Annotated in this window: 50 protein-coding genes; 21 read left to right on the top strand and 29 right to left on the bottom strand. The window is 57.7% G+C overall.

Annotated features, from left to right (window positions below):
* Positions 1–214: 214 nt before the first annotated feature.
* Together AC0Z8Z_RS00250 and AC0Z8Z_RS00245 are read right to left on the bottom strand one after the other, a co-directional pair.
* The gene (locus tag AC0Z8Z_RS00250; protein WP_485617305.1) at positions 215–1,189 is read right to left on the bottom strand and encodes a restriction endonuclease; all 975 of its coding nucleotides are present in this window, start codon (positions 1,187–1,189) and stop codon (positions 215–217) included.
* Between the two features lie 100 nt (positions 1,190–1,289).
* Positions 1,290–2,573 (bottom strand): hypothetical protein, encoded by a 1,284-nt coding sequence (locus AC0Z8Z_RS00245; protein ID WP_485617304.1) that lies wholly within the window; start codon positions 2,571–2,573, stop codon positions 1,290–1,292.
* 445 nt (positions 2,574–3,018) lie between these two features.
* Between AC0Z8Z_RS00245 and AC0Z8Z_RS00240 the strand changes: the two genes are divergently transcribed.
* The 3 genes from AC0Z8Z_RS00240 (at position 3,019) to AC0Z8Z_RS00230 (ending at position 8,393) form a co-directional block, all read left to right on the top strand.
* Positions 3,019–5,130 carry an AAA family ATPase gene (locus tag AC0Z8Z_RS00240; protein ID WP_485617303.1) on the top strand — a complete coding sequence of 704 codons (2,112 nt, stop codon included), beginning with the start codon at positions 3,019–3,021 and terminating at the stop codon, positions 5,128–5,130.
* Entirely contained in the window at positions 5,127–6,389 is a 1,263-nt protein-coding gene (locus AC0Z8Z_RS00235) for an McrC family protein (protein WP_485617301.1), read from the top strand. Before AC0Z8Z_RS00240 ends, AC0Z8Z_RS00235 begins: the two co-directional genes overlap by 4 nt.
* Positions 6,390–6,593: 204 nt before the next feature.
* Positions 6,594–8,393, top strand: coding sequence for an anti-phage dCTP deaminase (locus AC0Z8Z_RS00230; protein ID WP_485617299.1), 1,800 nt, complete (start codon positions 6,594–6,596; stop codon positions 8,391–8,393).
* Between the two features lie 359 nt (positions 8,394–8,752).
* On the opposite strand, the gene AC0Z8Z_RS00225 is transcribed toward AC0Z8Z_RS00230, so the two are convergent.
* The 4 genes from AC0Z8Z_RS00225 to AC0Z8Z_RS00210 all read right to left on the bottom strand — a co-directional run bounded on the left by AC0Z8Z_RS00225 (position 8,753) and on the right by AC0Z8Z_RS00210 (position 14,544).
* Positions 8,753–10,000: a ribonucleotide-diphosphate reductase subunit beta gene (locus tag AC0Z8Z_RS00225; RefSeq protein WP_037012114.1), complete on the bottom strand. Its 1,248-nt coding sequence runs from the start codon at positions 9,998–10,000 to the stop codon at positions 8,753–8,755.
* 638 nt (positions 10,001–10,638) lie between these two features.
* Positions 10,639–11,247: a putative adenosine monophosphate-protein transferase Fic gene (locus AC0Z8Z_RS00220; protein ID WP_485617298.1), complete on the bottom strand. Its 609-nt coding sequence runs from the start codon at positions 11,245–11,247 to the stop codon at positions 10,639–10,641.
* Positions 11,247–11,417, bottom strand: a complete 171-nt coding sequence (locus AC0Z8Z_RS00215; RefSeq protein WP_122535490.1) for a YhfG family protein — start codon at positions 11,415–11,417, stop codon at positions 11,247–11,249. The genes AC0Z8Z_RS00220 and AC0Z8Z_RS00215 overlap by 1 nt, the downstream gene beginning before the upstream one ends.
* Before the next feature lie 211 nt (positions 11,418–11,628).
* The gene (locus AC0Z8Z_RS00210) at positions 11,629–14,544 is read right to left on the bottom strand and encodes a ribonucleoside-diphosphate reductase subunit alpha (RefSeq protein ID WP_485617296.1); all 2,916 of its coding nucleotides are present in this window, start codon (positions 14,542–14,544) and stop codon (positions 11,629–11,631) included.
* A 629-nt stretch (positions 14,545–15,173) separates the two neighbouring features.
* Between AC0Z8Z_RS00210 and AC0Z8Z_RS00205 the strand changes: the two genes are divergently transcribed.
* Genes AC0Z8Z_RS00205 through fhuF form a run of 3 tightly spaced genes read left to right on the top strand, consistent with a single transcriptional unit; the run spans position 15,174 to position 18,271 of the window.
* Positions 15,174–15,911, top strand: a complete 738-nt coding sequence (locus AC0Z8Z_RS00205; protein ID WP_485617294.1) for a response regulator — start codon at positions 15,174–15,176, stop codon at positions 15,909–15,911.
* 3 nt (positions 15,912–15,914) lie between these two features.
* A complete protein-coding gene (locus AC0Z8Z_RS00200) occupies positions 15,915–17,555 on the top strand; it encodes an ATP-binding protein (protein WP_485617293.1) in 1,641 nt (546 codons plus the stop codon).
* Positions 17,513–18,271 carry a siderophore-iron reductase FhuF gene (fhuF, locus tag AC0Z8Z_RS00195; RefSeq protein WP_485617292.1) on the top strand — a complete coding sequence of 253 codons (759 nt, stop codon included), beginning with the start codon at positions 17,513–17,515 and terminating at the stop codon, positions 18,269–18,271. The genes AC0Z8Z_RS00200 and fhuF overlap by 43 nt, the downstream gene beginning before the upstream one ends.
* Before the next feature lie 45 nt (positions 18,272–18,316).
* On the opposite strand, the gene AC0Z8Z_RS00190 is transcribed toward fhuF, so the two are convergent.
* Positions 18,317–19,042, bottom strand: a complete 726-nt coding sequence (locus AC0Z8Z_RS00190; RefSeq protein ID WP_485617291.1) for a 4'-phosphopantetheinyl transferase family protein — start codon at positions 19,040–19,042, stop codon at positions 18,317–18,319.
* Between the two features lie 468 nt (positions 19,043–19,510).
* Here AC0Z8Z_RS00190 and AC0Z8Z_RS00185 point away from each other — a divergent pair, with 468 nt between their 5' ends.
* The 4 genes from AC0Z8Z_RS00185 to AC0Z8Z_RS00170 all read left to right on the top strand — a co-directional run bounded on the left by AC0Z8Z_RS00185 (position 19,511) and on the right by AC0Z8Z_RS00170 (position 23,720).
* Positions 19,511–19,939, top strand: coding sequence for a hypothetical protein (locus AC0Z8Z_RS00185; protein ID WP_485617290.1), 429 nt, complete (start codon positions 19,511–19,513; stop codon positions 19,937–19,939).
* Positions 19,940–20,067: 128 nt separating this feature from the next.
* Complete coding sequence (locus AC0Z8Z_RS00180; RefSeq protein WP_122535748.1) at positions 20,068–20,745, top strand: response regulator transcription factor; 678 nt, start codon at positions 20,068–20,070, stop codon at positions 20,743–20,745.
* On the top strand, positions 20,742–22,085 hold the full coding sequence (locus AC0Z8Z_RS00175; protein ID WP_172609331.1) for an ATP-binding protein: 1,344 nt from the start codon (positions 20,742–20,744) through the stop codon (positions 22,083–22,085). The genes AC0Z8Z_RS00180 and AC0Z8Z_RS00175 overlap by 4 nt, the downstream gene beginning before the upstream one ends.
* A 297-nt stretch (positions 22,086–22,382) precedes the next feature.
* Entirely contained in the window at positions 22,383–23,720 is a 1,338-nt protein-coding gene (locus tag AC0Z8Z_RS00170) for a dicarboxylate/amino acid:cation symporter (RefSeq protein WP_192133922.1), read from the top strand.
* Positions 23,721–24,059: 339 nt separating this feature from the next.
* On the opposite strand, the gene AC0Z8Z_RS00165 is transcribed toward AC0Z8Z_RS00170, so the two are convergent.
* Together AC0Z8Z_RS00165 and AC0Z8Z_RS00160 are read right to left on the bottom strand one after the other, a co-directional pair.
* Positions 24,060–24,554, bottom strand: coding sequence for a SprT family zinc-dependent metalloprotease (locus AC0Z8Z_RS00165; protein WP_265388771.1), 495 nt, complete (start codon positions 24,552–24,554; stop codon positions 24,060–24,062).
* A gap of 82 nt (positions 24,555–24,636) precedes the next feature.
* Complete coding sequence (locus AC0Z8Z_RS00160) at positions 24,637–25,239, bottom strand: Yip1 family protein (RefSeq protein ID WP_485617288.1); 603 nt, start codon at positions 25,237–25,239, stop codon at positions 24,637–24,639.
* Between the two features lie 320 nt (positions 25,240–25,559).
* Between AC0Z8Z_RS00160 and ttcA the strand changes: the two genes are divergently transcribed.
* Positions 25,560–26,384, top strand: a complete 825-nt coding sequence (gene ttcA / locus AC0Z8Z_RS00155; protein ID WP_485617287.1) for a tRNA 2-thiocytidine(32) synthetase TtcA — start codon at positions 25,560–25,562, stop codon at positions 26,382–26,384.
* A 149-nt stretch (positions 26,385–26,533) separates the two neighbouring features.
* On the opposite strand, the gene AC0Z8Z_RS00150 is transcribed toward ttcA, so the two are convergent.
* The 16 genes from AC0Z8Z_RS00150 to arsC all read right to left on the bottom strand — a co-directional run bounded on the left by AC0Z8Z_RS00150 (position 26,534) and on the right by arsC (position 41,739).
* Positions 26,534–27,451: a dihydrodipicolinate synthase family protein gene (locus tag AC0Z8Z_RS00150; RefSeq protein ID WP_485617286.1), complete on the bottom strand. Its 918-nt coding sequence runs from the start codon at positions 27,449–27,451 to the stop codon at positions 26,534–26,536.
* Between the two features lie 252 nt (positions 27,452–27,703).
* Complete coding sequence (locus AC0Z8Z_RS00145; protein ID WP_485617285.1) at positions 27,704–28,741, bottom strand: trans-3-hydroxy-L-proline dehydratase; 1,038 nt, start codon at positions 28,739–28,741, stop codon at positions 27,704–27,706.
* A gap of 226 nt (positions 28,742–28,967) precedes the next feature.
* The gene (locus tag AC0Z8Z_RS00140; protein WP_485617284.1) at positions 28,968–29,690 is read right to left on the bottom strand and encodes an amino acid ABC transporter ATP-binding protein; all 723 of its coding nucleotides are present in this window, start codon (positions 29,688–29,690) and stop codon (positions 28,968–28,970) included.
* Entirely contained in the window at positions 29,683–30,333 is a 651-nt protein-coding gene (locus AC0Z8Z_RS00135) for an amino acid ABC transporter permease (RefSeq protein ID WP_122535740.1), read from the bottom strand. Before AC0Z8Z_RS00135 ends, AC0Z8Z_RS00140 begins: the two co-directional genes overlap by 8 nt.
* Positions 30,334–30,343: 10 nt before the next feature.
* On the bottom strand, positions 30,344–31,009 hold the full coding sequence (locus AC0Z8Z_RS00130) for an amino acid ABC transporter permease (RefSeq protein ID WP_065992814.1): 666 nt from the start codon (positions 31,007–31,009) through the stop codon (positions 30,344–30,346).
* Positions 31,002–32,774: a cis-3-hydroxy-L-proline dehydratase gene (gene lhpI / locus AC0Z8Z_RS00125; protein ID WP_485617283.1), complete on the bottom strand. Its 1,773-nt coding sequence runs from the start codon at positions 32,772–32,774 to the stop codon at positions 31,002–31,004. Before lhpI ends, AC0Z8Z_RS00130 begins: the two co-directional genes overlap by 8 nt.
* A gap of 336 nt (positions 32,775–33,110) precedes the next feature.
* Complete coding sequence (locus AC0Z8Z_RS00120; protein ID WP_172609324.1) at positions 33,111–33,923, bottom strand: ABC transporter substrate-binding protein; 813 nt, start codon at positions 33,921–33,923, stop codon at positions 33,111–33,113.
* 353 nt (positions 33,924–34,276) lie between these two features.
* Positions 34,277–35,026 carry a helix-turn-helix domain-containing protein gene (locus AC0Z8Z_RS00115; RefSeq protein WP_485617282.1) on the bottom strand — a complete coding sequence of 250 codons (750 nt, stop codon included), beginning with the start codon at positions 35,024–35,026 and terminating at the stop codon, positions 34,277–34,279.
* A gap of 282 nt (positions 35,027–35,308) precedes the next feature.
* Positions 35,309–36,589 (bottom strand): FAD-dependent oxidoreductase, encoded by a 1,281-nt coding sequence (locus AC0Z8Z_RS00110; RefSeq protein ID WP_485617281.1) that lies wholly within the window; start codon positions 36,587–36,589, stop codon positions 35,309–35,311.
* Positions 36,586–36,822, bottom strand: a complete 237-nt coding sequence (locus AC0Z8Z_RS00105) for a (2Fe-2S)-binding protein (protein WP_122622247.1) — start codon at positions 36,820–36,822, stop codon at positions 36,586–36,588. Before AC0Z8Z_RS00105 ends, AC0Z8Z_RS00110 begins: the two co-directional genes overlap by 4 nt.
* Positions 36,815–37,951: an NAD(P)/FAD-dependent oxidoreductase gene (locus AC0Z8Z_RS00100; RefSeq protein WP_485617280.1), complete on the bottom strand. Its 1,137-nt coding sequence runs from the start codon at positions 37,949–37,951 to the stop codon at positions 36,815–36,817. Before AC0Z8Z_RS00100 ends, AC0Z8Z_RS00105 begins: the two co-directional genes overlap by 8 nt.
* Positions 37,948–38,898, bottom strand: a complete 951-nt coding sequence (locus tag AC0Z8Z_RS00095; RefSeq protein WP_485617279.1) for a 4-hydroxyproline epimerase — start codon at positions 38,896–38,898, stop codon at positions 37,948–37,950. The genes AC0Z8Z_RS00100 and AC0Z8Z_RS00095 overlap by 4 nt, the downstream gene beginning before the upstream one ends.
* Positions 38,899–39,192: 294 nt before the next feature.
* On the bottom strand, positions 39,193–39,876 hold the full coding sequence (locus tag AC0Z8Z_RS00090; protein ID WP_172609318.1) for a GntR family transcriptional regulator: 684 nt from the start codon (positions 39,874–39,876) through the stop codon (positions 39,193–39,195).
* Between the two features lie 90 nt (positions 39,877–39,966).
* Complete coding sequence (locus tag AC0Z8Z_RS00085) at positions 39,967–40,638, bottom strand: DNA-3-methyladenine glycosylase I (RefSeq protein WP_205487018.1); 672 nt, start codon at positions 40,636–40,638, stop codon at positions 39,967–39,969.
* A 145-nt stretch (positions 40,639–40,783) separates the two neighbouring features.
* Entirely contained in the window at positions 40,784–41,389 is a 606-nt protein-coding gene (gene wrbA / locus AC0Z8Z_RS00080) for an NAD(P)H:quinone oxidoreductase (protein WP_485617278.1), read from the bottom strand.
* Positions 41,386–41,739, bottom strand: coding sequence for an arsenate reductase (glutaredoxin) (gene arsC / locus AC0Z8Z_RS00075; RefSeq protein ID WP_122622241.1), 354 nt, complete (start codon positions 41,737–41,739; stop codon positions 41,386–41,388). The genes wrbA and arsC overlap by 4 nt, the downstream gene beginning before the upstream one ends.
* Before the next feature lie 135 nt (positions 41,740–41,874).
* Between arsC and AC0Z8Z_RS00070 the strand changes: the two genes are divergently transcribed.
* Positions 41,875–42,342 carry a TlpA family protein disulfide reductase gene (locus AC0Z8Z_RS00070; RefSeq protein WP_485617277.1) on the top strand — a complete coding sequence of 156 codons (468 nt, stop codon included), beginning with the start codon at positions 41,875–41,877 and terminating at the stop codon, positions 42,340–42,342.
* 50 nt (positions 42,343–42,392) lie between these two features.
* Here AC0Z8Z_RS00070 and AC0Z8Z_RS00065 read toward each other — a convergent pair whose 3' ends face one another.
* Positions 42,393–42,905, bottom strand: a complete 513-nt coding sequence (locus AC0Z8Z_RS00065; RefSeq protein WP_485617276.1) for a GNAT family N-acetyltransferase — start codon at positions 42,903–42,905, stop codon at positions 42,393–42,395.
* Between the two features lie 460 nt (positions 42,906–43,365).
* On the opposite strand from AC0Z8Z_RS00065, the gene AC0Z8Z_RS00060 reads away from it, so the two are divergent.
* A complete protein-coding gene (locus tag AC0Z8Z_RS00060) occupies positions 43,366–44,523 on the top strand; it encodes a nucleoid-associated protein (RefSeq protein WP_485617275.1) in 1,158 nt (385 codons plus the stop codon).
* A 5-nt stretch (positions 44,524–44,528) separates the two neighbouring features.
* Positions 44,529–45,821, top strand: coding sequence for a hypothetical protein (locus AC0Z8Z_RS00055; RefSeq protein WP_485617274.1), 1,293 nt, complete (start codon positions 44,529–44,531; stop codon positions 45,819–45,821).
* Between the two features lie 933 nt (positions 45,822–46,754).
* Here the strand turns inward: AC0Z8Z_RS00055 and AC0Z8Z_RS00050 are convergent.
* Complete coding sequence (locus AC0Z8Z_RS00050) at positions 46,755–47,654, bottom strand: LysR family transcriptional regulator (RefSeq protein WP_485617820.1); 900 nt, start codon at positions 47,652–47,654, stop codon at positions 46,755–46,757.
* 110 nt (positions 47,655–47,764) lie between these two features.
* Here AC0Z8Z_RS00050 and AC0Z8Z_RS00045 point away from each other — a divergent pair, with 110 nt between their 5' ends.
* The 4 genes from AC0Z8Z_RS00045 (at position 47,765) to AC0Z8Z_RS00030 (ending at position 51,200) form a co-directional block, all read left to right on the top strand.
* Positions 47,765–48,940, top strand: coding sequence for a saccharopine dehydrogenase family protein (locus AC0Z8Z_RS00045; RefSeq protein ID WP_485617273.1), 1,176 nt, complete (start codon positions 47,765–47,767; stop codon positions 48,938–48,940).
* A 96-nt stretch (positions 48,941–49,036) separates the two neighbouring features.
* Positions 49,037–50,035 (top strand): NAD(P)H-quinone oxidoreductase, encoded by a 999-nt coding sequence (locus AC0Z8Z_RS00040; RefSeq protein ID WP_485617272.1) that lies wholly within the window; start codon positions 49,037–49,039, stop codon positions 50,033–50,035.
* A 204-nt stretch (positions 50,036–50,239) separates the two neighbouring features.
* The gene (locus tag AC0Z8Z_RS00035; protein WP_485617271.1) at positions 50,240–50,752 is read left to right on the top strand and encodes a hypothetical protein; all 513 of its coding nucleotides are present in this window, start codon (positions 50,240–50,242) and stop codon (positions 50,750–50,752) included.
* A 7-nt stretch (positions 50,753–50,759) separates the two neighbouring features.
* Positions 50,760–51,200 (top strand): DUF421 domain-containing protein, encoded by a 441-nt coding sequence (locus AC0Z8Z_RS00030; protein WP_485617270.1) that lies wholly within the window; start codon positions 50,760–50,762, stop codon positions 51,198–51,200.
* A gap of 27 nt (positions 51,201–51,227) precedes the next feature.
* Here AC0Z8Z_RS00030 and AC0Z8Z_RS00025 read toward each other — a convergent pair whose 3' ends face one another.
* A complete protein-coding gene (locus tag AC0Z8Z_RS00025) occupies positions 51,228–51,584 on the bottom strand; it encodes a response regulator (protein WP_485617819.1) in 357 nt (118 codons plus the stop codon).
* Between the two features lie 266 nt (positions 51,585–51,850).
* Here AC0Z8Z_RS00025 and AC0Z8Z_RS00020 point away from each other — a divergent pair, with 266 nt between their 5' ends.
* The 3 genes from AC0Z8Z_RS00020 to AC0Z8Z_RS00010 all read left to right on the top strand — a co-directional run bounded on the left by AC0Z8Z_RS00020 (position 51,851) and on the right by AC0Z8Z_RS00010 (position 57,025).
* Positions 51,851–53,662 carry an ABC transporter ATP-binding protein gene (locus AC0Z8Z_RS00020; RefSeq protein ID WP_485617269.1) on the top strand — a complete coding sequence of 604 codons (1,812 nt, stop codon included), beginning with the start codon at positions 51,851–51,853 and terminating at the stop codon, positions 53,660–53,662.
* Between the two features lie 422 nt (positions 53,663–54,084).
* Positions 54,085–55,287 carry a hypothetical protein gene (locus AC0Z8Z_RS00015; RefSeq protein WP_485617268.1) on the top strand — a complete coding sequence of 401 codons (1,203 nt, stop codon included), beginning with the start codon at positions 54,085–54,087 and terminating at the stop codon, positions 55,285–55,287.
* The gene (locus AC0Z8Z_RS00010) at positions 55,196–57,025 is read left to right on the top strand and encodes a hypothetical protein (RefSeq protein ID WP_485617267.1); all 1,830 of its coding nucleotides are present in this window, start codon (positions 55,196–55,198) and stop codon (positions 57,023–57,025) included. Before AC0Z8Z_RS00015 ends, AC0Z8Z_RS00010 begins: the two co-directional genes overlap by 92 nt.
* A 465-nt stretch (positions 57,026–57,490) precedes the next feature.
* Here AC0Z8Z_RS00010 and AC0Z8Z_RS00005 read toward each other — a convergent pair.
* A partial coding sequence (locus AC0Z8Z_RS00005) for a hypothetical protein (protein ID WP_485617265.1) occupies positions 57,491–57,671 on the bottom strand: 181 nt, incomplete at its 5' end.

Below are 57,671 nucleotides of genomic sequence, written 5' to 3'. Positions count from 1 at the left end.
TTCGCGGCACGGCGCTTTGTATGAGGGCGACTAGAGATTTCCTGCCAGGTACACATCCACTGTAGGAGCGCGCTTGCCCGCGAAAATCGTGTCAGCACCTGATTCGTCACTGACACACCGCCATCCCATGACGCCGCTAGCGTGTTCGCGCGGGGGGCTTGTTGGTGCGAAGCACGTCATGGGTTGGCTGACGTGCTCATCTGGTCTTGCGGCGTTACTTCACCGTCATCGGCGCGAAAATCGGCCGGATCCCGCGGCATTTCGGATAAGCCACGCAACCCCAGAAATTCCCGCCAGCGTTGGCGCCGGTTCTGGCGACACGCATCACCATGGTTTTGCGGCAGTGCGGGCAAAGGGGTGCAGCAGGTTCAGGCTCGGCTTCACGTACGACGGTTTGTGTCGCGGTTGAAGTGGGCGCTTGAACGGGAGTTGGAGCTGGAGCGGGACTTGGCGTAACGACCACCTCCGGCTCAACGATGGCTGGCTCGACACGCTCGGGTACCACCTCGACGGTCGGCTTTGGACCAGGCTTCTTCGCCTCGGCGATCCACTGCTTCAGCACCGTGCCATCGACCAGTTGCACGTTGCGCCCCGCCGCAAAATCCCTCGCTGGTTTGGTAAATGTCCCACTGGTCACCACGAAACCACCGACAGCACCTTCAGCCGCCATCGCGCCATACAACTCCCGCACCACCGGCACACCGACCTGCACCGAGCGCCATTGTTTGCACTGCACCACGTACGTCTCGCCGTCCTTGCGCGCGATCAGATCGATCCCGCCGTCCGGGCCGTTTTTGCCTGTTTCCCGTACTGAGTAGCCGCGACGACGCAAGGCTTCGCCCACCAGTAATTCGAACTCGTGCCAGGTGATGCTGAGCAGTGGATTGCCTTTGGTGGTGGCGGCGGATTCGAGGAGATTACGGCGTTTGCGACGGCCGATGATTGAGGCGATGGCGCCAGCAGTGAAGATCAATGGCAGCAGGTACTGGCCAATCATTGCCCCGGTGTGCGCCATGGTGCTGAAGACTACCGACTGCAAATGCTGAGGGTCGGAGTAGACGGGCATCGGCGCGGTCGCTACCGAGTGCAGGTAAACGCCGGAGCTGATCGCAATGAGCGCGCTGATCCACCAGGGTAGTTTGCTGGCGATCTGAAAGAGGTCTTCGAAGAGAGAGGTTTTCTTGGCCATGTCCTTGGTCTTTTCTTTAGTCCGTTAGGGTTGAGAGCTGGTGAGCGGTGCACGACTCTGTAGGAGTGAGCTTGCTCGCGATGCGGTGAGGCGTCGAGGTTCAGCGGTAAAGACTTCGGTACAAGCATGTCCCCGTGTTTTTCATTAGAAGCGGAGTAAGCGTAGGCGTATGTGCCGCTAAAATACACTCCAACTTGGGAATCATTGCGATGTCCCCGCTTGCAATAGGCGCTGCCACTTTCACCTTAGCGTCAGACAACGTGATACACAAATGCGCGTAACTGTCGATGTTCTTCAAAGCGATATTTTTGTACCGGCTAGGGCAGATCAATAATATCTCCCCAAAGCGAAACTGACGGAATGCCCGCACGCTGTATAGGCCATTTTCCGCTTTGTACGTCTCCACCCTCCACAGATTTTTATTAAACACCTCCTGTGGATAGTCCTTTTCATCCAGAACATAAGTCATCTCGGTATTGTCTCTAATCTTGATCAGGTTGCCTGCCGAGTAGACCCACACATCCAAAATCGCAGGGAGTAACACGGCGTTAGCGAAAACGCATATCAGTAGAGCAAAACCCGCACGGCCGGTTCGTCGCAGTACGTTCCCTTCGGATAGATAGAAAGACAGAACAGGCGCTAGGTAAAGAAACATGATCAATAAACAAACGCCGATCGCTCCACGCGCCTCCCAGCCATTTTCTGCTCCCCTCCAAGCCATCAGGCCCAACTGGGCCGGAAACACCCCACTCATTGAGGTAAAAGCGAGCAATAGGCCTAGCCAGCCAAGCCGAGCAGTGCGATAGGTTTTCCTATGCCATGGCTTACGAGGACCAGGTGAAAGTTCTAGTACCTTTTCTTTAAGCGTCGCTTCGCTGCGGAAAACGCGCCATGCTGCCCAAGCCGCAGCAATAGTTACAAATATAAATAAGTATCCAGGGGCAAACGCTCTATCAAAGGTTGATCCTAGCAAATTGAGTGAGAGTAGTAGGTATCCTCCACCGACAATAAGACTAAACTTAAACGCTAGCTTTTTTTCCAACTCGCGACCAGGTGAACATTGCGTAATACACATCACGAAGGCTAGCGACGGTACTGACACGATAATGAGGAGCGAAGCTAGAACAATCAAAGCGAAAAACAACCATGCGACGAGGTTTGATGGGTTTCCCAGAGAGTTCAGAATTAATTCTGGGTGATGTATAAGCCACAAATATTTGGTTAGGAGCGAGATTGAGATTGTTGTCGCTGCAAGGGGGAGCCACCATTTGATGTCGGCAAGCAGTCCGAATATCGCCTGCCGGTAGCTGGCTGATCTCTTTTCGTTTGGCGCTGCGGATAGCGGGTTTGGCGCGGTGGATCGCAGTTCCACTTCATCAGTCATTTAAAAATCCTTCCTTGGGGATAAACATCATTGGCTGCTTCGATCCTGCTGGGAAGCGCAATACTAATGGAACGGGCCCCTTCGTCAAGAACTCTAAAGTCGACTGTTCAGCCCCCAAAACGTACGCATCTCCGCCAGCGTTAATCACCTCTCAAAAGTAAGGTAGCTGAAACGGCCAATGGTAGGACGGGGGTTTTGTCAATCGCTATTGAGGCTTTCATTCTGTAATTTTTAACGCATCCCGCATTGCTAATGAAATCAGCTTGTGAAGCTGAACAAGGGGCAATGCGTGTTTGGGAACTCCTTCGATCGCCTGGGAAGCGACAGAAGAGCAATGAATGCTGCTTACGTTAAAAATTTATTTTACGGCCGACGTCGTTAGCGCTTTACCGATACTGGCCAGATGGACAAAGATTGAGGAATTCTCCTACAAGGATGTTCTCCCATGGCTTCGCTAAACCAAATTTTCTTTGGCCCTCCTGGCACAGGGAAAACCTATGCGACTGTGGAAGCCACGTTACGAATCCTCGATCCAGTGTTTTTAGAATCCAATCTCAACCATAGGGACACACCTGAAGGTAGGCGGGTGCTGAAGGCACGTTTCGACGCGTTGGTCGCTGCGGAGCACGTGAAATTCGTTACCTTTCACCAAAGTTTCAGCTACGAGGACTTTGTAGAAGGGCTGCGAGCTGACACTGACGAAGATGGACATATCAGCTACGAAGTCATTCCCGGAGTTTTCAAAAGCCTCTGCAGCACTCCGGCCGCCGCCAGGGCTACCCACAAAGAGTCGGTGTCCACTGACATTTCAGCGTCCAGAATTTGGAAGATGTCACTGGGCAACACGCAAGGGAGCGACGCCTACGTCTACGACGACTGCATAGCGTCCAATTTCGCCTTGCTAGGTTATGGCGACAGAATTGACTTCGCCGGATGCAAAAGCCGCGAGGACGTCGCTGACCGTTTTGCAGCGGCTGGGCAGCCGATGCAAAGCGGTGCTTACGCTGTGAAAGCCGTGACCGATTTCGTAGTTCGCATGAAAACGGGAGACTTGCTAGTAATCACTGACGGGAATGCTAAGTTTCGAGCAATTGGTGAAGTCACCGGCGATTATCTATGCCTTTCCAGTGAGCAACGCGACGCCGACTACGCACAGTGCCGACCTGTCAAATGGCTTCGTACGTATGAGCCTTCATTGTCCTATCAGCAGCTCACAAACGTGAAGTTCACCCAGCGAACTTTGTATGAGCTAGCGCAGGCTGCGATTGATAAAACCAAGCTTAGCCAATTGCTTAACGCAGATTTGGGCTCGCAGGCGCGGTTGGGCAAAACCCTATTCCGCAAGGGCGAGAGGATTGGCGGTTATGTTGTGACCTATTGCTCGGGAGATGTGCTTGAGCTGAAAAAGCCAAAAGGTAATGAGCTTCCAATCGGAATGAGCATGCTCCGAAAACTGGCCGAGCATGTACGGCGAGGCGAGTTGACGCTCGAGGATATTGCCGAGAAGCGGGTATTTTCGAAGCTCGCCGCGGTAGGGACGACACTCGAACCTAACCTCGTCAATGGCTACAACAACATCATGCCTGCGCTTGTGGAACGCGTTCTGAAAGGGGCGCCGGTAAGCGAGACCGATACACCTTCAGATAGCAGACGGGTGCTCATCATTGATGAAATTAACCGAGGCAACATTTCCCGAATCTTCGGCGAGCTGATCACTCTGATCGAGCCGTCCAAGCGGGCGGGCGCGCCGGAAGCATTGGAAGTGACATTGCCTTACTCAAAGGAGCGTTTCAGCGTTCCAGCTGATGTTTACCTCATAGGGACTATGAACACCGCCGACCGCTCGTTGGCAGCGCTTGATATCGCGCTTCGCCGACGTTTCACGTTCATTGAGGTACCACCAAACCCAGAGTTGCTCGACGAAGTAGAGGTAAACGGCGTACCTATCGATGAGGTCCTAAGCGTGATGAATGAGCGCATCTCGGTTTTGCTTGATCGCGATCATTGCTTAGGACACGCCTACTTCTTGCCACTGAAATCAGACCCAACTATGGAGCGGTTGGAGGGGATTTTTCGGGGGCAGATCATCCCGTTACTTCAGGAATATTTCTTCGAGGATTGGCAGCGGATTCAGTGGGTGCTGAATGACCATCGTAAGGAAACCATAGATTGTTTTCTGAAGCCCGTTCAGCCCATCAGCGAGCTGTTTGGCGACGGTGTTCCGGTCAACAAGCACGGCGAGCGCTGGGAGCTAAATCCTGCAGCGTTCAAAAATGTCGATGCCTACCTCGGCATCATTGATCACACGGTCAGGGCGACAGCTCAGCCGCGTTACAACGCGAGCGAAGCTGCTAACGGTGATTTCACGGTCCGACAATTAGACTCCGGCACTATTGAGGTTCTGCGGGACGGCGTAGTGGTAAAACCTTCAAAACCTATTCTTCGAGATCTTGCTGAAACGCTCAACATCTCGACGCTGACAAGCAGTGGGACGCCGCTGAACACCCGGATGCTCGGTCGTAAAATCATCGATTCGCTGGGCAAACAATCAGCATGACGGCAGATGTGACAGTTAGAGAATATGCCCGGCTGACTACCAGCCCTGTTTCGAACCCAAATTTGGACAGGGCATACGTCTCGGCCTCAGCGTTCGACTGGCTGTGCGAATTGAGTTCTCGCTTCAGCAAGGCCGGCGCGGCACTCGTCCAGATCGAGGATCGGCGATGGCTAAAGCTCGACAATTACGTGGGGGTTCTAGAGACTCCCTGCGGCACTCGTATCGAAATCCTCCCCAAGCATTTCGAGGAAGGAGATTGCATTCAGCAAAGCCGCGCATTGCTGAGGCGGATGATCCAAAAATCGTTAAAGCTTCCCACGCGGGAAGTCGGCGCCACCGCATTGCAGCGCTTTGATACCCCGCTAACGGAGTGGGTGATGAGCAGCTTTCTGCAAACCCTCGACCATTGCATCAAGCGCGGCCTGCGTTTTGATTACCAACGTGTCGAGGAGGAACAGCGTTACCTACGCGGCCAACTCAATACCGCTCGCCAGATGCGTCAACCACCTGGTCGTCAGCATCACTTTCAGATTCGGCATGACCTGTTCCACCCTGACCGGGCTGAGAACCGTTTGTTAAAAACCGCTTTGGACATCGTGTGCAAGGTGACTAGAGACCCAAGCAACTGGCGCTTGTCCCACGAACTGCGCTCAATGCTGCTGGAAATCCCCGTCAGTCGTGACACCAAGCAGGACTTCAAGCAGTGGCGCAACGATCGGCTTATGGCTCATTACCAGCCTATTAAGCCTTGGTGTGAATTGATCATTCAGCAAAAGACGCCTTTAGCGATTACTGGCGAATGGCAGGGCATGAGCTTGCTTTTTCCTATGGAAAAGCTGTTCGAACGGTACGTGGCGGCATGTTTGCGCGATTCCCTTCCGCCGGATGCGACTCTGCATGTTGAGCGTCGGAGCGAATACCTTTGTGAGCACGAGGGGAGGAAGGTTTTTCAGCTGCGGCCGGATCTGATGATTACTCAGGGCGATAAGAGCTGGGTTTTGGACACGAAATGGAAGCGGCTTGACACGAGGACGGGCAATGTGAATTACGGGCTGAGTCAGTCGGACTTTTACCAGCTCTTCGCGTACGGCCATAAGTACGTTGGAGGGCGAGGTGAATTAGTGCTGATATATCCGATGCGTGCGTCCTTTCAGCGGGTATTGCCTATTTTTGAGTATTCTCCGGGACTAACACTAGCTGTGGTACCGTTCGATTTGGAGGCGGGTATCCTATTTCTTTCAGCAGCCCTTTGGATATGAACTGAATTAGCTATTATCCCGAGCCAGGACGGTGACTTTGCACAAGTCCCCCTGAGAGTTAAATGACAGGCATGACTATGAAGCTCTCATTTATCTATGACTTTTTAAGCCTCGTTTCGGAAATGCACCCAGATTTCGCTAGACGAAACGGTGGCGTTATGATTTGCTTCGTTTCGTACAGTTCATATGGATTTGGGGATATATATGTCGGACAAAACTGCTGCAGCTATCGCTAGCATTTACCAAGAAACCAAAGACTTTCTGATCATCGGCTTAACTGGAAGGACAGGTTCTGGTTGCACGACTGCTGCTGATAAGCTTGCTTCTTCCACCTTTAATATTCCAAGCGATGGATATGATGGGCTTACTGAAAATGAGCTTAAGAAGCATAGAATAATAAAGCGTTACAACGATTCTTCTGATTGGGTGCCATTCTATAAAATCGAGGTTAGTGGTCTAATCACATTTCACCTTCTATTATTGTCGTCAGGCGAGCTAGAGGCGTGTTTACGTGAGGTATTGATTGCTGAGGATACCGCCACAAATGTGATATCTAAGTTCGAAAGCAATTACGCTGATGTTCGAGCGGCCGCAATGGTACGTATTAAACACAAGTTCAAGTTTGATCGAGAAAATGCTGCGGAGTGGTACGAGCTATACTTTGTAGCTATTCCGCTCATCACTAAATATTTACGAGATACGTTGACAAAGTCTGAATTCACGAATTTATATCAAAAAGCTGGCGACAATGTAAGGGCTTCGGGATGTGCCAATAGCAGTGAATTTAATCCTGACGAAATTTTCAGTTTTCCAAGACATATAAATCTCATAATAAAAGTGGCTCATGAAACCGCGCGTGCAGCCGGTGAACAGTGCCGGATTGTTATCGATGCGATCCGTAACCCGTATGAGGCGTTCTTCCTTAAGCGGAGGTATGCGAACTTTTATCTAGTTTCAATAAATACCGATAACGCGCAACGTCTCCATAGTCTTAGGAGCTTTAGAAAGTTCTCGGATGATCAAATTCAAGCGCTTGACAAAAAAGAGTATCCAAGCAAGCTACCTGCGCATCATCGATTTATAGCTCAGAATATCCAAGAATGTATTGAGACCTCAGATATACACATCCACAATTCAAAATTGAGCGAGTTCACCCACAATGATTTAGTTAGTCAGCTAGCCTGGTATGTGGCGTTAATGATCCATCCTGGCTTGGTAACGCCTACTTCACTAGAAAATTGTATGCAGATAGCGTATTCCGCTAAGCACAGCTCAGGCTGTATTTCTAGGCAAGTTGGAGCCGTCGTTACAGATGACAGCTACAGCATCAAAGCGGTTGGCTGGAATAGTACTCCTCAAGGTCAAACACCATGTTTATTGAGGAGCGCTGAGGATTTGCTCGCCGGAATCAATAGCACTGACTTCAGTCTCTATGAATTGACTAATAAAAAATTCCAAGCGGTTGTTTCTCATAAATATAAGGAATTAATAGCAAGTACTCAAACTGGCAGGAATATTTCGTACTGCTTTAAAAGTATTCAGAATGAAATTGAGGGAGAGAAAAACCAGGTTCACACTCGTTCTCTTCATGCAGAGGAAAATGCATTTCTTCAGATATCGAAACATGGTGGGCAAAAACTATCAGGTGGGATATTGTTCACGACGGCAAGTCCGTGCGAGCTTTGCGCCAAAAAAGCTTACCAGCTCGGCTTAAAGAAAATCGTCTACATTGATCCCTATCCTGGAATCGCTACTGACCACATTCTTTCCGTTGGAGCCAAAAAACCTGAATTGGAGCTTTTTCGAGGTGCGGTGGGTAGAGCCTTTTATCAGCTATATCAGCCTGTTATGCCCTACAAGGATGAGCTTGAATTGGTTTTTCATATACCGAAGTATACGGACTCGCAAAAAAAATCGAGAGAGATTTTAGAGGAAGAAAATATTGGTCTGCTCGAAAAGATCAAGCTTCTAGAGCAAGAAGTTGTTTCACTGCAGTCTAAGTAATGAGCTAACTCCTCAACCTACAGCAGTTTAGCTAAGAGCAGCCGTTCTTGGCTGGTGCAGGTCAGGAAGTGGGTTTTGTCGTTTTCCGTAATCGTGTAGCGGCTTCGGCCCGTGGATTCGTCCTTTAATCTGAGATGAGGGCGGATCGTCGGAGGCTAGTTTAAGTGTGTGGTAGGTAGTACCGCCTTGGTGTTGCTGGGTGCTTCAGCTTGTTTAGTTTGTTCCGGCGTGAGACGCGGAGCGTCTAGGGCTGCATTCCCACGCGGAGCGTGGGAACGATCAAGGTCGGCGGTCAGCAATAAAAAGGGCCACCATTTCTGGCAGCCCTTTCGTGTGCAGCTTACTGAGTCGGAATCAAATCAATCCCAGCTCAAAGCCCCACCCGTCTGATACTCAATAACCCGCGTCTCAAAGAAGTTCTTCTCTTTCTTCAAGTCCATGATCTCGCTCATCCACGGGAACGGGTTCGTCGTCCCTGGATACTCTTCCTTCAACCCTATCTGGCTCAAACGACGGTTCGCGATGAACTTGAGGTAGTCCTCCATCATCGCGGCGTTCATGCCGAGTACGCCGCGGGGCATGGTGTCGCGGGCGTATTCGATTTCCAGTTGGGTCCCTTGCAGGATCATCTGGGTTGCTTCTTCCTTCATTTCAGCATCCCACAGGTGTGGGTTTTCGATTTTGATCTGGTTGATCACGTCGATGCCGAAGTTCAGGTGCATAGACTCGTCACGCAGGATGTACTGGAACTGCTCTGCGACGCCGGTCATTTTGTTGCGGCGACCCATAGAGAGGATCTGGGTGAAGCCGCAGTAGAAGAAAATGCCTTCCAGGACGCAGTAGTAAGCGATCAGGTTGCGCAGCAGTTCTTTGTCGGTTTCGACGGTGCCCGTTTCGAACTTCGGATCGGAGATCGAACGGGTGTACTTCAAGCCCCAGGCTGCCTTTTTGGCGACCGACGGGATCTCGTGGTACATGTTGAAGATCTCGCCTTCGTCCATGCCCAGCGATTCGATGCAGTACTGGTAAGCGTGGGTGTGGATCGCTTCCTCGAAGGCCTGGCGCAGGATGTACTGGCGGCATTCAGGGTTGGTGATGAGGCGATACACGGCCAGGACGAGGTTGTTGGCAACCAGGGAGTCGGCGGTGGAGAAGAAGCCGAGGTTGCGCAGGACGATGCGGCGCTCGTCGTCGGTCAGGCCTTCCGGGTCTTTCCAGAGGGCGATGTCCGTGGTCATGTTGACCTCTTGCGGCATCCAGTGGTTGGCGCAGCCGTCGAGGTATTTCTGCCACGCCCAGTCGTACTTGAAAGGCACGAGCTGGTTGAGGTCGGCGCGGCAGTTGATCATGCGTTTTTCGTCGACCGCGACGCGGGCGGCGGAGCCTTCGAGTTCGGCAAGACCTTCTGCGACGTCCAATTTGTCCAGCGCGGCTTTGGCGCGGGCAATGGCGTCGGAGTCGTTTGCGCTGACGGCGCGGGCTTCAAGCGCAGCAGCACCACCGGCGCTGTCGAGTTTGTCCATCGCGGCTTCGGAAGCGTGGCCGGCGTTGGCGCCTTTGGCGGGTTCAGCGGCGTCTTCTTTGTCGAATTCGTCCCAGCTCAGCATGGTGAGGAGGCTCCTGCTAGAGGACCGGTTTTACGCGGCCTGTGGATTTGAGTAGTCGGTTTGCTGCTGTTGTGACACGGGTCACGCCATACAGCGGTCGAGAGAGGGCTCTCTGAAAATCTAGGTATTCGGTGTTCCGGTTGACGTTGTCAGGCGCTAGGCCTGTCACCCGGGAGAGGAGCAAAACGCTGACGCGGCAAACGCACGGTGACCATAGGAATCCGGTCGGCTTTGGGTGCGCAGGTGGTCATGGCGTTGTCCTTGATTGGGGGGCGCGAGTATACGGAAATTTGCTCCGTACGTCTTTGCTGCGACCCTTTTGTCTGTCATTTCAGCGACTGTTCGGATTGGCGAATCAGTGCTGGATTGTTCTTGACCTGTCAACGATTCGATGCTTCTGAATCGCCTATCTAGTGGTCTGTGGCGTAAGAATACACACGATATGGTATTGGAGGGAATGAGTATTTCGACATGTGAGTGCGTTCGTGACGCAGGTCAGTGTGCGGCAAACGACCTCAACCTTGGAGAGCCCCGTGATACGTGAGCTTCGGCCGAAGACCTTCCGATAAGGCGCTCAATGGAGTCATCGCCGACCTGACAAATGGTGTCGGCATCTGCGCTCCGAAGACGGGGGATGCTTATTCAGGCGAAGCGCCAATCGCTCCCCCAACACACCGCTCAAACACCCGCACCATCCCCTCATAATCACACCCCACCGCATCCACATTCGCCCGTATCCATTCCTCCGCCTCCACCGGCCACCAGCTGATCTCAAACCCCGCATTCACGATGAGGTGTTCAAACAGGATCCGCTGCGCCCGCCCATTCCCCTCTCGAAATGGATGAACCACGTTCAAATCCCCAAACAGCTCGGCACTCGCCGCAATCAAGGCTCCACGATCCAGCTCCTGAAACCAGTTCGCGTCGGCCAGCACCTTGAACAGCTTGTTGGCCTCGGGCTCGATGCGGTGGGTCACGCAGAAGTGGGTTTGGTCTTTGGAGATGTCGACGGTGCGCAGTTCGCCCGCCCAGTCATACAGGTCAGCGAACAGCTGGCGATGGATGGCTTGCAGGTAGGACAGGTTGTACGGAGGAGGGGAGAAGTCGATGGCTTCGGCGGCGACTTCGGAAAGGTCGCGCTCGGCTTGCGCCAAGGTTTCTGCATCGGTGACGTCGAGACGGTTGCGCAGCACGGTGCTGCCGGGCGGACAGTAGGGGTCCTGTCCGACGCCGTATTTTTCGACCATCAGGCCTGTTTTTTGCGGTAGCTGGTGAGCAGCTCTTCCCGTGAGGGCAGGCGGCGTTCGGAGTCGGCGGGCGAGCTCTCGTAACCTTCCAGACGTAGGCTGGCGGCGTAGTTGGAGCGGCGCGTTTTGGCGCAGTAGGCTTTTTTGGACTCTAGCGAGGCAGCTGGCATGGGGCATTCTCCTGGCTTGGCAAGAGGGGAGTGTAGCGGAAATGGGAGAGGGGGAGCGAGGGCCGGGAGCGTTTAGGCTCCCGGGTCGCGTTGCTGCTTGAGCTGATTGAAAAGCTTCGCGAGCAAGCTCGCTCCCACAAGTATCGGTGGTGTCAGCGAGCTCTTCGCGGGCAGTCGCGCCCCTGTTAAAGGGCGCGCTTGCCAGCGGGTTTTACTGGCAGGCTTCGCAGTCCGGCTCGTCGATCGCGCAGGCTTTCGGCACTGGCGCTGGACCGGCCGGTGCCGCTTCGGCTGGGCGCGGGGCGGTGATCGCCGAGTCGTCCGGGCCGTGGCCACCGCTGGAAACGGCGTTCAGCTTGCCGGTGTTGATGGTCGACTTCTCGGTGCTGGTCGCGGCCAGGGCACGGAGGTAGTAAGTGGTTTTCAGACCACGGTACCAGGCCATGCGGTAGGTCACGTCCAGCTTCTTGCCCGAGGCGCCGGCGATGTACAGGTTCAGCGACTGGGCCTGGTCGATCCACTTCTGACGACGGCTGGCCGCGTCAACGATCCACTTGGTGTCCACTTCGAAGGCGGTCGCGTAGAGGTCTTTCAACTCCTGCGGGATGCGCTCGATCTGCTGCACCGAACCGTCGTAGTACTTCAGGTCGTTGATCATGACCGAGTCCCACAGGTCGCGGGCTTTCAGGTCGCGAACCAGGTACGGGTTGATCACGGTGAATTCGCCCGAGAGGTTCGATTTCACGTACAGGTTCTGGTAAGTCGGTTCGATCGACTGCGACACGCCAGTGATGTTGGCGATGGTCGCGGTCGGGGCGATGGCCATGATGTTCGAGTTACGAATGCCTTTCTGAACGCGAGCACGGACTGGCGCCCAGTCCAGGCTTTCTTCCAGGTCGACGTCGATGTACTTCTGGCCACGCTGTTCGATCAGGATCTGTTGCGAATCCAGCGGCAGGATGCCTTTGGACCACAGGGAACCCTGGAACGTCTCGTAGGCACCGCGCTCGTCCGCCAGATCGCAGGAAGCCTGGATCGCGTAGTAGCTGACGGCTTCCATCGAACGGTCGGCAAATTCCACGGCCGCATCGGAACCGTAAGGAATGTGTTGCAGGTACAGCGCGTCCTGGAAGCCCATGATGCCCAGACCGACCGGACGGTGACGGAAGTTGGAGTTCTTCGCTTGCGGCACCGAGTAGTAGTTGATGTCGATCACGTTATCGAGCATGCGCACGGCCACGTCGATGGTGCGCTTGAGCTTGTCGGTGTCCAGCTTGCCGTCGACGATGTGGTTCGGCAGGTTGATCGAGCCCAGGTTGCAGACCGCGATCTCGTCCTTGTTGGTGTTCAGGGTGATCTCGGTGCACAGGTTCGAGCTGTGAACCACGCCCACGTGCTGCTGCGGGCTGCGCAGGTTGCATGGGTCCTTGAAGGTCAGCCATGGGTGGCCGGTTTCGAACAGCATGGACAGCATTTTGCGCCACAGGTCTTTGGCCTGAATGGTCTTGAACAGCTTGACCTTGCCCGGGTACTCGGTCAGCGCTTCGTAGTACTCGTAGCGTTCTTCGAAGGCTTTACCGGTCAGGTCGTGCAGATCAGGCACTTCGGACGGCGAGAACAGGGTCCATTTGCCGTCGTCGAAGACACGCTTCATGAACAGGTCAGGGATCCAGTTGGCGGTGTTCATGTCGTGGGTACGACGACGATCATCACCGGTGTTTTTGCGCAGCTCGATGAACTCTTCGATGTCCATGTGCCAGGTTTCCAGGTACGCACAGACCGCGCCTTTGCGCTTGCCGCCCTGGTTGACTGCTACAGCGGTGTCGTTCACGACTTTCAGGAACGGCACGACGCCCTGGGATTTGCCGTTGGTGCCCTTGATGTAAGAGCCCAGCGCGCGAACCGGGGTCCAGTCGTTGCCCAGACCGCCTGCGAATTTGGACAGCATGGCGTTGTCGTGGATGGCGTGGTAAATGCCCGACAGGTCATCCGGAACGGTGGTCAGGTAGCAGCTCGACAGCTGTGGACGCAGAGTGCCGGCGTTGAACAGTGTCGGGGTCGAGGCCATGTAGTCGAAGGACGACAACAGGTTGTAGAACTCGATGGCGCGGTCTTCGCGGGCTTTCTCTTCGATCGCCAGGCCCATGGCCACACGCATGAAGAAGATCTGCGGCAGTTCGAAACGGATGCCGTCTTTATGGATGAAGTAACGGTCGTACAGGGTTTGCAGGCCCAGATAGGTGAACTGCTGGTCGCGCTCGTGGTTGATCGCCTTGCCCAGTTTTTCCAGGTCGAATTCGGCCAGCACAGGGTTCAGCAGTTCGAACTGGATGCCTTTCTCGACGTAAGCCGGCAGCGCCTTGGCGTACAGGTCGACCATTTCGTGGTGGGTGGCGCTTTCGGCGACACCGAGGAAACCCAGGCCTTCGGCACGCAGGGTGTCCATCAGCAGGCGCGCGGTGACGAACGAGTAATTCGGCTCACGCTCAACCAGGGTACGCGCGGTCATGACCAGTGCGGTGTTGACGTCGGTCAGCGCAACGCCGTCGTACAGGTTCTTCAGGGTTTCGGTCTGGATCAGGTCGGCGTCGACCTCGGCCAGGCCTTCGCACGCTTCGGTGACGATGGTGTTCAGGCGGCCCATGTCCAGCGGCGCGAGGCTGCCGTCTTTGGCGGTGATGCGGATCGACGGGTGTGCTTGCACAGGGGTGTCGCCAGCGGTGCGACCGGCACGCTCCTTGGAGCGCTCGTTGCGGTAGATCACGTAGTCGCGGGCGACTTTCTGCTCGCCGGCGCGCATCAGCGCCAGTTCGACCTGATCCTGGATTTCTTCGATGTGGATGGTGCCGCCCGACGGCATGCGGCGCTTGAAGGTCGCGGAGACCTGTTCGGTCAGGCGCGCAACGGTGTCGTGGATACGCGACGAAGCGGCAGCGGTGCCGCCTTCAACTGCGAGAAAGGCCTTGGTGATGGCGACGGTGATCTTGTCATCGGTGTACGCAACGACGGTGCCGTTACGCTTGATCACACGCAGCTGACCCGGCGCGGTGGCGGACAGGTCCTGCTGGGTCGCACCTGTCTGCGGCGCGGTGGCCTGCGGATTCTCGCGAGTTGTGTCGGTTTGCATGGGTGTCTCCACGTTCTTTAAGTTTGTTTGGGCGCAAAGTGCACGCCCACCGTTTCGTCTTGCGGCAGTGGACTGACAAATGTCAGGCCATGACTTCAGGACGAATGGGAAGGTGGATTACCCTCCCTGGCGTTGAAGTCGAAAAGGGTGCCGGACTTGAGCCCGTCACCCGAAAAACTGTTGCAGAATGCGCATCTGATGTTGCAACTCGTATGCCGCTGCGCGCAGATCCCAAGACTGGGTGGTCTGCCATTTGCGCTGGCGGGGCAGAGCGGTAGATTCGGGGGTAATTCAGCCCTTCGTACACAGGTAACGCGCGAGAAAAAAACCTTGAAATCGCGCACTGACTTGTGTTTGGGATTTAGGCGAAAACCCCACATGTAGGGTCTCCGCCGTCGAAGGGCTACAAGATATGCGTTTCGGACACTTACTGCAACGCATGGGCTGTGGATAAAGCTGTGTGTAATTTGTGTGTGAAACAGGGAAATCCCGTGTAGGCCGCATGGCGTCTGGGATGAGCGCTTTGTCGGCGGCCAAAATCATTTTTTCGGGAATTTTGCGGGCGTGAAGGCCATCGCAAAAGCCCGTTGGGCAAGCACTTTTAATAAGAAAAAACAAGGAGCCTCACCGTGCAGCCACAACCCTGGCAGGTGCTGATCGTCGAGGATGACCAGCGGCTGGCCGAACTCACCCGCGACTACCTCGAAAACAACGGCCTGCGCGTGAGCCTGGAAGGGGACGGCGCGCGGGCGGCCCGGCGCATCATCGACGAGCAGCCGGATCTGGTGATCCTCGACCTCATGCTCCCCGGCGAAGACGGCCTGAGCATCTGTCGCAAGGTGCGCAGCCACTATGACGGGCCGATCCTGATGCTCACTGCGCGCACCGATGACAGCGACCAGATTCAGGGCCTGGACATGGGCGCAGACGATTACGTCGGCAAACCGGTGCATCCCCGGGTGCTGCTCGCGCGCATCCATGCGTTATTAAGGCGCAGCGAAACCGTCGAAAACCCGGTTCAGGCACAGCACCGGCTGGAATTCGGCGCGCTGGTGGTGGACAACACCTTGCGTGAAGCCTGGCTCAACGACCAGAGCGTTGAGCTGACCAGCGCCGAATTCGACCTGTTGTGGCTGCTGGTCGCCAACGCCGGGCGCATTCTCTCTCGCGAAGAAATCTTTACGGCCCTGCGCGGCGTCGGCTACGACGGCCAGGACCGCTCCATCGACGTGCGCATCTCGAAAATCCGCCCGCGCATCGGTGACGACCCCGACCACCCGCGCCTGATCAAGACCGTGCGCAACAAGGGTTACCTGTTTGTGCCCCACGCCGCCGCGCAACTGCCCTCCCTCAAGCGCGGCGGCTGACCGATGCATTCCATCTTCCTGCGAATCTATGGCGGCATGCTCGGCGTTCTGGTGCTGGTGGCGCTGCTGGGCGTGCTGACCCTGCATCTGGTCAATGCCGTGCGCGCCGATCAGTACCGCGAACAATTGGCCCACGGCACCTTCACCCTGATGGCCGACAACCTGCGGGGCATGAATGACATTGAACGCACCCGCGCCCTCGCCGTGTGGGAACGCTTGCTGGGCATTCCGCTGACACTGGAAACCGCCGAGCACGCGCATCTGGATGGCAGCGCCCGCAGCCGGTTGAGTCGCGGGCAAGTAGTGGTCGAGCAGACCGGCCCCCATGCCGCGCGGGTGTTTCGGGAGGTCGAGCCGGCGCTGTCGGGCAATCCGTCCAGCGGCTTGCTGCTGACCGGCGAGGTGCGGCAGATCAGCGAGCAGCTGGCCCGCGCGACGATCTTTCTGTTGCTCGACGAGCTGGTGCGTCTGCCGGTCGATGAGCAGCCCGCGCGGCTGGAAGCCTTGCACCAGAGCAAGGGGTTCGGCTTCGACATGCAGCTGATCCGGCTGGAAAAGCTGGATGTCGATGACGACCAGCGTCGGCGCATCGACGAGGGCGACACGGTGATGGCGCTGGGCAAGGGCGGCGATTCGATCCGCGTGCTGTCCGGCGTCGGTGAAACCCCGTGGGTGCTGGAGATCGGCCCGCTGTTCCAGATGAACCCCTATCCACCGGAGCTGCTGATCCTCATCACCTTTCTCGGTCTGTGCCTGATCGGCCTTGTCGTTTACCTGCTGGTGCGTCGGCTTGAGCACCGGTTGCGCGGACTGGAAGCGGCGGCCACGCAGATTGCCCAGGGCAGCCTGGAAACCCGCGTGCCCGCAGCCGGCGCGGATTCGGTCGGGCGGCTGGCGTCGGCATTCAACGGCATGGCCGAGCATCTGCAGCGTTCGTTGATGATCCAGCGCGAACTGGTGCGCGCGGTGTCCCACGAGCTGCGCACGCCGGTGGCGCGGTTGCGTTTCGGCCTGGAGATGATCAACGACGCCACGACCCCGGAAGCGCGGCATAAATACATGGTCGGCATGGACAGCGATATCCAGGACCTCGACAAGCTGGTGGACGAGATGTTGACCTACGCGCGCCTGGAACAGGGCGCGCCGACCCTGAATTTCCAGCGCATCGACCTCGACGCCCTGATCGATCAGGTGATTGCCGAACTGGCGCCGCTGCGGCCGCACATCAGCGTCAGGCGCGGAGAATGCGTTGATGCGCTGCATCGTATTGGGTCCGACGAGACGCGTTGGGTTGAGGCCGAACCGCGGTACTTGCACCGTGCGCTGCAGAATCTGGTGAGCAACGCCATGCGCCACGCCGAATCGGAGGTGCGCATCGGCTATCAGTTGAGTGAGGATCGCTGTCGCATCGACGTCGAAGATGACGGGCCCGGCGTGCCGGAAAGTGCCTGGGAGCGGATCTTCACGCCGTTCATGCGCCTGGACGACAGCCGCACCCGGGCGTCGGGCGGCCATGGGTTGGGGTTGTCGATTGTGCGCCGCATCATCCATTGGCACGGCGGGCGCGCGTTGATCGGGCGCAGCCAAACTCTGGGCGGTGCGTGTTTCAGCCTGGCCTGGCCCCGCCAACAGGGGGAGGCGTGATGTTCGACGGTGCCCTGGACGGGTTTGCCCGCACGGTGGTGGTTGATCAAATGCGGCCTGTGTCGCCGTTGACCGAGCTGTTGCGGGATGAGGGTCTGGATCGCCTGCTGCTGAAGGTGTATGGGCCGGAACTGATGAAGGACCAGTTGCCGGTGCTGGTCTCGCAGTGGATGAAGTACTACGCCATGCAGCTGATTCCGCCGGTGGTGGTGGCGAGTCTGGCCCATGGCGCGGGGTGGCCGCTGGGGCTGGACCGCCTGAGTTTCGCCCTGCACGAACGGGGCTATCTGGATGGGGTGCGGTTTCACGGGGACGTTATGGAGGTGTCGGTTTCGGAAAATCCGTTCGAGCGGTTTGCGCCGCTGCTGGAGAATCTGCAGCAGGTAATCGACCGCTTGAGCGCCTACGGCGATGTGCCTGCGGCCGTGCTGTGGGGCACCGCCGGGGATTATCTGGAAACCTGCTTGCGGCAGCTGTCCGCGGCGGGCGACGTTTCTCTTAGTGCTGGGTATGGCTTGTTGCGTGAACGGCTGAGGCCGGATGGGCAGCGCAATCCGCTGTTCAATGCCGTTAGCTATATAGAGCAGGACGGGCAGACGGTTCGGCAGCGGCGCACGTGCTGCCTAAGTTATCGGGTGGAGTGGGTGGGGCGGTGTGAGCATTGCCCGTTGGGTATGGCGGCCAGAAAATCAGTGGATCAACGGGCCCCTTCGTGAGCAAGCTCACTCCCACAATGTACTCCGCCGCATAGGAGGTTGATGTCAGCCCCGAATCGCCACCAGACTCAACAGCTGCCCATCCTGCACGCTGAACTGCGCGTCCAGCTCTTTGCCGTTGTGCCATTCCTCCGACAGATCGATGTTCAGCCGCAGCCGCGCGCTGCCGTCATCTGACCATTCCAGCAACTCGGCGTCTTCGAAATAGAAGCGCTTGAGCACGATGGGGTAGAGCGCCTTGAACAGGCTTTCTTTCAGGGAAAAGGTCAGGGTGACGACCTTGGCAGCTTGATGTTCGGGCCCGGCGTTCAGGCGCTGCATTTCCGCGGGGGTCAGAATCTCTCCGGCCAGACGCACTGCGCGCTCGTGGCTCATCAGCTGTTCCACGTCCAGGCCCAGTCCGCGCCAGTCCGCTTTGCGCGCAACGATCGCGGCGGCCCAGCCGGTGCTGTGGGTGATCGAGCCGGTGACGTCCGCAGGCCAGATAGGGGCGCGGTCTTCGCCGATGAGGGGGACGTGGGAGCGGCCGTCCAACTGTCGCATCGCCTCACGGGCGCACAAACGACCGGCAAGAAACTCCGTCTGCCGCTTGGCCACCGACCGTTGAATGGAGGCGGGCGTCTCGATGAGACAGCGCTGGAAATCGCCGTCGATGAGCTTTTGCGGATCGAAGCGACTGCTCACCAACACCACGTCCGCCAGCCCATGGGGCAAGGGCCAGTGAGCGGTGAGGGCGGGGCAACAGTCGGGAAGTGTCGAGGGTCGAGTCATGCCCGGCATTCTGCCGGAACCGCGGCGTCGTGCGCAAAACCGGTTTGCCGGGAATCCCCAATCCAAAGTCATGCGCAGAATCTGTGGGAGTCAGCTTGCTGACGAATGCGGTGGGTCAGGCGGAGTGGATGGCGCAGGCAGACCGCTTTCGCGAGCAAGCTCACTCCTACAGGAGATGTGTGTTGCCCCGAGACTTCAGCGTCATGCGCAGAACCTGTGGGAGTCAGCTTGCTGACGAATGCGGTGGGTCAGGCGACGTTGATGGCACAGGCAGAAAGCATTCGCGAGCAAGCTCACTCCTACAGGAGATGTGTGTTGCCCCGAGACTTCAGCGTCATGCACAGAACCTGTGGGAGTCAGCTTGCTGACGAATGCGGTGGGTCAGTACATGTTCAGGAGGGGTTCAGCGCTGGCTGGGTATGCTCCAAACCGTACCCAACAAGGCGCCTGGCGCCGGAGGACCTGCTCATGCTGACGTTCAACAAGCTCTTTCTGGCGCTGGCGTTTCTCGGCAGCAGCGCGGCGGCGCAAGCGGCTGATGGCAACGCGGACGTGTCACGTACCGATTTCGGCAAGAACACCGAACGCGCCGACCGCCTCAACGGCCCGCGCCGCAGTCTCACCACCAGCAGCCAGGTTGGCAACTGGAGCCAGACGTTCAGCCAGCAGCCTGCTGATGATCCCTACGCAGTCGGCTACGGAAATCTCACCGCCCGTGTCAACGGGATGAACGTGCAAACGGGCAATCTTGCGGCGTCTTACAACGTGCAGATGCCTTCGCCGGGCACGACTAGACTGTTCGACACCCGCTTACCTGTCCGTACAGTGCAGCAACCGCCCTCGCTGAGCCTGAGCGAGAGTCAGCACACCTATTTACCCGTCCACTACGTTTTATAAGCCGCCAGCCTGTTTTTCGCGGTGTCTGAATTGCACAATCGCTGCCGGGCTCGTCACACTGCACGCGCTCGGCAGCGCCTCGTTGAGACTCTTGAAACGAGAGGTATGCCTTTGCCTGGGAGAGCGTCATGAAATTGCTGGTTGTCGAAGATGAAGCCCTGCTGCGTCACCACCTGCAGACCCGCCTGACCGAAAGCGGTCACGTCGTCGAAGCGGTGGGCAACGCCGAGGAAGCGCTGTATCAGGCGGGCCAGTTCAACCACGATCTGGCGGTCATCGACCTGGGCCTGCCGGGTGTGGGCGGTCTCGACCTGATCCGTCAGCTGCGCGTGCAGAACAAGGCGTTCCCGATCCTCATCCTGACCGCGCGCGGCAACTGGCAGGACAAGGTCGAAGGCCTGGCCGCCGGCGCCGACGACTACGTGGTCAAGCCGTTCCAGTTCGAAGAACTCGAAGCGCGCCTCAACGCCTTGCTGCGACGCTCCAGTGGTTTCACCCACTCGACCATCGTCGCCGGCCCGTTGAGCCTGGACCTCAACCGCAAGCAGGCGTCCCTGGACGAACAGCCCCTGGCGCTGACCGCCTACGAATACCGGATTCTCGAATACCTCATGCGCCACCACCAGCAAGTGGTCCCCAAAGAGCGCCTGATGGAGCAGCTCTACCCCGATGACGACGAGCGCGATCCGAACGTGATCGAAGTGCTGGTCGGTCGGCTGCGGCGCAAGCTCGAAGCGCCCGCCGGGTTCAAGCCGATCGACACCGTGCGCGGCCTGGGTTACCTGTTCACCGAGCGCTGTACATGATTCGTTCGCTGCGCCTGCGTCTGATGCTGGGCGCCGCGACCCTGGCCGTCATCTTCATGCTGCTGATGCTGCCGGCGCTGCAAAGCGCCTTCAGCCTGGCGCTGGAAAGCTCCATCGAAAAACGCCTGGCGTCGGACGTCACCACACTGATCTCTGCCGCCCGTGTCGAAGACGACCACCTGCTGATGCCGTCGTTATTGCCCGGCGAACAATTCGCCCTGCCCGACAGCCGCTTGCTCGGCTACATCTATAACCGCGCCGGCAAACTGGTGTGGCGCTCCCGGGCCACCGAAGACGAAGCCATCGACTACCAGCCCCGCTACGACGGCCGCGGCAACGAATTCGCGAAGATCCGCCAACCCAACGGCGACGAGTTCTTCGTCTATGACGTCGAAATCAAACTGCTCGGCGGGCGCAACGCCGCCTTCAGCATCGTCGCGCTGCAACCGGTGCGCGAATACCAGGAAACCATCTCCGGCCTGCGCCAGAAACTCTACCTGGGCTTCGGCGGCGCGCTGCTGGTTCTGTTGATTCTGCTGTGGGGCGGGCTGACCTGGGGCCTGCGTGCGCTGCGGGGCATGAGTCAGGAGCTGGATCAGGTCGAGGCCGGCTCGCGGGAAAGCCTCAGCGAAGAACACCCCAGCGAACTGCTGCGCCTGACCGACTCGCTCAACCGCCTGCTGAGCAGCGAACGCGAACAGCGCATTCGTTACCGCGACTCCCTCGACGATCTCGCCCACAGCCTGAAAACCCCGCTGGCTGTGTTGCAGGGCGTCAGCGAGCAAATCGCCAAACGACCGGAAGACCTGGAGCAGGCGCGGATTCTGCAATCGCAGATCGAGCGCATGAGCCAGCAGATCAGTTATCAACTGCAGCGCGCCAGCCTGCGTAAAAGCGGGCTGGTGCGTTATCACGTGGCCTTGAAACCTGTGGTGCAGAGCCTGTGCAACACGCTGGAAAAGGTCTACCGCGACAAGCGGGTCAACGTCGTGCTCGACCTGCCAGACAATTGCCAGGTGCAAATGGAAGAGGGCGCCTTGCTGGAAATGCTCGGCAACCTGCTGGAAAACGCCTACCGCCTGTGCCTCGGCGAGGTACGCGTGAGCTGGCGGTCATCGATGATGGGCGACGAGCTGTGCATCGAAGACGACGGCCCGGGTGTTCCGGAAAGCCAGCGCGCGCGGATTCTCGAACGCGGCGAGCGACTGGACACGCAGAATCCGGGACAGGGCATCGGTCTGGCGGTGGTCAAGGACATCATCGAAAGCTACGGGGCGCAGCTGACCCTGGGTGACTCGGAACTGGGGGGCGCGGCGTTCCGCATTCGGTTCGCGATCTAAGCTCACTCCTGATTCGTCCTTCGAGGCGGATACCCGCCAGTGGGGCGGATCATTTGCCGCCAAACGGCGGAAAACCGCCACCGCCTTCACCCCGACGGGCCTCCTGTTAACCAGATGGTTCACGTAATCCGTGGCTCTCACCTCATTTACCAATACTGGCACGGTGCTTGCGATGCACTGGGCAGAGGTCTGCCGCGCGCAGCTCGACAAAAACAAATCCCTCCGAGCAGGAGGGTTCGCACTTTAGGCGTCTCTGCAACCGGAATGCTGCAGACCGATGCTCTTGAGGAAACTGCAATGACGACTCGTCAGCCCATCTATAAATCCCTGTACGCCCAGGTGATCGTCGCGATCATCGTCGGTATCGCCCTCGGCCACTGGTACCCCGAAACTGCCGTAACCCTCAAACCGCTGGGTGACGGGTTCATCAAACTGATCAAAATGGTCATTGCGCCGATCATCTTCTGCACCGTCGTCAGCGGCATCGCTGGCATGCAGAGCATGAAATCCGTGGGCAAGACCGGCGGCTACGCGCTGCTCTACTTCGAAATCGTTTCGACCATCTCGCTGATCATCGGCCTGATCGTGGTCAACGTCGTTCAGCCGGGCGCCGGCATGAACATCGACGTGTCCACCCTTGACGCCTCCAAAGTCGCGGCCTACGTGACCGCCGGTAAAGACCAGAGCATCGTCGGCTTCATCCTCAACGTTATCCCGAACACCATCGTCGGCGCGTTCGCCAACGGCGACATTCTGCAAGTGCTGATGTTCTCGGTGATCTTCGGTTTCGCCCTGCATCGCCTGGGCGCCTACGGCAAGCCGATCCTGGATTTCATTGATCGCTTCGCCCACGTCATGTTCAACATCATCAACATGATCATGAAGCTCGCCCCGATCGGCGCTTTGGGTGCCATGGCCTTCACCATCGGCGCTTATGGCGTGAGCTCGCTGGTGCAACTGGGTCAGCTGATGCTGTGCTTCTACATCACGTGCCTGCTGTTCGTGCTGCTGGTGCTGGGCTCCATCGCCAAAGCCCACGGCTTCAGCATCCTCAAGCTGATCAAGTACATCCGTGAAGAGCTGCTGATCGTGCTGGGTACGTCGTCGTCCGAGTCGGCGCTGCCACGCATGCTGATCAAGATGGAGCGTCTGGGCGCGAAGAAATCCGTCGTGGGTCTGGTGATCCCGACCGGCTACTCGTTCAACCTCGACGGTACTTCGATCTACCTGACCATGGCCGCAGTGTTCATCGCTCAAGCCACCAACACCCACATGGACATCACCCATCAGGTCACCCTGTTGCTGGTGCTGCTGCTGTCGTCCAAAGGTGCGGCAGGCGTGACTGGCTCGGGCTTCATCGTGCTGGCCGCGACACTGTCGGCCGTAGGCCATCTGCCGGTGGCCGGTCTGGCGCTGATCCTGGGTATCGACCGCTTCATGTCCGAAGCCCGCGCCTTGACCAACCTCTGCGGTAACGCCGTGGCAACCCTGGTTGTCGCCAAGTGGGTCGGTGAGCTGGACGTTCCGCAAATGCAAGCCGAGCTGGCTTCCGGCGGTCGTGCCATCGACAACACCGCGCCGACCGACGACCTGGGTGTGGCCGAAACGGCGCCAACCCCTGTTGTACGTTCGTAACATGCGTTAGCGGCAAAGGTTGTTCAGAAAGCCTGTCTTCGGACAGGCTTTTTTATGAGTTTTTTTTGGCGCTGGCGGCTGGCTACTCGACTGGCACAAAACCTGTGGGAGTCAGCTCGCTGACGAATGCGGTGGGTCAGACACAGGGGGGCCGACTGACTCAATGCCTTCGCGAGCAAGCTCACTCCTACGGTGGATCTGCGTTGGCCGATATTTCAGTGTCAGGCGCAAAACCTGTGGGAGTCAGCTTGCTGACGAATGCGGTGGGTCAGGCGAAATGGCTGGCACAGGCACGCCGCTTTCGCGAGCAAGCTCGCTCCCACGATGGATCTGCGGCAATCACTCCACCCGCGTCTCGCCGCTGAACACCAGAATCTCCCGGCAGCGCTTGCACAGATAACGGCGGCCTTTGCGCACCAGCTTGTGGCGTTGGGCGGTGAAGGGGAAATCGCTTTCCGGGCACGGGCAGCGGTATATGTAGCGGGTCACGCTGCGGCGCTGGATTTCGTAGGTGTGGCAGCGGTTGGGTGGCAGCTCGTAGACGCCGCGCATGATCAGCTGCCATTCCTCGCCGTGGGGCTGAATGGTGTCGCCGAACAATTGATGAGCGACCAGGTGCGCCACCTCGTGGGGGACGGTCTGGCGCAGAAAGTCTTCGCTGTTTTCGAGGTACAGCTGCGGATTGAAGCGCAGCATATTCTCGTGCAGGTGGGCTACGCCGGCCTTCTGGCCGCGCAACTTGACGCTCACGACCGGACGTTTGAAAGGCCGCTTGAAGAAATCTTCGGCTTGCTGGTAGCAGGATTCGACGCGGGTGTTGAGTGGTTCGAGCATGCTTCATCGGTCTCCAGAGGAGGCGAGTATGCCGCAAGCTTCTGTACCGCCAAAACCCGAAGCGCCGAATGGTCACCCGGTATTAACTGGTAAATTCCGGACCGATCCCGACGCCCCACAGCACCACCGTAAACGCCATGATCGCCACCAACACCACCAGCCCGACCGCGAGCACCGAGCTTGAGAACATGAAGCCGTCGTCCGGGTGTACGCCCATGAACACCGGCAAGCCGACGTACAGCAGGTACACCGTGTAGCAAACTGCCGCCAGCCCGACCATCATCCCCAGCCACATATGCGGGTACAGCGCCGCCAGCCCGCCGAGGAACAGCGGCGTCGCCGTGTAGGTCGCGAAGGCCACGCAGCGCCCAAGGCTGGGCGTGGCGTTATAGGTGCGCGCCATCCAGTGGATGAACCCTCCCATGACGCCGACCCCGCCGAGCATGGCGAGGTAGGACATCAACGCCATCCACACCGCACTGTCGCTGGTCAGCATGACCGGGGTCCGGTCGCCGATCTGCCAGCCCACCTGCGTCGTACCGATGTACGCCGACACTGCCGGAATCGCCGCCAGGATCAGCGTGTGGGTGAGGTACAGGTGGCCGATGCTTTCTTCATCCTCACTGCGTATTTGTTGCCATTCCTGATCGGGGTGGGTGAACAGCCCCAAGACGTGATGGATCATGTCCGTTACTCCCGTAAAGTGTGCCGCCGCTTTCAACGAAGCGCCTGACTGCTGATGCCGTCAGGAGAAGGTCACAATCGATCAAGGGAAATGGCTGCGACCTCTCAGGTCAGTATAGAAAGCTGAGCACCCTAAAACCGGATGCGTTAGAGCGATTGAGGTGTTCAAGGGTCTTGTTAATAGCGACTGGCGATCAATGGCTATCCATAACTGGGGATGGCATTCACCCGCGACAGGCATTACCCCGGCCGGACTTTTTGCGTAAAATGCCGACCCTTTCCTCACGTCTCTTCCCACCACAGCGAGCGGATACCAGCGCCATGGGCACCCTTTCAGTCAATCAGAACAAACTGCAGAAGCGTCTGCGTCGACTCGCGGGCGAAGCGGTGGCCGACTACAACATGATTGAAGAGGGCGACAAGGTGATGGTCTGCCTGTCCGGCGGCAAGGACAGTTACACCCTGCTGGATGTGCTGCTGCATTTGCAGAAAGTCGCGCCGATCAAATTCGACATCGTTGCGGTGAACATGGACCAGAAGCAGCCAGGCTTTCCCGAGCACGTGCTGCCGGCGTACCTGGAACAACTGGGCGTCGAGTACCACATCGTCGAAAAGGACACCTACTCGGTGGTCAAGGAGCTGGTGCCCGAGGGCCGGACCACCTGCTCGCTGTGTTCGCGCCTGCGTCGCGGCACGCTGTACACGTTTGCAGATGAAATCGGCGCGACCAAGATGGCCCTCGGTCACCACCGAGACGACATCGTCGAAACGTTTTTCCTGAACATGTTCTTCCAGGGCAGCATCAAGGCCATGCCGCCCAAGCTGCGCGCCGATGATGGCCGCAACGTGGTGATCCGGCCGCTGGCCTACTGCGCCGAGAAGGATATTCAAGCGTATTCGGACATCAAGCAGTTCCCGATCATCCCGTGCAACCTGTGCGGTTCCCAGGAAAACCTGCAGCGTCAGGTGGTCAAGGACATGCTTCAGGAATGGGACCGCAAAACCCCGGGCCGCTCCGACATGATTTTCCGCAGCCTGCAGAACGTCCAGCCCTCGCAACTGGCGGACCGCAACCTGTTCGATTTCACCAACCTGCGCATCGACGAAACCGCCGCCTCGCGGTTTGTGAACGTGGTGAATGTGTAACGCCGACATCCTGGTTCCCGGCTAAAGCCGGTCCTACAATGGTCGCGAGTCCCGTCAGTAGGACCGGCTTTAGCTGGGAAGAGGCCGGTTCGAGCGCCATAGATCTGCGATCCAAACACACGGATCGGTTCACCCCAAAACCAAGGGCATCACAGCCCCACATCCGGCAGCACCGGCTTGTTCGCCAACGCCGTCTTCATCAATTTCTCGACATACTCCCGATCACTGTCCGGCAGCGCCAGACGCGGTGGGCGGGTGAGGGCGCTGCCGCGTTCCATGATGGCTTCGCACAGCTTGATGCACTGCACCAGGTCCGGACGCGCATCCAGGTGCAGCAGCGGCATGAACCACTCATACAACGCCATCGCCTCGGCAAACCGACCGGCCTTGGCCAGACGGAACAAGGTTTCGCCCTCTTTGGGAAAGGCGTTGGACATCCCCGAGACCCAGCCCACCGCGCCCACCGCAACGCTCTCCACCAACACATCATCCAGCCCGGCGAACAGCACAAAGCGGTCACCGACTTCGTTGCGCACGTCGATAAAGCGGTTGGTGTTGCCCGACGAATCCTTGAAACACACGATGGTGTCGCAGTCCGCCAGGGAGATGAGGATGTCCGGCGTCACATCGTTTTTGTAGATCGGCGGGTTGTTGTAAACCATCATCGGCAGGTCGGTGGCGGCGGCCACGGTGCGAAAGTGCGTGGCGGTTTCGAAGGGCTTCGCCGAATACACCAGCGCCGGCATCAGCATGATCCCGTCGGCGCCGGCTTTATGCACTTCTTTAGCGACGGCGCTGGCGTTGGCGCTGGTGAACTCGGCGATGCCCGAAATCACCGGCACACGCCCGGCCGCGGCGTCTTTGGCAGCTTCCACCAGGCTGATCTTTTCAGCGACGCTCAACGAGGTGTTTTCCCCGACGGTGCCGCAGATCACCAGCCCCGACACGCCATCGCGGACCAGGTTGGAAATGACCTTGTGGGTCGCCTCCAGATTGAGGGAGAAATCGTCGTTGAATTGCGTGGTAACGGCAGGGAAGACCCCGCTCCAGGATACGGACTGGCTCATGATTGACTCCTGATTGAGTAAAGGTATTTCGTATACGTTTTAGTTTGGACGAATCACGGCCATCGATTGCTGCGTTTAACCGTTATTTCAGGCTGCCCCCGATCCCTTGTAGGAGTGAGCTTGCTCGCGATGCGGTGTGTCTGTGACGGATGCGGTGACTGACACAACGCATCGCGAGCAAGCTCACTCCTACAGGGTTTTGCATTCATTCAGAAAAATCGGTTTCGCATTTATTGAAAGCAGCCGCAGCATTCACAGCTTCAACCCCACCGGCCAGGTGTCACTCAACTTGTACCCCTCCGGCCACGGGTCGCTCGGGTCGAGCATGTGCTGGTGCGTCCCGGTGATCCACGCCCGCCCGGACAGGCTCGGAATGATCGCCTTGCGCCCGGCCACTTCGGTCTCGCGCTGGATCTTGCAGTGAAACTCCGAACCGATAATCGAACGCCCGATAAACCGGTCGCCCACCTTCAGCTGACCCTTGGCATGCAACACCGCCAGCCGCGCGGAACAGCCGGTGCCACAGGGCGAGCGGTCGATCTTGCCCGGGCGAATCACCACCGCGTTCGCCGCATGGGCCACGCCGCCGTCGAAACTGACCGGCGCGGCGATCTGGCAAAACGAGATGTGATTCCAGTCCTTATTCAGCGGATGGCTGAACCCCAGTTGCTCGTTGGCCGCCTTGGTGATTTTGAGGCCGGTTTCCACCAGGTCTTTCGCCTCATCGGCAGTCAATGCAAAGCCCAGCTTCACCGAATCGACGATGGCAAAACTGTCGCCGCCATAGGCGGTGTCGACCTGAATCGAACCCAGCCCCGGCACCTCGATCCACACGTCCAGCTGATCGGCGAAAGAAGGGTGGTTGTGCACCTCGACGCTCGTCACCTTGCCATCGCGGCACTGAGCAATCGCCTCGATCAAGCCGCCCGGCGCCTCCAGAATCAGCCGGGTTTCCGGCTCGGTCATCGGCAGAATCCCGCTGTCCAGCAGCACCGTCGCCACGCACAGGGAGTTGGAGCCGGACATCGGCGGCACGTCGGCGGGTTCCATGATGATCCAGCCCATCTGCGCTTTCGGGTGCTTGGGCGGCACCAGCAGATTGACGTGACGGAACACCCCGCCCCGGGGCTCGTTGAGCATGAAATTGCGCAGCACGTTGTCCTTCTCGATCCAGCGCGACTGCTCCCAGATCGTGTCCCCGGGCGGCGGCGCAACCCCGCCGACAATCACATCGCCCACCTCACCCTCGGCGTGACAACTGACCACATGAATTACTTTCGATGAGCGCATGACCTAAGGCCCTCCTGTAAAAAAATACTTATCGATTTGCTTGGGCTCATCAGAAAATGAGGCGAGCCTTCGATATCACTCACGCTGGATGACGTGTGGGAGTGAGCTTGCTCACGAAGGGGCCGGTACAGTCGCAACCTCTCTGGCGCCTGCAATGCAGTCTTCGCGAGCAAGCTCACTCCTACAGGTGGTGGTTTCCATGGACGTCCTCCTTCAAGCCAACCCCCTAATTAATCGACTTCAAAAAATCCGCCGTTTCCGGCCGTTGCGGATTACCGATCACCTGATCCGGCGTGCCGATCTCGTGCACCAGGCCGTTGCGGAAAAACGCCACGCGGTCGGACACGTCACGGGCGAAGCGGATCTCGTGGGTCACCAGAATCATTGTCATGCCGTCCTCGGCCAGCATGCGCATGGTGTCCAGCACCTCGCCCACTAACTGCGGATCAAGTGCCGACGTGGCCTCGTCGAACAGCATGTAATCCGGCGACATTGCCAGCGCCCGGGCAATCGCCATGCGCTGTTGCTGACCGCCCGACAATTTGCCGGGAAACACCTTGAGCTTGTCGCCCAGGCCCACATGGGTCAGTTGCTTGACCGCCAGCGCCTCGGCTTCGGCCTTGCTTTTGCCCAGCACGGTGCGCGGGGCGAGCATGACGTTTTCCAGCACCGTCAGATGGGGAAAGGCGTTCCACTGTTGAAAGACGATGCCGATCTTCTGCCGCAGCTTGTTGATGTCCGTGCCCCTGGCATGAATCTCGGTGCCGTCGACGCGAATGCTGCCGCTCTTGATCGATTCCAGCCCGTTGATGCACATCAGCAGCGTCGACTTGCCCGAGCCCGAACCGCCGATGATCGACACCACTTCGCCCTTGTTCACCTGCAGGCTCACGCCCTTGATGACTTCAAGCTCGCCGAAGGACTTGTGTACGTTGTCGATCTCAATCATTTTCCTGCCACCTCGTTTCCAGCCGGGCGCCCAGGCGAGCGACCACCAGACTCATGACGTAATAAATCAGGCCCGCGATGCACAGCACCAACAACGGCTCCTGAATGCGCGTGACGATAGTTTGCGAGGCGCGCAGCAGCTCGACGATGCCGATCCACATCACCAGCGCGGTGTCTTTCATCACCCCGAGCAGCAGGTTGATCCAGCCGGGAAACGCCACCCGGGTGGCCATCGGCATGACGATCTGGCGCAAGTCCTGCCAGTACGTCAGGCCCAGGGAACGACTGGCGCGGCGCAGGCTGAGCGGCACCGACAGCACGCCGCTGCGCACGATCTCCGTGCAGTACGCGGTCACGTATAACCCCAACACCACACAGGCGACGGCGAAGGCGCTCCAGTTGAGGCCGACGATGCTTTTCAGCGCATTGAACAGCACGAACTGAATCAGCAACGGCACGCTGCGAAACACGTCCAGTAGCCAGGCCAGCGGAATCGTGCTGCGCGGCAGGAGGGCGCGGGCCATGCCGCAGACCACTCCGGCCAGCGTGCCGATGAACATCGACACCACCGTCAGCAAAATCGTGACCCAGGCGCCTTGAAGCATGAATTGCAGATCGTTCCAGGTGAACGTGCTCTCGAACATGCCCATCTCCTCAGTACCGGAACAGCCGCCAGGACAGCAGCCGCGCAACGGCCACGATCAGCTTGGCGATCAGGTAATAGAGCACCGCCGCAATGGCGAAGAATTCGAAGGTGCGGAAGGTCTTGACGTTGTAGTCCTGGGTCACGCCGGTGAGGTCGTTGTTGAGGCCGACGATCACGCCCATCGAGGTCATCAGCACGGCCCAGACCATCTGGTTGGTCAGCGGATAGAAAACGATGCGCAGCAACTGCGGAATGACGATCAGCCGATAGGCCTGGGGGGCACTCATGCCCAGCGACCGGGCAGCGCGCAATTGGGTGTCGGGTACGGCCTTCAGACCGCCACGGAAGTTCTCCGCCAGATAGCCCGCGTTGTTGATGGTGATGCCGGCGAGTAACGCGGCCCACGAACTGATGTGCAGGCCGAACGAGCCCAGGCCGAAATACAGGATGTAAACCTGAAACAGCGACGGCGTGTTGCGCGCGATGGAAATCCAGGTCGCCGCGAAACCCCGGAACAGGCGGTTCTTGCCTTGGCGCATGAACACCAGAAACAGCGCGATGGTGACGCCGAGGATCATCGACAGCGCGGCGGTTTCGAAGGTGACCCACGCGCCGTTGAGCATGTCGGGCAGGGCTTTGAACGCTGCGCGCCAGTGGAAGTTGTAATCAAACATTTGCGCTGAACTCCGCCTGGTGCGCCGCCATCAACCAGACCGGCAGGCGCCCGCTGGCAACGCCGGTGATTGCGCTGTCGACGCACTCGGCCAGGCTGGCGAAATGCACGCGACGCCCCACCAGTCCGGGGGCGTAGTGCGCGTATTTGCCGGAGTTGGTCATCAGGTTGCGCGCGGTTGGCGGGATGACGGGCTCGCCGAGCATGCACCAGCAGGTGTCGGTGACGAACTGCACGCCGAAGTTTTCGAGCGTCTCGACATAGCCGGCCTGTTGCGCGCGTTCCAGGGTGGCGCGGCCGCAGGTAATCACGATCGCCACGTTTTCGTGTTTGCGCTGGCTGCTACACAGGTGCGCCAGCGTCGCGCATTCGCTTAGGGAAAAATGCGGATTGCCCAAGGTCACGGCGTCCACTGCTGGCGTCTGCGCGCTGTTCAGTTCGCGCCAGCTGTGCAGCAAGTCCGCGGGGCTGACGCTCAGGGTTTTGTCCGGCGCGTGCCCGCCCAGCGCCAGCTCGGCGGTGGTGGCTTCGGGGGTTACGCCGGCGATATGAAACATCGGCGCAGCAGAGGTGGTGGCGAATGCCGCGCCAAATGCCTTGAGGTCATCCAGTGTCGGCGCCTTGTTTTCCAGGCCGCAGATCACCGGGATCGAGGCGCCGCAGAGCAACCCGACGTGATAACCGAGCAGCGGGTAGAAACTGTCGTCGAGGCCGTCCAGTGCGGGGACATCGATGCGCAAAGTCGCCAGCCGTTGCTGGGTCAGGTGGCAGCCGATCTTCGGCGCGCGGCCGGTGAGGGCGATGCAGATGTCGAGGTAATCGGGGTACTTCAGGGTGCGCGCGCCGATCACGCTGTTGGCGTACACCACGGCGTTGGATTCGGCCCAGACGATTTGCTCCCCCAGCTCCGGGGCGCTGTCCAGCAGGTACGGCGCGCAGGTAAAACTCACCCGCGCGCCCATCTCCAGATACGCATCGCCCAGCTGACTGGCCGGCTCGCCGAGGGCCGGGTCGACGCCCAGTTCGCGCCAGCGTCGCTTGTCCACCGAGATTGAATTGAGGGTGGTCGGCACACGAACCCTGGCGCCCCATGCCACCAGTTGCCGGGCGAAACGCAGACTGGCGGGTCCTGTGTAAATACAGCCGTCGATGTGCGCCTGGGTAATGTCCAGCAGTTCGGTCGCGCCTTGCAGCTCGGCCATGCGCAGAATGATGCCCATCGCCACTTGCGCGGCTTTGCCGTACGCGCCGTCGAGAAAGCCCTGGTCGGTTTCGGTGAGTGAAATCTGGCTGAGCGGGCGATGAGGTGTCGGGCTTTGTTGGTCGCGAGAAAGTGGCGGCGGAGGGCTGGAAAAGCCGCTCACGCGGTCATCCTCGACCCGTACGAAAGCGACGTTGCGCAGTGCCGCAAAACCCGCTTCGCCGAGGCTGATCACCGGGATCGAATGGCCGAACATCTGCTCGGCGATCAGCACGCCGAGGGTGAGGATGTCTTCGACGCGTTCGAAGACCAGTGCGGCCGGTGCGTGGCCGTTGAGGATCAGTTCCAGCAACACGCTGCTGCCGGTGCACGAGCCGCGCCCGCTGGGAATGGCCAGCACCCGGCCGCTGATGAACTGGCCGCTGAGGGGGTGATGACGGTCGATGACTTCACCGGTAAACGGTTCGACCCCGCCCCAGAAACTCAGGCCCACGTCGGCATACAGCAATTCGCCCTGGGCGCTGCCGGCGACGAGACAGCGCCCGTTCAACGAGACTTGAGACATCGTGGGCTCCTGAGTAATGAACCGGTTCCGGGATTCGATCGTTTCCGGTGATTGTTCCCACACTCCGCGTGGTAATGCCGCTTGCGACGCTCCGCGTTGCGCTTTTCTAACGCAGAGCGTCTGGGGCTGCATTCCCACGCAGAGCGTGGGAACGATCAGAACGGATTTTGTGTGCGCCTACGATTGCCTGCTTTGCCGAGATCCACTGTAGGAGTGAGCTTGCTCGCGAATACGGTACGTCAGTTGACATCTTCGTCTCAGACCCGCCGCGTTCGTCCGATCGCGGCCCGCAGCAAGCCACGCTCCTACACGGTCCGCGCCCTCTGATCGTTCCCCTCAGTAATAGACGCCCGGCACGGTCAGATCCACCGGCTTGCCGCCCACCCATTTTTCATACAGCTCGGCATAGCGTCCCGAGCGCACTTGCTGGTTCACGAACAGGTTCAGGTAATGAATCAGCCCGTACTCGTTACGCTTCGCGGCAAGAGAAACATAGTCGATGGTGTAGGGCGCGTTACCGGCAATCTTCAGGCCTTTGTACTTGCCGGACTTGATCGAGGCGGCGGCGACGGTGTTGGTCACCACCGACGCTTTGATGTGGCCCTGGGCGACGGCGAGGATGGTGTCGTTCTGGGTCTGGTACGCGCGGAAACTGCCGCTGCCCCATTTCTTCTGATCCTTCTCCAGCGCGATGGCTTCGAACGTGCCGCTGGTGTTGCCGACATCCTTGCCCTTGAGGTCGTCGTAGCTGTTGATGCCGGCGTCGTCGCGGGTCAGCACCACCATCTGGAAGGCGAAATAGGGGATGGTCATGCCCACCGTTTTCGCCCGCTCCAGGGTGTCCGAGGTCGACGCCACGATCACGTCGGCGCGCCCTGAAACCAACGCAGGAATGCGGTCCGGAAACGGCGTTTCCACCACCTCGGCGGTGACGCCCAGCACCTTCGCCAGGTCGTTGCAGTAATCGACGTCAAATCCGACCGGGTTGTTCTTGTCGTCACGGGACCCCATCGGCGGAAAGTCCAGGGTCACGGCGCATCGCAGTTTGCCGGAGTCGATGATGTCATCGAGCTTGTCGGCCAGCGCGGTGTTGATAAAAGAAGAGCTCATGACGGCGAGGAGGGCGACGGCGACAGCTTGGTTTTTCATAGAAGCCTCGGTGCGTGCAAAGGGAGAACGGTCGGATAAGTAATTTCGTATACGATATTTCATATGCACGCAGCGTGCCTGTTTCGCCAGTACGCCGTGCAGGGCTCTGGATCAGCGGGGTCGCGGATTGCAGCGTGTTTTGAGAGCGGGGAGGGGTGTTACATAAAGGAGCAGGAATGAGCGGCGTGCTTCATTGATGCACGCTCAGGCAGGACAGGTGGTGGGGGATTGCACAGTCCCTGTGGGAGTGAGCTTGCTCACGAATGAGGTAGGTCAGCCCCAGATTCGTATCAGCTGAAACGCATTCGCGAGCAAGCTCGCTCCCACAAGGTGTGTCACAGAATTCAAACTCCTTAAGCAATCCGCGAACCCCGGTACTCACTCGGCGAAGCCCCGGTCAGTGCCTTGAACTGGCGACTGAACGCGCTGTGATCGGTGTATCCGCAGCGCAGGGCGATCTCGGTGATCGACAGGTCTTCCTGCAACAACCGTGAGGCTTCACCCAGCCGCGCCTTGTGAATCATCTGCCGTGGGGTCAGCTGAAAGATGCGTTTGCAGTGCCGCTCCAGCTGGGCAATGGACAGCCCGGCAATGGCCGTCAGTTGCTCAAGGGTGATGGGCCGCGCGAAGTGTTCGCGGATGTACGCGTCGACCTCGACCAGTTTTTGATATGCCGGGTGGGTCGTCTGCAGGATTTGCAGATCCCGGGAAATGCCCGCCAGCCCGATGATCGCGTCCTGATGATCACGCAGTGCGATCTTGTGGGTCAGGCACCAGATCGGCTGATTGCCGTAATACAGGTGCAGCTCCAGCTGATCGCTGAGTTGCCTGCCATCGGCCAGCACACGGCGGTCCTGAGCGGTGTACAGCGGACCGAAGCGCGCGGGGAACACTTCCTCGGCGGTCAGCCCGACGATCTGGCTTTTCTCTTTGAAACCGCAGCGCTGCACCAGCGTCTGGTTGACCAGTGCGTAGCGCGCCTGGGCGTCTTTGACGAAGAACACCACCCCGGGAAGGGTATCGAACAGGGGCGCGACCAACGCCAGGCTGGCAAGCAGTTGGTGGAGGTCGTGCAAGGGCGCGGTGGGGATGAGGTCAACCATGTTCACGGGCGGGAAGGCCGGGCGAAAGATGGGATCGATGATGCGGGATGTTGGGTGCGGCGGCTAGTCGGCGGGGCGGCTGGAGTCGCCGTATCAATAAATCAGTCCTCTTGGAACAGCGCTTTGAGTGCCGATATCCCTGCAGACGAAGAAACTGTGGGAGCGAGCTTGCTCGCGAAGGGGGCGAGACATCCGCTGGATATTCCGCGTTCGAAACACCGTCTTTGTGAGCGAGGTGGAGCGCCACCCCGTTCACTCACGCAATTTGATAAATCAGGCGCTTTAAACAGGGGCACCCTCGTCCAGACACGCCAGCGTCGAAATCCGCGCCGGGCTGAAGGGCGGGCGCAACAACGGGGGCTCCCAGCCGAACAGCGTCTGCGCCGCCGTTGCACAGACGCGCCCCTGACACGCGCCCATTCCACAGCGGGTGGCGAGTTTGGCCCCGGTCCAACTGCCATGATTCGCCAGGTCCGCGTAACGCACGTCCTCACAGCGGCAGACTATCGTTTCCGGCATCGCCAGATGTTTCAGCGCAGGATTCAGGCGGAACGCCGTGTTCAACCGATCCGCAAAACCCTGCCAGCGCTGCCGCTCAGCCCACAAGCCTCGGGCCTTGTCCCGTTCACCCACCGCCACCAGCCCGGCAATACGCCCTTCGACCAATGCCAGTTCGCTGCCGCCGAAACCGGTACATTCCCCCGCTGCGAAGTGATCAGCCAGACTGCTCGCCTGCCAGTCGTCGACCACAATGGCCTGATCCCGCACGGTGCAGCCCAGTGCCTGGGCGATCTCGGTATTGGGCACCAGACTGAAACCGCAGGCCAGACGCTCGCAGGCCAGCTCTTCAATGGTGTCGCCCAGCTGAACGCGAACGCCTTCCAGCCGATCCGTGCCCAGCGCCGCCAGCACGTGGGCCGAGGTTCGATAGGCGGCACTGGCCAGGGTGATCGCCTGAATCGCCTTGTTCGGCCAGCGCCACAACCCGGCAGCAAATCCGGCGACGGCGCTCAAGGGCGCCTGCTCGGCGATTCGCACGACCTCGGCGCCATGCTTCTGCGCGGTCGCCGACGAGGCCAGCAATAGCGGGCCGGTTCCAGCGATGACGATGCGCTCGTCTGTCACCTGCAAGCCGCCTTTTATCAGCGCCTGCAAACCGCCGGCGCCAGTGACGCCCGGCAGCGTCCAGCCGGGGAAGGGCAGCAGCCGCTCCCGCGCACCGGTGCACAGAATCAGTGTGTCGTAACTCAATACCCAGCCGCGCTCGGCGTCTTCCAGCAGCAAGCGTTTCGGCCCCGCCAGCGTGACCACTTTGCAGCCGCTGTGCAGGCGAACGTTGTTCATGCCCTGCAATTGCCCGCGCATATCCCGAGCCTGTTTCGGCACCTGAGCATGTGGGCCGTCGCGCCAGATCTGCCCGCCCGGCAGCGGGTTGTCGTCGAGCAGGGCGATGCTCAGCCCGCGAGGCGCCGCCGCCAGAGCCGCCGCCATGCCCGCCGGACCTGCGCCGATGATCAGCAGATCGACATGCTCGGTCGTTGTCGCGGTCACGGTTACGGTCATGGCTGAGTCTCGACGCGCATGCCGTCGCGGCAGATCGTCTGGCAGGCCAGCCGGCGCAGGCCGTCGATGCTCACCCGGCATTCCTGACAAATCCCCATGCCACACAAGGGCGCGCGGCGCTGGCCGCTGACCGATGTGCGGCTGCAGCGATCGCCGCTCGACATCAGCGCGACGGCCACGGTGGTGCCTTGGGCGAAGCGAAAGGGCTGACCATCAATGCTCAATTCAGGCATGGGCGCGGGCTCCGATAAAGCGCTGCGGCAGATACGGTTCAAGGTCGAGGGGCGGCCGAGTGCGCAGCATTTGCGCGGCCAGCAAGCGGGCGGTGCCGGTTGCGGTGGTGACGCCGAGGCCTTCGTGCCCGACCGCCAGCCACAGCCCGGGTTGATGCGGGTGCTCGCCGATCAGCGGCTGACCGTCGGGGCTGGCGGAGCGAAAGCCGGTCCAGCTGCGAAGGCCGTTCATCTCGCCCAGACTTGGGAGGAAATCCAGCGCCCGGCGCAGCATCCGCCCGAGCATGGCCGCATCGATCTGCGGATCGTGGTTGTCGAACTGCCGCGATGAGCCGATGAACAGCTGGCCGGTCGGGCGCTGCTGCACATTGAACGCCACCGACGGGCCGTTGCCCTTGTGGGCGCTGGTCACGTAGCCCAATTCGACCAGCGTGTGGGTGATCTGCGCGGGGTAACGGTCGGTGATCAGCAAGTGGCCTTTTTTCGCTTGCAGCGGTAAATCGGGACAGAGTTCGCGGGCGTAGATGCCGCTGGCCAGCACGACCGCCGGGGCTTGCAGCCATTCACCACTCGCCAGCCGAACACGGTTGCCCTGGACTTCCACGACTTCGGCCTGACGCTGAACCACCCGTGAAGACTGGCGCTGCAACAGCCAGCGCGCGGCATTGGGCGCGTACAGAATGCCGTCGCCGCTGACCTTCAATGCGCCGAGCAGGCCGGATCGCAAAGACGGCTCGGCATTCGCCAGTTCGGCGCCGGACAGCAACTCGCACGCCAGTCCGTATTCGCCCAGCGCCGCATGCTTGCGCTCGGCTTCTTCCATTTCTTCTTCATTGCAGGCCAGCCACAGTGTGCCGTTGGTGCGCATCGCGCAGTCGTCCGGCATCTGCGAAGCCAGCTCGCGCCACGCCCTGACCGAATACTCCCCCAGCGCCAGCTCGGCAGCACTATGGTCCAGCACCACCAGATGGCCCATGCCCGCAGCCGTCGCGGCGGGGCGCTGACAATCCAGCACCAGCACGTGCAAGCCCTGAGACGCCAGCTCGTCCGCACACGCCGCGCCGATGATGCCGCCGCCGATAACGATCACATCAGCGACATGGCCTTGCAGCGTGGACGCGTCGTTCACGCGCGAATGCCCCAAGCGAACGGGTCTTCGTCGTCCAGCAGCAAGGTGGCTTCGGCGCTGATGTAGGCGCGGCCACGGATGGTCGGCACAATCCGGTCGCCCGCCTGCCGCTCGCCGTGCTCCCACACGAAGCTGCCTTCGAACTGGCTGCCGATCACGCTGGCCTGCTGCCACAGGGTGCCGGGCTGAAGTTTGCCGTCCGCCGCCAGGCACGCCAGTTTGGCGCTGGTGCCAGTGCCGCAGGGCGAGCGGTCGTAGGCTTTGCCGGGGCAGAGCACGAAGTTGCGGCTGTCGGCGTGAACGTCGTGGGCGAACAGCTCGATGTGGTCGATGACGCCGCCGTCTTCACCGCGAATGCCCTGGCTTTCCAGCGCCTGCCGGACTTTCCAGGTGTAGTCGGTGAGGGCGTCGAGGTTGTCGGCGGCGACGCTCAGGCCGTGGTCGGCGATCAGGAAAAACCAGTTGCCGCCCCAGGCGATGTCGCCGGTCACGCTGCCCAGTTCAGGCACCTCGACGACGAAGTTCTTGCGATAGCGGTAGGAAGGGACGTTGTCGACGCTGACGGAGCGGTCTTCGTGCAGCGTGGCCTGAACCGTGCCGACCGGGGTTTCGATGCGGTGCACGCCGGCGTCGATCTTGCCCAGATGCGCCAGTGAGACCACCAGCCCGATGGTGCCGTGGCCGCACATGCCCAGGTAGCCGCTGTTGTTGAAAAAGATCACCCCGGCACAGGCCTCGGGATCCACCGGCTCGCACAACAGCGCGCCGACCAGCACATCGCTGCCCCGCGGCTCGAGCACCGTCGCGGCCCTCCAGTCATCGAACTGTCCAGCCAGAAGCTGACGCCGCTCGGCCATGCTGCCCCGCCCAAGATCGGGGAACCCGCCGAGCACCAGCCGCGTCGGCTCACCGCCGGTATGAGAATCGAGGATCTGGATGCGTTTCATGTATTCCCCTCAAGCGGTTATTAATGGCCACCACGATCCCAGCGGGACCGGCGTGTACACCCGATGTAACTGGCTACGACGATCCCTAGTAGGACCGGCTTCAGCCGGGAAGGCCTCGGTCGTCACGCCGCAAGTTTTGTGGTGTTTACGCTGACCTCTTCCCGGCTAAAGCCGGTCCTACAGATCGCGGCGCGGAGCAACTTCACTATTGAGGCAAGAGTGCCGCGAACGACGTCCAGGGTCTTGACCGATTTCACCCTTCTCAATGACGAAATCGGCACAGCAGCCCGTCGCTCAAATCTCGCTGAGCACGGCGTGGGGCAGGTGGGCGTAGAGGGTTCGGCAGACGCCGATGATGTGGTGCTCGATCAGCTCGGCGGCTTTGTCCACGTCACGATCGGCACAGGCCTTGAGGATCTCGCGGTGTTCCAGGTCGGCGCGCTCTTTGCCTTCGTCGAAACTCATCTGCACCCGCAGGTAGCGTTCGACCTTATCGTGGATCGAGCGAATCATGTTCAGCAAAAACGGCCGCTGCGCCGCTTCATACAAACAGGTGTGAAACGCCCAGTTCAGCTCGGCCCAGCGCCCGATGTCGTCGTCGTGCATGAACTCGTCACAGATGGCCCGGGCCCGATCCAGCTGGGCAGCGGTCATTCGCGGCACGGCGAGGCGTATGGCTTGCACTTCCAGCAGCACCCGCACTTCAAAGATCTGCGCCAGCTCCGGCTCGGAAATCCGCGTGACCACGGCGCCCTTGTTGCGCTGGAACTGCACCAGCCCCTCGGCTTCCAGGCGCTTTAGCGCCTCACGGACGGGGATCTTGCTGACGTTGAACACGCGGGCGATATCGTCCTGACGAATCGGCTCGTCCTCGGCAAACTGGCCGGAGATGATCGACTCGCGCAGGTACTTGGAAATCACCTCGGACGCGGAGGGCGCGACACCGAGGTTGGGGGCGTCAGGAAGAAGGAAAGGCACGCGAATGACTCAGCAGTTGGGGACGGCGAATATTGTATACGACGTCCGATTTGTTACGCGCTGTGTCTTTTCACTCCACCGGCAAAACGATCAATGGTTGGCGGTGTACGACAGCATCATCGACAGCTGACACATCGGTCGTCCGCTCTCGGCATGCCATTGGTTGAAGGCCGCCTGGACCGCTGCCTGATCGCGCTGGCTGCTGGGCACGCGGTCGACAATCTTCTGCGCGTTGAGCGCAGCGACCACGTCATGGCTGGGGATGAAGGTGTCCTTGCCAACCATCCGCAAAAAACGCGGCGACGACAGCCCGCCCATCTGATTGCCGTGCTTGAACAGATAACGCCACAGCCCGACGATATCGGTCACCGGCCATTCAGCAATGAAATTGCCGAAGCTGCCGTGTTCGTGGGCGATGTCGAGGATCAACTGCGCGTTGCGCGGCACGCTCTTGAGCTTGCCCAGGTGACGGATGATCCTCGCATCCTGCATCAGACGTTCCAGATGATCGCCGCCCATCAGCGTGACTTTTTCCGGATCGAAGCCGAAGAACGCCTGCTCGAAGGCCGGCCATTTGGCGTCCACCAGGCTGTGCTTGAGGCCGGCACGAAAGACCCGCAGCGCCATGGTCGACAGGTAACGATCGTCGCTGAGGGCTTTCAGTTTTTTAGTCGTGGCGGGGGTCGGCAGATGCGCCTCGAGGGCGGCGACGGAACCAAAGCGGTTGAGGCAGTATTCATGGAGCCATTTGTAGTCTTGCATGCCCTCTCCAAAACAAAATTCATGTGCGCGATCGCTGGTTTAGCGCATTCCGAGTTCAGACCCGGAGCCCAGGCAAGGGTCTCTGTGTTTGACCCGGTTTGAGCGAGGGGTTCCAGCAATCGCGCGCGAGCAACGCCTAGGGCTATTAGCCCTTGGCCGGGTCGAGCAACAGCGCGGTTTTCGCCAGCCGCTGACCCAGCGAACGGCACAGGGTGGTTTCGTGCTCATCCAGCGCGCGCTTGCCGTCAGCACCGGCGTGATGACTGGCGCCATAAGGCGTGCCGCCGCCACGGGTTTCGATCAACGCCGCTTCGCTGTAGGGCAGGCCGCTGATCAGCATCCCGTGGTGCAACAACGGCAACAGCATCGACAGCAACGTGGTTTCCTGACCGCCGTGCAGGCTGGCGGTGGAGGTGAACACGCTGGCCGGTTTGCCTACCAGTGCGCCGGTCAGCCACAGATTGCTGGTGCCGTCGAGAAAGTACTTCAGCGGCGCGGCCATGTTGCCGAAGCGGGTCGGGCTGCCCAAGGCCAGGCCCGCACAGTTTTTCAGGTCATCCAGAGTGGCGTACAAGGCGCCTGCGTCCGGAATGCTCGGCGCCACGGCTTCGCAGTCAGCGGACACCGCCGGCACCGTGCGCAGACGCGCTTCCATGCCGGTCATCTCCACACCACGGGCGATCTGCCGCGCCATCTCTGCAGTCGCGCCGTTACGGCTGTAAAACAGAACCAGAATGTAGGGCGCGCTCATGGCAGGATCTCCAGAATGTTTTCCGGCGGACGGCCAATCACGGCCTTGTCGCCGACGACGAGAATCGGGCGTTCGATCAACTTGGGATGGGCCGCCATGGCGGCGATCAGTTGTTCGTCGCTCAGGCTGGTATCAGCGAGGTTCAGGGTTTTGTATTCGTCCTCACCTTTGCGCAGCAGACCGCGAGCACCGATGCCGAGCTTGCCCAGCAGGTCGCGCAGTTGTGCGGCGTCGGGCGGGGTCTCCAGGTAATGAATGATGGTCGGCGTCAGGCCGCGGGCTTCAAGCAATTCCAGCGTGCCGCGGGATTTGGTGCAACGCGGGTTGTGATAAAGCGTGAGATCGGTCATTTGCGGGTCGCATCTTGCCTGAGGTGGCGGCTATTCTACCTGCGTCACGGTAACGACCGGTAACACGCGGCGAGCGATGCACCATCGGCGTAGCGTGCATCTGGAAAAAAAGAGCACCTAGAAGGAAACAGCATCATGGCAAGGCGATTGGCAGCGGCGGCAGCACTGATTGGAAGTCTGTTGCTCAGCGGGTGCGGCGTGGACCTGGGCACGGATCAGAATGGCGAGAAAGTCGCCAGCAGCCGCGTCGACAAGCACTGGCTGGTGGTCAATTACTGGGCCGAATGGTGCGGCCCGTGCCGGACCGAAATCCCCGAACTGAACACGCTGTCCGAGCAGGTGAAAGGCCAGAACGTCAGCGTGTTCGGCGTCAATTTCGACAACCTCCAGGGCGAAGACCTGAAGAGCGCCAGCAAAGCGCTGGGCATCACCTTCACCGTCTTGGCGCAGGACCCGGCCGAACAATATGACCTGCCAAAAAGCGAAGCCCTGCCGGTGACCTACATCATCGACGACAAGGGCAAAGTCCGTGAGCAGCTGATGGGCGAACAGACGGCGGCGGGGGTGATGCAGAAGCTGGCGGAGTTGAAGGGGAGGGGCTGAAGCAGATCATTGGGCAGTCAGCTTAGATGTGCAACGGCACTGCTCTCTGATTAACGCTCATCGGCCAGAAGTGCCCAGCGCTCGTGATCGCACCAGACTCCGGCGATCTGAAGGTATTTCGGAGAAAACCCCTCTTTCCGAAATCCGAGACGTCTGACCAGTGCGATTGAACGCACATTTTCAGGTTGAATATTGGCCTCGAGACGGTGAAGACCCAATTCTTCAAAGGCATATCTCGTTGTCAGTTCCACCGCCTGGGACATCCTTCCCGTCCCGGCAAACGAAACCATTCCCCAGTAGCTCAGATACGCGTTCTGAAATCCCTTATAGAAAATCTGGCTTAAGTTGGTCACTCCAACGATCTGACCCGATTCTCTATCGCGAGCCACGAGCCCAACGCTGGCGCCTGTGGTTTGAGCGGAGTACCACTCCTCGAAACCTGTGGCGGTTGTGAATGGCTGTACCCAGCGACCGTGGTAGTCCCGGCTTTCCTGATGCGCGTGAAGAAGCTCGTCGAGATCGGTGCGCGTCACCCGGGCGAGCTTGACGTCTGACGTTTCCATAGTCTGTTCTCGTTTCCTACTTTCCCGATGGTTTCTCCGGATTGCTGACGCTTGTGTTCCCGGGAGGCTACTTCCTGCGAACCTGTGATTTCATGATGAAGACGAAACCACACTGAGTCCAATCAGGCTAGAGAGTGGGTGTGCGCTGGCGGCCAATAGAGCGTTGTCACCAGCGTTAGCTACAGGCCAGCATCAGCCACTCAAAAATAGCCACTTTAGGCTGTGGACTCAGCCGGCGGACACATCAGATCGACCAGATCGTCACGGCAATAGCCACATCGGCCGCAGATCGCACGTCTTGGCAGATTCGGCCGCCACGGCGGTAGAAGGCCGCCTGTCGCACGGTAAGCGTTCGGTCATTGAATGTTTACCTGTGCATGCATACAGTTAAGAGTGTGGTGTGGGCCTTGTGATATCAAAGAATCAGCTTGAGGCATATTGATATCATGAGGTAGATTCGATGGCTCAATCTATTACTCGTCGCAGACAAGGAAGTATCATGGACATAAAGGTGCACTTCGCGGTTGTTCATGAGCTAGTCAAAGAACAATTTAAAGATATTCAACCATCCGATATTCGCAAAACTGTGCTTAACAAAGAAAAGCCCGCTGTTAACAAATTGATAACTGGTGCAACATCAATTTACGGCAAGAAAAACAACGCTACTCACTACGGGATATTCGCTAGAAAGACTGCGAGCGATTTTCCGAAAGACTTTGATGCTTATTCAAAGATTACTATTTCGGAAAAATCTTTTCTCGAAGTTACAGAGTCGGCGATGACTGAGCTCTATGTTGCAGCCAAAAAAACCACTGCATCCTCTGGGGGCTATATTTTATTTGTAGACTATGAGAGTGGTCAGGGGCGATTCTTGCTGATTGCAATGCTCAAAAAGCGTGATGGTTTAAGGCTTGACGAAAACCTCGAGCCTGAAGAATTAATTGAGCTGGATCTGAGCAGTCTGTATCACGCAGCCCGTATTAATTTTAATAAATATGAGGAGCATGCCACAGCGGATGATGAAGCTAAACAAGAGCTAAACTATCTTAGCTTTTTGAGCCAAAGCGCAGGTCGATCTGCTGCGGGATATTTTGTGACAGCACTTGGATGTGCGGTAGGTACCGCTTCAGCGGCGGCCACAAAAAACCTTATTATTGAGAGCGTAAAGTTTTTTAGGGACCGCCCTAATCTCCGTGACAAGCGAATTCAGTTTAAGGATGAAGTTCTGAGGTATCTGGAGCGCCAGCGAGACTCTGGGCAATCCGTCAAGCTCTCGGAAGTTGAGGCAATTGCTCGTCAATTTTTTCCTGCTGAGATGGAAGATCAGGCTGATGATTTGGCTAGTGAGTTTACAGGCCACCTCAATAGCGAAGCAGTCGGGGTTCCCGTCGAATTTCCAATCAGCAAAGTGACTCTTGACAAGTATACTCACGTGATCTACAAAGCAGACAACTGGCAGTTGAAGTTTGATCGCAACTCTCTCGGTGAGGGTGTTGATGCTGAAATTCGTTTTGTTGAGCAAGATCGAAAATTAATCATCAATAATCTTTCGGAAAGTGCTATCGAAGTCATTCGCCAAGCTATTGCGGACAAACGAGATGCTGCCGAGTCAGAGTAATTGATATGGTGGATGTCATTAAATTTGCCGAGGCATATCGCTTGCTTGGACGTCCTGCTCTTGCGACGGGTAATGCATTTTATTTCAAGGCGTCCAGTTTTAGTTCATGCATCAATATCGCTATTGATGCACTAATAATTTCCAAGACGGGACGGTTTGACGAGTTATTGGTTGACGGTGTGGATATCGACCCATCCGCCGTTAATTTTTCTGAATCGTGGTCGGCTATTGAACTAACTTTTGTACTTGACACTTCAGGCGCGGTGCCGATTTTCAAAAGCTTTGATCAGCTTATGGCTCGTTCAAAGAGCTTTGTGCGCACCAAAATTCCGAAAGACCTCTACCTATTAGAAGAGGACATCCTATCTTCGGAGGACCCTCTTGACCATCGGATAAAAACGCTTCATGCATTATGTCGCCTTATTGTCTACCTAGCTGATTTGGCACACTTTCATGATGAGAAAGAATCGAGTGATGAGTATAGGCTTGTATTCGTTGCGGAAGATGTAGCCAAAGGCGAACGTGCTATAACGCTTTATCCCTACCTGGATCGCGAATTGCTAAATTTTGAGGTGAGTACAAAACTAGTCGACAGCCTCCAAATGAGTAATTTGGATGAGAGTCCACACATCTTCAAAGAACGATCAATTTTCCGTGCGACCTTGATTGAGTATTTATCTGGTCAGCTCGGAGGAAAAGAGCGTTTCAAATTTCTGATTTCCACTTGGTCGCAATTTTTGAGTCTGTATGGAAACAATCTCTCAACTTATCTTAGCGGTTTTTCTTTTCACAAAGCGAAGCAAGAAGTAGCTAGTGCACAACTAACCATCGCTGATCAGATGTCAAAGGTTGTCAGCGATATTAGTGGAAAAGTTCTTAGTGTGCCGATTTCATTGGCTGTGGTCATTGCAATATCAAAAGCCGATGGCGTCTTAGAAAGCTCAATTCTGGTATTAGGTATTTTAATTGCCTCTGCTTTGATAGCCGAGACTTTAGCAGCACAAAAGCTGCAATATGAGCGAATCAAGAATTCTCGAATTATTATGTTCACATCCCATCAGCAGAAGGCACATCAATATCCAAAAGATCTTCGGAGTTATATAGAAGAGTCTACAGATGCTTTAGTTGCAAATGAGGGAAAGCTCAAGCGCTCTTTAATGGCATTACGATATCTTTCATGGCTTCCCGCGATAGTTGCGGCGACCCTGCATTCATACATCTATCGCAAGGAGCTGAGTGATAGTTTTTCGGCTCTTGCAAATTTTGCATGCAGCCTCATTCATAGTGTTTGCGTGTAGCTTGGTTTATATTTTTTCCTCTCTTTCTTGTCTAGCAAAGATTTTAATATTTCGAAATGCCATCGGCGTTTCGAATAGAGTTAAATCGAACAGCGCCTCAGCTTGTGCCAGCTATTTGGAGTCTGACGCGAATTTCCGAGAGCCTCTGAAACGAAGGGGGACTTTCGCCAGACGCATACGGACATCGGAAGCTGTCGACGGACTACGTTTGAAGATGAAATCCTCTGTTGTTAACTTGCATGGTGGCCTGGACTGGTGGGTCGAGATAGATCACCGAACGAGAGTAGGTCTCGGTAGTGTCTGTCTGGCTATGGTGTTCTATTTTAGAGGATTAATGCTGACAAGCTTTCCGAAGTAAACGTCTGTTTGTTGTGTGAGTATTTCGTATGTTAAAACTTCGTCGCCTTCGACTGTGACCATGCCGACGTAAACGACGGTAAGACTCCTATCTTTTTGGAAGCTGATGCTCATAGGAGATTCTACGCCATGTTTATTTACGATTTGCATCGCCTTGCCTCTAGATGCAGGGATTTTTTTACGTAGAGAGTATCTTCAGTGTCATCGCTTTTAAGGTAAGTCAAAAGCTCAATCGGCTGGTCTTTCGTTAGTTCCATTGGGTGCTCCATTTTCACGCCTCATCCAAGCTTTTAGCACTGTGCCCCAAAAAGGCCTTGAAACGGAATCGTTGTGCCGCCATCGCCTGCTATGTGCTAATTCTGCTGTCGAGGTATTAATCGCCTTGGTTTCGTAGGTACCTTTGAGTGTCTGCTGCTGGCCGGGAGTAGTTCTTCTAGACAGGCAGCAATCGACTGAAAGCAGCCGGTTGTGTCTTACCGCTTTCGATCTAAAGCTGCCGGTCAGCATGAGCATCAGCATGAGCATCAGCATGAGCATCAGCATGAGCATCAGCAGCCATCGGCCAAAAGAAGACAGTCAGCGCCCTGACTGATCACGCAGCGCATCCAGAAGCAGACGAAAAGCCGGTTTGTGTTGGCGCCGGCTTGGGTAGTAGAGGTGATACCCGGTGACGGTGCCGGTCCAGTCCTCCAGCAGCCGCACCAGGCGACCTTGCGCCAGGTCCTGCTCGACCAGATGCTCCGGGAAGTAGCCCAGTCCGGCGCCCGCCCTGACGAAATCACGCATGAGCCAGATGTTGTTACTCACCAGATGCCCGTCGGCGCGTACTTTGATTTCTCTCCCGTTTTTTGCGAAAGGCCACGCCCACAACCCTCCCGAGGTGGGCTGGCGCAGGTTGATACAAGCGTGCTCGGTCAGATCCTGTGGCGTCAGGGGTTTAGCACGGTGTTCCAGATAGGCAGGAGCGGCCACCAATGCCATGCGGAAATCCCGGCCGATGGGCATGCTGATCATGTCCTGAGCCAGCTGCGCCCCCATGCGGATACCAGCATCGAAGCGCTCTGCAACGATGTCGACCAAGGCGTAGCTGTCGTTGATTTCAACCTTGATGTCCGGATAGTCGGTCATCAATTGCAGCGCAGCCGGGGCAAGGACCAGCTGGGTTGCGTGCTCCATGGAGGTGATGCGCAGGTTACCCGCCGGCGTGCCGCTGAGTTCGCTCAGCTCGTTGAGCCCTGACTCGATCCCGTCAAAATGCGGCCCGATGCTGTCGATCAGGCGCGCGCCGGCTTCGGTCGGCGCGACGCTTCGGGTACTGCGGGTCAGCAGTTGCACACCCAGGCGCGATTCCAGTTTGGTGATGGTGCGGCTCAGCGCAGGCTGGGACACGCCAAGCTGCGCCGCCGCTTTGGTAAAACTGCCTTCACGGGCGACCCGCAAGAGGGCCAGGAGGTCGGTGACGTTGTCGCGCACAATTGATGCTCTGGGGTTATAGGTCTATTCCAACCATACCATCTAATCATTTGTGGGCAGGATGGCTAGAGTGTCGCCTTCGCTTCGCGGCGCTTTCAGGAATCATCTTTTCCATGAGTAAACAAACATTCGATGTGATTATTTTTGGCGCCACGGGGTACACCGGTCGGCTGGTCGCTGAATACTTATTCACTCAATACGGCGTCGACGGCCCTGTTAAGTGGGCCATTGCCGGTCGCAGCCTGAGCAAGCTGGAAGCCATTCGGGACCGTTGGGCAAACGCCGCAGCGCTGCCGCTGATCGTGGCCGATGCCCAGGACCGGGCGTCCGTGCGCGACATGGTTGCCGCGACCCGGGTCGTAATTACCACCGCGGGGCCGTTTTCGGTCTACGGCTCGGACCTGGTGGCAGCCTGCGCCGAGACGGGAACGGACTACGTTGACCTCTCGGGGGAGATCCCCTGGATTGCCAAGATGATCGGCAGCCATCACGCCCAAGCCCAGGCATCGGGCGCGCGACTGGTGTTCTCCTGTGGTTTCGATTCGGTGCCGTTCGACCTTGGCGTATGGTTCACCCAGCAGCAGGTCATGAAGAAGTTCGCTCGCTACGCGCCTCGGATCAGGGGGCGGGTGCGCAACATGCAAGGCGTGCTGTCCGGTGGCACGTTCCTGAGTGTCGATGCTGTGGTGGCAGCGGCAGCGCAGGATCCTGCTCTCGGTGAACTGGTGGCCGATCCGTTTGCCTACACACCAGGATTCAAAGGCGTCGAGCAACCTGATGACCAGACCCCCTACCAGGATGAACTGGCGCAGACCTGGGTCGGGCCTTTCATCATGTCGGGCATCAATTCCAAGGCAGTGCATCGCACCAACTTGCTGGAGGGGCACCTGTGGGGCACGTCGTTTCAGTACGACGAAATGCTGATGCTCAAGGCACAACCGAGCGAAGACGATGAGCCTGGCCTGGCGGGCTTCTCCTTTAATGAGGGCGGTCATCCTCAACCGGGGCAAGGGCCGACGCAGAAGGAGATTGAGGCAGGCTTTTATGATGTGCTGTTCATCGCTGAACTGGCAGACGGTCAGGTGCTCAAGGCATCCGTGAGTTGCGATGAGGATCCGGGCTACCTGTCGACATCCAAGATGTTGGCCGAGTCAGCGATGGCGCTGGCCTTCGATGTGACACGTGAGGAGACCCCGGGCGGTTGCTGGACGCCTGCGGCGGCGTTGAATGAGGCGTTGATCAAGCGCCTGACTGAAAAAGCCGGACTGAGGTTTACCGTCGAGGGTTAATTCGATGGGCCGCTAAAAAGGCTGAATGTCTTTGACGTTCAGCTTTCAGAGTCTTTAGCTCTCTCAACAATTAGCCTAGTCAACAAAAGGTGTCCCATGAATGTGCCAAACCGCATGAACTACATCGAGATCACCGAACCCGGTGGCCCCGAAGTATTAAAGATAATGCAGGCCGATGTGCCAACGCCGGGTGAGCACGAGTTGCTGATCCGGGTTCACGCCGCCGGCATCAATCGTCCTGATGTCATACAGCGTTCGGGCAAATACCCGATGAAACCCGGCATGACCCCAGTGCCCGGGCTGGAAGTGGCCGGTGAGGTCGTTGGGATTGGCGCAAAGGTGGCCGATTTCAAGCTGGGCGACAAGGTATGTGCGCTGACCAATGGCGGTGGTTACGCCGAATACTGCGTCGTGGCGGCCACCCAATCATTACCGGTCCCCGACGGCGTGGACATGATTCAGGCCGCGGCCATTCCGGAAACATTCTTCACCGTGTGGGCCAACCTTTTCGAGCTGGGCCGTGCCCAAAAGGGCTGCACCGTGTTGATCCATGGCGGCACCAGCGGTATCGGTACGACCGCGCTGATGCTGTGCAAGGCACTGGGGATCAAGGCTTTTGCAACGGCTGGCAGCCAGGAAAAGTGCGACCGGATCCGCGAACTGGGTGGCGAAGCGATCAATTACCGCGAGGTGGACTTCGCTCAGGAGATCGCCCGGCAAACCCACGAAAAGGGCGTGGACGTGATTCTCGACATCATGGGCGGAAGCTACTTCGAGAACAACGTGGCGTCACTTGCACGACGCGGTCGACTGGTCGTTATCGGCTTTCTGGGCGGCAGCTCCGTCAAGGACTTCAATTTGCTGGCGTTGATGGAAAAGCAAGGCTCGGTGACCGGGTCGATGATGCGTTCGCGCAGCGCGGAGGAAAAAGCCGAGATTGCTCGCGCCATACGGGCCAACGTCTGGCCGTTGCTCAGTCAAGGCGAATGCCTGCCGATCATTGACCGTGTTTTCCCTCTCGCCGAAGCAGCACAAGCGCATCAGCGAATGGAACAGGGCGACCATGTCGGCAAAATCGTGCTGAAGGTGTTGTGAACGGGAATCGCCCGGTGCGTGTCATTGGCTGCCCGCCGGGCAATGTTCATTTTTTGTTTGAGGTGTCCATGGTCGTGGGGGTGGCGAGCGCCTGCTTCTGTCCGGCTTTAGTCAGATGCTGAGGAATCAGCAGCACACGCTTACCGCATCAGAACTTCCCACGGACCAGAGCGGTCACATCGCTAGTCCCGACGAGTGATGCGTATGAGCCTCTTAGAACAGGAAATGCAGGACCGTGAACACCCCGTTGCCGAGGACATTGCGCTGCAGCGCAAAGTCTGGAAGTTCCAGAGGGTTGGCTGGTATGTGCTGACGGCGGTTGTCATCCTGACGTTGCTTGGCCTGTTTTCCCGAGGCCCGCTCAGCACAGTCGAAGCCGTGAGTGAGCAGGGTGACCTAACGTTGCAGTACGAGCGTTTCCACCGAGGCGGCGGAACCAATCCAATGGTCGTTCAGGCCACGGGGCAGCCGGGCAAAGAGGTCACGCTGTCCATTGGCATGCCTATGCTGGATGGCTTCAGCATCGAGTCTATCCAGCCGCAGCCGGTCAGCTCCGTGGGCAGTCCTGAAGGTTTGAGCCTGACGTTCCCCACCGACAAGAGCGGGCGCGTCACGCTCTTCATCTCATGGCGCAGCGACGGGATCGGGCTCTTTAAAAGCCAGATCGGTATCGTTGGCGGCGGCCACATTCCCGTCACTCAGTTTATCTACCCATAGGTGCTCAATGGATGCCGTACTACGCGCGGGCGCGATTTATCTGGCACTGATGGTGCTCTTCAAGATTTCTGGCCGACGATCATTGGGAGAGCTGACGTCGTTTGATTTCGTGCTGCTGATGGTCATTGGCGAAGCCACCCAGCAAGCGCTGCTGGGCGATGACTTCTCCGTGACCAATGCGATTCTGGTCATTGTGACCTTGATGGTGATCGACATCGGGCTTTCCCTCGTCAAGCGACGTTCCAAACGCTTGGCCAAGTTGATCGATGGGGGGCCGACGATCATCGTGGAAAACGGCACTTTCCTGCGGCATCGCATGCATGAGGCGCGCATCCAGGAAGATGACATCCTGGAAGCTGCAAGGATTGAGAAGGGCTTCGAGCGAGTGGAGCAGATCAAGTACGCGATCCTGGAGCGAAACGGCAAGATTTCGATCATCCCCGCCTGATCATCTGCCCCCTTGGGATCGGCAGGATCACTCTCGGTTAATTGCCAAGGCTAATGCACGTCGACAAATCGTCCCTATGTCTTGGGAATGCCAGGGTTTAGGGATGAAAAGGGGCGCGTATCCAGACTCCAGGATTTGTTGCCCTTGTCCCCCGGAGGAAAGGATCACAGGTATCCGGGGCCAATGAGCCTGCACCCGATTAGCCAGCCCGATACCGCTCAGCCCACCCGGCATATGGATGTCGGACAGTATGAGATCTGCCCCTCCTGAGGTCTCGCACAACCAGTCCCAAGCGTCGTCGCCTGTCTCTGCTGTTACCACCTCGAAGCCTTCGGTCTCTAAAATTTCATGGATCAAACTGCGGATGAGCCAGTCATCTTCCACCACTAAAACGGTTGATAACACTGTCCTGTGTCCATGCTGGTTCGTCGTGCAGTTGGACTGGACTACTGTCTTCTGGTTCCCACTTCCGATACAGCCGTAGCTCGGGTCTCTTCGCACGGTATACGGCTACTACTGAGTGGGGTGAAGTTTTATGCAAAGCCTGAATCGGCCTTGAGTATCGGTCTAGCGATCAACAAGACCGGCGAAGCGTGCCTAACGAGCCGGTACAATCCCCTGTCGCTGACAACCCGGAGCCTGCGCCTTTAATGTCGTTGTTTAATCGTTTGACTGCATTTTCAACCCAGAGCGGCAGGGCGGTCGGCCTGGTCTGGGCGACTTCCCGGCCATTGTTCAGCGGTTTGATCGTGGCGACGCTGATCGCCGGTATATTGCCCGCGCTGGCCGCCTGGATCGGCCAGCGGATTGTCGATGCGGTGGTTCAGGCGATGCAGATCCACGCCAATGGCAGCCAGGCGCCGGTATGGCCTGTCCTGCGTTACGTGTTGGCCGAGGCGGGCGTGTTGGCGTTGCTGGCCGCGGCGCAACGGGCGCTTTCAATGCAACAAGCGCTGCTGCGGGTGCAGTTGGGGCAGAAGGTCAACCTGATGATCCTGGAAAAGGCCCAGACCTTGTCGCTGCTGCAGTTCGAGGACTCGGCCTTCTATGACAAGTTGGTGCGCGTGCGCCGCGATGCATCGACCCGGCCACTGGGCCTCGTCACAAAAGGCCTGGGGCTGACGCAAAACCTGATCTCGCTGGTCAGCTTTGCGGTGTTGCTGGTGCATTTTTCCCCGTGGGCGCTGCTGATCCTGGTGCTCGGTGCGCTGCCGGTGTTCTTCGCCGAGACGCATTTTTCCGGTAATGCCTTCCGCCTGTTTCAGCGCCGCGCCCCGGAAACTCGCCAGCAAAATTACCTGGAAGCATTGCTGTCCCATGAGTCGCACACCAAGGAAGTGAAGCTGTTCGGCATGGCGCCGTTGTTGCTGCAACGCTATCGCGACAATTTCACGCGCCTGTACGCCGAAGACCGCCGGCTCACCGTGCGACGCGACGTTTGGGGCTTTGCCCTCGGACTATTGGGCACTGCCGCGTTTTACGTGGCCTATGCCTGGGTGGTACTGGACACCATGCGCGGCCAGACCACTCTGGGGCAGATGACTATGTACCTGGTGCTGTTCAAGCAAGGCCAGGTCGCCATCACGGCCAGCCTCAGCGCGATTGCCGGTTTGTACGAGGACGGCCTGTACCTGTCCGACCTCTACGAATACCTTGAGGTGCCGGTGGCAGCTGCACGCGGTACGTTGAAGGCCGGTGCTCGCCCGGGCGACGGCCTGCGCTGCGAGGGTCTGGGGTTCCGCTACCCGGGGGCCGCGCAGCCCACCCTCAGCGACATCAGCCTGCACCTGACACCTGGCATGAGCCTGGCCCTCGTGGGCGAAAACGGCTCGGGTAAAACCACATTGATCAAGTTGCTTACCCGACTCTATACGCCTGACGAAGGCCGGATCCTGCTGGACGGCAGCGATTTGCAGGACTGGGAGGAACAGGCCCTGCACCAGCGCATCGGGGTGATCTTTCAGGACTACATCCGTTACCAGATGACAGTCGGCGAAAACCTTGGGGTGGGTGACGTCGAAGCGTTCGATGACCAGGACCGTTGGCGCGATGCGGCCACTCAAGGGATCGCCGCCGAGTTCATCGAACGCTTGAGCAACGGCTATCACACGCAGTTGGGGCGCTGGTTCGCCGGTGGGCAGGAACTGTCCGGTGGGCAATGGCAAAAGCTGGCGCTGTCGCGGGCCTACATGCGCCGTGAGGCTGATCTGCTGATTCTGGACGAGCCTACGGCCGCCCTCGACGCTGCGGCCGAGGCTGCCGTATTCGAGCACTTCCGCGAGTACGCCAAGGGGCGCATGACGTTGTTGATTTCTCACCGATTCTCCAGCGTGCGCAACGCTGATCACATCATCGTGCTGGATCAGGGCCGCATTCTGGAACAAGGCACCCATGCGCAACTGATGGCGGGTGGCGGGCGCTATGCGAGCCTCTTCGACATCCAGGCGCGTGGGTATCGGTAACTGCGCAGGTCGATCAATCGGTGGCCGGGATTGCAGACCAAAGCGTGCCAACCCTGGTTTTTGCCTGGACCGCGCAGGAATGATCTCTATTTAATCTTCCTGTACGTGGTCCGCTCGTGGGAAATTGTCCTCTACCTGCCCATCTGTATGCGTTCAATTGGATCGTGTGTTCGCATCGGATCTGATCAGCACAGTTCGCGCGCTTGACCGGCTAGAGTCGACCCATGGTCGACGGCTACCGGCAGAGGCACGGACGGCCCTTAAGGCGGCTGAGTCTAGGGGCGAAATGTTTTGCGCGCGCGAAGCTTGCTTTCCTCTAAAATCAGCTGCCAGCGGACGCTTTTATGCATGTGTAAGGTCCTCCGCTTGGGTTCACCAATAATTGCGCTGAAAACATTTTCCTTCGAATACGGATGCATAAGATGTTTCATAAAATTGCTCAGTCTGGAAATGGATGTACCTCTGTAATAATTGATATGCGCGCTGACAGCTATATAAAGCTTGTGGAAAGAATTTACGAAGATGAGCAAGGAGGCCTCCCGGGTCAACGCGCTGCTCTCAAGACAAAAACAGCTAAGATAATTCGTGAGCGAATGGTAGCGGATATATCTAAAGGTGCCTCATTGCCTCCTTTAGTCGTCGGGGTTCTTGTTGAGTCGGGAGATTACGATGCGGAGACTGGTCGTCTTAACAGCAGAGAGGATATGTTAGCTTTAGTTGATGGTGTAAATCTTTCGAGGTTATCAATTATCGATGGTATGCAGCGAACCACTGCGATCCTAGAGGCATCGCGTGAATGTGGCTTCGCTGGCATTAGTGATTTGCGTGTCGAGTTTTGGATCTCGGATAGTGCTAATAATTTGATATACAGAATGCTGGTACTGAACACGGGGCAGGTTCCATGGGATATAGCGCGACAGCTCGAGGCTATTTATAGGCCCCTGTTAGAAAAAGTGGAGGGTTCAGTTGCTGGCACAATTAAATTTCTGTCGAAGGACTCTGGGCGTCGATCAGGGCTTTCAGCCAGCGAATACGAATCTGAAGACGTCGTAGAGCTTCTTCTGATTTTTTCTTCTAGGAAGCGGGAGCTTAACCTTAAGGATCGGATCGCTCAGGACTTCGTCCGGTTGGATATGATTGAGTCTTCGTCGCACGTCGATGTGATGCGATATTTTAGTGACGCTATTTTACTTCTTAGTAAATTGAACTATGCCTTCTCCACTTTCGAGGCAGAGTCAGCTCTTAGCGAAACGTTAAAACGGTACTCAAGTGGCAAAGAGGTTTTCCGAGCATTCCCGCCAAAAGCGGGTTTCGTCTCAGCGCTAGCGATATATCTCTTCGGTAAGCCTGGTACAGAGACTGATTGGGATGCCATACCTGAAAAATTTGAACTGGTAAAGATAAATCTTGAGCGTCTTATTGATTCCATTCAAGGTGCGGCAACGCCGGATGAGAAGGAAGAGGTGCTCTGTCTTGAGGACTTGGAGGAGAGGGTTACTGCACATCGAGTGGCAGCATCCCAGGTTGGGCGTTTTGAACGTGAATATTTTGAAAAAGCTTTCAGTGTTCTTTTTGAAGATGGGCAGGTACTTCGGAATTTCAAAGCATGCTGGTACGCATATTGATATGAGCATTCAGTGGAATTCTTACATATCTGCTGCTACCAGCAAACTGTCTCGACTGGCATTCTCAGAAGCGGATATTGAAATTGGTACCACTCCAGTGTCGGGTAAGCGGATGCGAGCAGCCGGTTTGCTTGAGCATTTAGATTTCGACATTGCTCATCCGGTTGTTATAAGTGATAAGGGGCTATTGGTCCCTTTTTTCGCGAACAACGAGCGTTACGTTGTTTTGTACCGATTGGATCGCAGCGACGGCTTGGCGCAAAGGATGACTGAGTTTTGTCAAGAGCGGAATTTGGATGCTTGCGCATATGTCGATGCATTTTTCTTCTTTATAGTTAAGCAGCTTGATATTCCTTTGCCGCCGAGGGTTACGAAGGATGACGTTGAGGCGCGCATCAGCAAGGGAGAAAACGGTGCGCTTATTGATTTTGATGACCTAATTAATTTTCATGGTTCTTTCTTTGCATGGAGAGTTGACGAATCTCAAGCTTACGTGGACTTTATAGAGCTGCTGACGTGGCAAGATGATGGGCAGCATTCTTTAGGGTTTAGTGACCATAACCCAACGTATGGGATTGACCGCATCAAGAGCGCTAAAGTTGGAATCGAGGTGCGCGATTTGAGACAACTTTGCCGGGGTGTCGTTAGCCCAGTCGCTATCGCTACTGATAAAAAAATTAATCAGGCAGCTGTGATTTTGCCAATGCCGGACCAGCTTGGTAAGGCGCTGATGAGTATTTTGCCAAGCAGAGATGAGTTGGTATTCGGTCCGGGTGGGGGGATCTGTTTCAAGTTCATGCACGATGGCAGTGAGTTTTTGGCTTTATCTCTTAGGAATTTTTATGAGTTTGAGATTGGATCTGTTTTAGGTGCTTTAACAGAAATAGGGGTCAATGAAGTAAGTTTTGAGTATGCGCACTTCTTGTCATTCGTGCTTACTCATGGTCAGTATCTCGATGTTTCTCGGGAGCTCTTGGCTCATCCGGAAGAGCTTGAGAACAGGCTCGACGTCAAGGAAGAATTCTCTTGTGCGTTGGAAGATATAGCCTCGGTGTATGAGGATGTTCGTGTCTTTGAACTAAGTCAAACTTCCGTCTTGTCGCTATTTGCAGTCCTCTGCCATTTGGCGGCGCGTTTTAAAACTGCGCGTTCGCCCTTTGTTCCTGCCGAAATTATAGATGTTTCAAGTCGTCTACTGCTACTTCAGAACGCTCCACACGAAAATATATACTTGTCTCTTTCAGCAAGTCATTGGAAGCACGCGTTTATTGAAATATATCGAGTAGTAGAAGGGCTCTACTACTTTGGGTGGATGCACGGGATCAAGCAGACCTTTGGCGTTAATGATGCAGAGTACGATCTTTATTTAAAGCTTCGGGGTCAGCTTTCTTGGAAATCTAAAGAGAGTGCGTCTATTGCTAAGTTGTTTGAAGTTGTGCCGAGAGGTGTACTGGCGCCCCACGATCCCATGGGTATCGAGTCGTTGAGTGGTCGCTTTGAAAATCAGGCCGATATTGCGGTTATGAGGAAGTTTGGTCAATTGATTTATTCGATTCGCAACTCTAATGTGCATCAAGGGGAGTCCGAAGACGGCCTCTCCATTGAAGTCAGAGCTGATTGCTGGCCCAAACTGACCTGCTGCTTGTTTTTGATTGTTGAGCATCTTTACACCGCCCATCCGGCAGGCATGCCAGGGCCTCCCACATCACAAGCCGCCGGTTCGCCTAAGCTTGCTTGAGCGTCGCCCAATTCTTGAAGTTGGAGTCATCCAGTCAAGAGTCGGGCCTCATTTTTTCTTCAGCGTTTCGACTCAGGCGCTTCTCAGACGGTTTTTACTGTCAGCGGGCGTCTACTTCGTTACTTGCTAATAAGTCAACAACCTTAATCAGAGAAACTCAACGTTCGCCGTCACAATCCGTCCTAGGTTTTGTAGAGAAGTTAAGTGAGACCAAATTGGGTAAAGTCGCCGCCATCAAGGGCAGAAACTCTTGACGGCCAAGCGATACCAGCTCAGCGATTCATCTCGAAAAAAGGATCAGAATGCTCTGATCACTCAAAATTTTAAAACGGAACGTCCTTTATACGATGACCGACTGACACTCAACGGTTTCAGAAGTTAACACGTTTGCTTGTCACCGGCTTAGCGCCGCCCCGATAACCTACTTCGGCTAACCGCGATTTGCCTTGGAGAAGGCAGTCGCTTTCATGTAGCTACCTCGTTGCTGTTCAGAAAAAAGTCCAGCTTGTGCTGTCGAAGCGTCTTGTTGTCGCGCTCGATGACGTCGATCATTTCCGCTTTCCGCTTTCCGCTTTCCGCTTTCCGCTTTCCGCTTTCCGCTTTCCGCTTTCCGCTTTCCGCTTTCCGCTTTCCGCTTTCCGCTTTC

Source organism: Pseudomonas sp. 1L-C-7-B-C1 (assembly GCF_057291635.1).
This window is presented reverse-complemented; position numbering and strand designations above follow the sequence as displayed.

Coding starts and splice junctions, on each gene's coding strand:
- AC0Z8Z_RS00030 (WP_485617270.1), top strand. CDS start 50,760: ATGGATGCCGTACTACGCGCGGGCGCGATTTATCTGGCACTGATGGTG.
- AC0Z8Z_RS00115 (WP_485617282.1), bottom strand. CDS start 35,026: ATGGTTGACCTCATCCCCACCGCGCCCTTGCACGACCTCCACCAACTG.
- AC0Z8Z_RS00120 (WP_172609324.1), bottom strand. CDS start 33,923: ATGAAAAACCAAGCTGTCGCCGTCGCCCTCCTCGCCGTCATGAGCTCT.
- AC0Z8Z_RS00250 (WP_485617305.1), bottom strand. CDS start 1,189: ATGGCCAAGAAAACCTCTCTCTTCGAAGACCTCTTTCAGATCGCCAGC.
- AC0Z8Z_RS00200 (WP_485617293.1), top strand. CDS start 15,915: ATGCATTCCATCTTCCTGCGAATCTATGGCGGCATGCTCGGCGTTCTG.
- AC0Z8Z_RS00175 (WP_172609331.1), top strand. CDS start 20,742: ATGATTCGTTCGCTGCGCCTGCGTCTGATGCTGGGCGCCGCGACCCTG.
- AC0Z8Z_RS00215 (WP_122535490.1), bottom strand. CDS start 11,417: ATGCCAGCTGCCTCGCTAGAGTCCAAAAAAGCCTACTGCGCCAAAACG.
- AC0Z8Z_RS00105 (WP_122622247.1), bottom strand. CDS start 36,822: ATGCCTGAATTGAGCATTGATGGTCAGCCCTTTCGCTTCGCCCAAGGC.
- AC0Z8Z_RS00045 (WP_485617273.1), top strand. CDS start 47,765: ATGAGTAAACAAACATTCGATGTGATTATTTTTGGCGCCACGGGGTAC.
- AC0Z8Z_RS00040 (WP_485617272.1), top strand. CDS start 49,037: ATGAATGTGCCAAACCGCATGAACTACATCGAGATCACCGAACCCGGT.
- AC0Z8Z_RS00240 (WP_485617303.1), top strand. CDS start 3,019: ATGGCTTCGCTAAACCAAATTTTCTTTGGCCCTCCTGGCACAGGGAAA.
- AC0Z8Z_RS00110 (WP_485617281.1), bottom strand. CDS start 36,589: ATGACCGTAACCGTGACCGCGACAACGACCGAGCATGTCGATCTGCTG.
- AC0Z8Z_RS00070 (WP_485617277.1), top strand. CDS start 41,875: ATGGCAAGGCGATTGGCAGCGGCGGCAGCACTGATTGGAAGTCTGTTG.
- AC0Z8Z_RS00150 (WP_485617286.1), bottom strand. CDS start 27,451: ATGAGCCAGTCCGTATCCTGGAGCGGGGTCTTCCCTGCCGTTACCACG.
- arsC (WP_122622241.1), bottom strand. CDS start 41,739: ATGACCGATCTCACGCTTTATCACAACCCGCGTTGCACCAAATCCCGC.
- AC0Z8Z_RS00095 (WP_485617279.1), bottom strand. CDS start 38,898: ATGAAACGCATCCAGATCCTCGATTCTCATACCGGCGGTGAGCCGACG.
- AC0Z8Z_RS00185 (WP_485617290.1), top strand. CDS start 19,511: ATGCTGACGTTCAACAAGCTCTTTCTGGCGCTGGCGTTTCTCGGCAGC.
- AC0Z8Z_RS00165 (WP_265388771.1), bottom strand. CDS start 24,554: ATGCTCGAACCACTCAACACCCGCGTCGAATCCTGCTACCAGCAAGCC.
- AC0Z8Z_RS00220 (WP_485617298.1), bottom strand. CDS start 11,247: ATGGTCGAAAAATACGGCGTCGGACAGGACCCCTACTGTCCGCCCGGC.
- AC0Z8Z_RS00130 (WP_065992814.1), bottom strand. CDS start 31,009: ATGTTTGATTACAACTTCCACTGGCGCGCAGCGTTCAAAGCCCTGCCC.
- lhpI (WP_485617283.1), bottom strand. CDS start 32,774: ATGTCTCAAGTCTCGTTGAACGGGCGCTGTCTCGTCGCCGGCAGCGCC.
- AC0Z8Z_RS00020 (WP_485617269.1), top strand. CDS start 51,851: ATGTCGTTGTTTAATCGTTTGACTGCATTTTCAACCCAGAGCGGCAGG.
- AC0Z8Z_RS00210 (WP_485617296.1), bottom strand. CDS start 14,544: ATGCAAACCGACACAACTCGCGAGAATCCGCAGGCCACCGCGCCGCAG.
- ttcA (WP_485617287.1), top strand. CDS start 25,560: ATGGGCACCCTTTCAGTCAATCAGAACAAACTGCAGAAGCGTCTGCGT.
- AC0Z8Z_RS00060 (WP_485617275.1), top strand. CDS start 43,366: ATGGCTCAATCTATTACTCGTCGCAGACAAGGAAGTATCATGGACATA.
- AC0Z8Z_RS00015 (WP_485617268.1), top strand. CDS start 54,085: ATGTTTCATAAAATTGCTCAGTCTGGAAATGGATGTACCTCTGTAATA.
- wrbA (WP_485617278.1), bottom strand. CDS start 41,389: ATGAGCGCGCCCTACATTCTGGTTCTGTTTTACAGCCGTAACGGCGCG.
- AC0Z8Z_RS00180 (WP_122535748.1), top strand. CDS start 20,068: ATGAAATTGCTGGTTGTCGAAGATGAAGCCCTGCTGCGTCACCACCTG.
- AC0Z8Z_RS00085 (WP_205487018.1), bottom strand. CDS start 40,638: ATGCAAGACTACAAATGGCTCCATGAATACTGCCTCAACCGCTTTGGT.
- AC0Z8Z_RS00035 (WP_485617271.1), top strand. CDS start 50,240: ATGAGCCTCTTAGAACAGGAAATGCAGGACCGTGAACACCCCGTTGCC.
- AC0Z8Z_RS00135 (WP_122535740.1), bottom strand. CDS start 30,333: ATGTTCGAGAGCACGTTCACCTGGAACGATCTGCAATTCATGCTTCAA.
- AC0Z8Z_RS00190 (WP_485617291.1), bottom strand. CDS start 19,042: ATGACTCGACCCTCGACACTTCCCGACTGTTGCCCCGCCCTCACCGCT.
- AC0Z8Z_RS00230 (WP_485617299.1), top strand. CDS start 6,594: ATGTCGGACAAAACTGCTGCAGCTATCGCTAGCATTTACCAAGAAACC.
- AC0Z8Z_RS00160 (WP_485617288.1), bottom strand. CDS start 25,239: ATGATCCATCACGTCTTGGGGCTGTTCACCCACCCCGATCAGGAATGG.
- AC0Z8Z_RS00140 (WP_485617284.1), bottom strand. CDS start 29,690: ATGATTGAGATCGACAACGTACACAAGTCCTTCGGCGAGCTTGAAGTC.
- AC0Z8Z_RS00145 (WP_485617285.1), bottom strand. CDS start 28,741: ATGCGCTCATCGAAAGTAATTCATGTGGTCAGTTGTCACGCCGAGGGT.
- AC0Z8Z_RS00170 (WP_192133922.1), top strand. CDS start 22,383: ATGACGACTCGTCAGCCCATCTATAAATCCCTGTACGCCCAGGTGATC.
- AC0Z8Z_RS00225 (WP_037012114.1), bottom strand. CDS start 10,000: ATGCTGAGCTGGGACGAATTCGACAAAGAAGACGCCGCTGAACCCGCC.
- AC0Z8Z_RS00245 (WP_485617304.1), bottom strand. CDS start 2,573: ATGACTGATGAAGTGGAACTGCGATCCACCGCGCCAAACCCGCTATCC.
- AC0Z8Z_RS00065 (WP_485617276.1), bottom strand. CDS start 42,905: ATGGAAACGTCAGACGTCAAGCTCGCCCGGGTGACGCGCACCGATCTC.
- AC0Z8Z_RS00235 (WP_485617301.1), top strand. CDS start 5,127: ATGACGGCAGATGTGACAGTTAGAGAATATGCCCGGCTGACTACCAGC.
- AC0Z8Z_RS00055 (WP_485617274.1), top strand. CDS start 44,529: ATGGTGGATGTCATTAAATTTGCCGAGGCATATCGCTTGCTTGGACGT.